The sequence below is a fragment of the Streptomyces aurantiaciflavus genome (assembly GCF_049808595.1).
Classification (GTDB): Bacteria; Actinomycetota; Actinomycetes; order Streptomycetales; family Streptomycetaceae; genus Streptomyces.
Genome location: NZ_JBNCAQ010000056.1, coordinates 1 through 43,903, shown reverse-complemented (window position 1 = coordinate 43,903; position 43,903 = coordinate 1). Strand labels below are relative to the sequence as shown.

The window sequence follows — 43,903 nt, the reverse complement described above, 5'->3', positions numbered from 1 at the left end:
CGTTACGGCGTGGAGAAGCTGCCTCGCCCCGGAGGCGAGGGGCCGTCGGTGCGGACGCCGCCCGTGACCCGCAGGAACTCCAGCTTTTCCGCGTCGGCGGAACCCGCGGCCACCGTGTAGACGACGAGGCGGATGTCGCAGCCCGGGACGGTGAGCACGTCGCAGTCGCACGTCACCTCGCCGACCTGGGGGTGCAGGATGGTTTTGCGGGCCGAGACGTGCGGTCCGACCGCACCCTCGTCCCACAGTCGGGTGAACTCCGCGCTGGTGGACCTCAGTTCCTCGACGAGGTCGGTCAGGCCACGGTCGCGGGGGTAGTCGACGAGAGCTGTGCGCAGGTCGGCGACGAGGGCGGGGTTCAGGGCGTCGCCGTCCTGGAGCACGGGCCAGGCCGCGAGCCGGCTGGGCCCTGCGGCGAAGACCGCCCGCGCCAGATTCCGCTCGACGTGTGTCCGTGCGCTGGGGTCGCCCAGCAGCACTGCCCATGCCGGGGTCCAGGACAGCAAGGTCCAGTCGGCGCTGAACACGCCCACGGGGAACTCCCCGAGGCGGGCCAGCATCCGCTGGACCCCCGCCGGAACATGCGTGGAGATCGTCCCCTCCTGGGGCGGGAGCAGGCCGGCCAGCCGGTAGGCGTGATCGCGCTCCATGGGCTGCAGCTGCAGTGCCCTGGCCAGGCTCGCGACGACCTGCGCCGAAGGGCTCGTGGCCCGCCCCTGCTCCAGCCGCACCACATAGTCGACCGACAGCCCCGCGAGCTCGGCCAGTTCCTCGCGTCGCAGCCCCACCGCACGTCGTCCGGGCCGCGAAGGCCGCCCGACGTCGAGGGGAGAAAGCCGGTCGCGCCAGCGGCGCAATGCCGTGCCCAGGGTCTCGTCCACTCGGCCATTGTCTCCGCCGGACAGCCGTTGTGCCTGGTACTGGCAGTCCTACCGTCGCAGAGGGCACTGGTTGTCCTCTCGTCGCGGGCCGAAGGTGAACGCATGACAACAACGTTCATCACAGGAGCCAACAAGTCCCTCGGGTACGAGACCGCCCGCCGCCTGATCGAGGCCGGCCACACCGTCCTCGTCGGCGCGCGTGATCCGGAGCGCGGCCAGGCGGCCGCCGACGCACTCGGTGCCCGTTTCGTCCAGATCGACGTGACCGACGACGCGTCGGTGGCTGCGGCCGCCGCCGACATCGAGGCTCGCGAGGGCGGCATCGACGTCCTGATCAACAACGCGGGTGTCTTCGGGACACACAGTCCCGCCGACCAGATCACGGCCGCCGACGCGAGCACAGTCTTCGAAGTCAACGTCGTCGGGATCGTCCGGGTGACGCACGCGTTCCTGCCGCTGCTGCGCAAGTCCGCGAACCCGGTCATCGTCAATGTCTCCAGCGGCATGGGGTCGTTCGCGGCCACCCACGACACCGGGCGCGTCGAGGGCCGGGCCGTCGCGCCGCTCTACACGGCGTCGAAGGCCGCCGTGACCATGCTGACCACGCAGTACGCGAAGTCCTGGCCGGACGTGAAGGTGAACGCGGCCGACCCGGGCTACACCGCGACCGACTTCAACGGACACAGCGGCCCGCAGACGGTGACCGAGGGGACCGACGCGATCGTCGAACTCGCCACCATCGGGGCGGACGGACCGACCGGCACCTTCCGTGACCGTCACGGTGAGATGGCCTGGTGATCCACCCCTGAATTCGGGGCGTGCCCGGCACGGACGAGGACGCCGGAGTGCGGTTGCGAGGCAGTGGGTCGCCTCCGGGCCCTCGGATCGTTCCGCGCCCCGGACGCGACCCGCGGGAGGACGGTGATCCACGGGACGGAACCGGCGCGCAACCACAAGTTCGGCGAGCCGCCGGTTCCGGGTCTCGCTTCCGGTTGTGTAGTCTGCCGCTCTATAACGACTGTCATAGGAGTTGGCATGACGATCATCACCGTGAACGCCCCGAAGGGGCGCCTGGGTCTCGACCAGCGCCGTGCGTTGGCCGAGACGCTGACCGACGCGGTGTTGGTGCCCGAGGTCGGGCAGCACGCTCCGGCCGCCAGGGCCGGGTTCCAGGTGCACTTCGTCGAGCGCGAGCGGGACATGATGGCCATCGGCGGGCGACTGTTGGCCGACGCCGATCAGGACCTCGACGTCATGGTGATCGACGTCGCGGTCATGGACGCCGCGTGGCAGCGGGACGTGCGGGCCGAGGTGATCGAGCGGGTGCTGGCCGCGCTCGCGGTGGCCTGTGGGCTGGAGAAGCCGTCGCCTGCCTGGTGGGTCAACTTCCGTGTGATCGACGAGGGTAGTTGGGGGTCGTCAGGGGGAGTGCTGTCCATCCTGCCGCTCCTTGAGAGCGGGGTCTTCACCGAGGAGCGGGCCGAGGCCGTGCGCGCGGCACTGGGCGCGTGACGTCAGTCCTCGATCGCGGCGAGGATCAGGGCCTGCAGCTGCTCCGCTGTGTCGTCGAGGGGCTGGGTGCTGCGCTTGGCGCGGCACATGGCCACGGTGCCTTCGACCGCCGCGACGACGAGCGTCGCGAGCTGAGCCGCCTGCCGTGGTTCGGCGCCGTGCTCACGCAGCGACCCGGCCAGCAGGTTCTCCCACTCGGTGAAGACGTCGGCGGCGGCCAGGAGGGCCGCCGGTGGCTCGTCGGCAGGGGGTTCCTCGACGGAGACGGCCAGAACGGGGCAGCCGGCCCGGAAGTCGCTGTCGACGACGATCTTGCGCCACAGTGCAAGGAAGGCGCGAAGTCCGGCGACCGGTCCCGCCTCCAGCGCCTTGCGCAGACTGGCGGCGGTCCATTCGCCCGTGTAGCGGACGGCCTCGGTGACAAGCTGCTGCTTGCCCTCCGGGAAGTAGTGATACGTCGAGCCGAGCGGCGCCCGGGCGTGCTTGGCCGTCTCGCGAATGCTCGTGGCGTTCAGGCCGCGCCGACTGATCATGTCGGCCGCGCCGGCCACGATCCGCTGGCGCACCGCCGTGCTGGACTTGGTCACGGACTGAACCCCTCCTGACCGAACCGGCCATAACGTTCGTCATAGTCTAGTGCCGCGGCAGGCAACGTTTGCCCGTTGAGGAGCGGGGTCGTGGGGGTACCTCCCGCCCGAGCCGTGCGAAGCCGGTTCGAGGGTGGGGGAGCGTGCTCTCGGTGTGCCGGCCGGAAGCCCTCGTACTGGATGTACTTGGGCTTTCGGCCGGTGCGGCGAGAGGGCGTGCCGGGCGTCGCGACGGGGCGAACGTTGCCTGTCGCGGCACTAGGTGCCGACTTCCACATCGGTCTGCCGGACTCCGAGCTCGGCAGGGTCGCCGATGTCGTACCGCCGCCGTTCCGGCCGAGCGTTCTCGCCGGCGCCGATCCGAACGGTGTGGCGGCGAGGACCTTCACCGGCCCCCTGGGCTGTGCCGAGGAGTCGTGGCGGCCCAGGATGGGGCGGGTCGGTGGTCGTGATCGACACCGAACGCCGGGCCTCGATCTCGTACCGGTGTGACTGCTGAGTAAGACATGTGTCATAGTTATAACGAGTGTCATAAAGGGAGAGGTGTGAACCCATGACCCATCCGGTGGTTCTGGTGGCGACGATGGTCGCCAAGCCCGGCCAGGAAGAGCTGGTCGAGAGGACTCTGGCGACGGCAGCGCCCAAGGTGCACGCCGAACCCGGATGCCTGCGGTACGCGCTGCACCGCAAGACGGGTACCACCGGTGAGTTCGTCATGATCGAGAAGTGGGCCTCGCAGGAGGCGCTGGGCGCGCACATGAAGGGGGCCGCGATGCGGGAGGTCGGCGCCGCCCTGGCGCAGGCACTGGCAGGCCCCCCGGACTTGGTCTTCCTGGACGCGATCTCCGCCGGCGACCCGGTCACCGGCGCCGTCTGACCGAGTGCGGCGACCGGGTCGACCGGCACACCGGCCGACCAGGGGTCCCCAGGAAACCGAGGAGCTTTCCCATGAAGAGCCTGATGTTCGTCGCGCCCGGACAACTGCGCTTCGACGAGGTCGACGCCCCCACCATCGTCGCGGGCACGGACGCGCTCGTACGCCCGCTCGCGGCCACGACGTGCGATCTCGACCACCATGTCATCGACGACAAGACGCCGTTCTCCGGATTCGGCCCGTTCCCCATCGGCCACGAGTGCGTGGGCACGGTCGTCGAGGTCGGCCCCGACTGCACGGATGTCGCGGTCGGTGACGTCGTCGGCGTCGCGTGGCACATAGCGTGCGGCAGCTGCGCGCAGTGCGAGCTCGGGCACCCGGCCCGCTGTCTCGTCCACGGCGACGCCCAGTACGGCCTGCCGGTGAACGGGGCCTGGGGCGGGACCTTCGACGAACTCATCCGCGTTCCCTACGCGGACTTCAATCTCGCCAAGCTGCCCGTCGGCGTCGATCCGGTGCACCTGGCGTCGATCGGCGACAACCTCGCCCTCGGCTGGGAGACCGTCATGCCGACCGTCGCCGGGATCTCCGACCCGAAGATCGCGGTGTTCGGCGGGACCGGTTCCATCGGCCTGTACTGCGTCGACGTCGCGGTCCACTGCGCCCGCGCCCGCACCGTGTACTACGACGACGACCCGGTCAGGATGAAGGTCGCCGAGCAGCTCGGCGCCGAGGTCCACGACGTCAACGGCAAGCGGGAGAAGGACTTCCACCTCGCCGTGGACGCCAGTTGTGACGCCGCGCGGCTGCGCAAGGCGCTGCTGTCGGTGATGCCCGAGGGCTACGTCAACAGCGTCGGCATCTACTTCGACGAGGTCCAGCTCCCGCTGCTCGCGCTGTACCAGCGCGGAGTCCACTTCCACAACGGCAAGGGGCACGCGCGGCCGAACATGACGCCGACGCTGGAGGCCGTGGCCGCCGGGACGCTCCATCCCGAGCTGGTCACCAGCGGAGTGTACGGCTGGGACGAGATCCCCGACGTGCTGACCTCAGGCCGCGCCGGCCACAAGCCGATCTTCGTTCTGGAGAAATGAGGCACCGGACCACCGGTCCGTTGTGTCGTTCACCGCTCGAACGGAGGACGTCGAGCTGATCGACGCCATGTTCGAGCGGTGCACGCCCGGTGGCACCGGGCCGCCTTCCCCCTCCACGGACCGACCCGCCGCGCCCGCGGCACACAGACACCCGGAAACGCGATGAACTCGTCTTTGCACCACCACGCCACGACAAGCGATGTCTCCGAACGACCGGCGGCACGGGCGGAACCAGAACACGAACGGGCGGCGATCGCCGCACTGGGCCATGAGCTGCGTGCCCTGGTCGACGCCACCGTCCGGACCGCGGCCTCGCCGGAGACCTTGCACCGCGTGACGGACCAAGTCCGCAGCCTCACCAGGCAGTTGACCGGGCGGCGCCGGGCATGCGCGGAGATACCGTCGGTGGACGAGTTTCCGGGAGGGGTGCGGATGTACAGCCCCGTCACGGGTGCCGGCAGCCCACTCGCACCCCCCATGCGCGTCACGCCGGCCGACGGCGGAGTGGCGGGAACCTGCGTCCTCGGCACAGCCCACGAAGGGCCGCCCGGCTATGGACACGGAGGCATGAGCGCCATGCTCCTCGACGAGCTGATGGGCTGGGCCTGCGCCGCCGCCGGGACGCCGGGGATGACCGTCTCCCTCCAGCTGCGCTACCACCGTCCCGTTCCTCTCGAAACGCCCCTGCGCGTGTTCGCCCAGGTCACCGGAGTCGAGGACCGCAAAACCTCCGTGGGCGGGGTCATCACCACCGAAGACGACCACTCCACGGTCCTGGTGGCAGCGGACGGCGTCTTCGTGTCACCGGACCCCGACCGTGCCCGCGCGCTGTTCCCGAGCCTGCCCGAAACGTGATCTCGCACCGTCCGGGACCGACTGCGGGGCCGCGTTTGGGCGTTTGCGCAGTTCAGAGCCCTGATTGCCGCCTCCAGGTCAGCGAATGGTCAGCATGAGGAGTGCGGTTGTTCCAGGCCGACCCGAGCTGGGCTCGGTCCCGGGCGCAGAGTCGGGGTGTCAGCGTGGCGAGGTGGTCGGGGGCGACCGGGTCACATCTGTCCCTCGCAGGAAGGCACACCCATCTGCTCGAACGAGTGAACGATGAACCATAGGGAGCCCTGGGATCTCGGGGCTCCCGCGTGAGCGGCTGTGCGTGGCGTCAGCGTGCGAACTTTTCGATGGCCTCCGGGGTGACGGGGGTGAAGAAGTTGATGAGGTTGCCGTCGGGGTCGCGGAACAGCAGCGACCGGTTGCCCCAGGGCATCGTGGTGGGCTCGGTGACGAAGTCGGTGACGAAGCCGGTCAGGTTCTGGTGAACGCGGTCCACGTCGTCGACGAGGAACTCGATGATCACGCTGTGGTTGTCCGCCGGGCGGGCAGAGCCCGGGGCGAACAGCGGGACGGTGCGGGTGCCGGCGATCGCGAGGGTTGCGCCCGCGGTCTTGAGTTCGGCGAAGTCCTCGGTGGCCCGTATCGCCTGCAACCCTGTGGCTTGCTCGTAGAACTCGACGAGGCGTGCGACGTCGCTGGTGATGATGCGGATCGAGACGAAGTCCACGGGAATCTCCTTGGCTGTGCTGGAAGGCGTGCACGTCGCAGGCTAGGAGAAATAGTGGACAGAACCGGTCCTGTATTCGCGTTAGGCTGCGAACATGCCTCGCCCCACCGGCCGCGTGCTGACCCTCCTGGAGCTGCTGCAGTCGGGCGGCACCCGGACCGTGGCCGAGCTCGCCGACCGTCTCGGCGTCGAGGGGCGCACTGTGCGGCGGTATGTGGACCAGCTGGTCGACCTGGACGTACCCGTGGAGTCGGTGCGAGGCCGCTACGGCGGGTACCGGCTCGCCCCCGGGTACCGCTTGCCTCCGCTCATGCTCAGCGACGACGAGGCGCTGGCCGTGCTGCTCGGCCTGGTCGCCGGCCGCCGAGCAGGCTTGACGACGAGGGAGCGCACGGCGAACGAGACGGCATCGGCGAAGATCCGGCGGGTGCTGCCCAAGCGCATCGCCCGCCGGCTCGACACACTCCTGGAAGCTCTTGCCTTCACGGATCAGCCCGATGATTTCGACACCCCGGACGCCGAGGTCCTGCTCACCATCGCCGATGCGGTGCGCCACCGCCGACCGGTCTCGATCCGCTACACCGACCGCGACGGACGGCGCAGCGAACGCACACTGCACGCGTACGGGATCGTCGCCCATGCGGGCCGGTGGTACGTCACGGGCAAGGACGCCCAGATCGGCGAGGACCGAACCTTCCGGCTCGATCGCATCGCAGACGCGAGGACCCTGCCCGGCTCATTCCAAGCGCCCGCGGGTCCCGGTCCGGCACAGCGCGTGTTGTCAGGATTCGCCACGGCCGAGTACCGGCATGAGGTGACCTTGCGGATCCACGGGACGGTCGAGCAGATCCGCGCCCACCTTCCCGCCGGCATCGCGAGCCTGGAAGAGCACGAGCCCGCGGCAGGCCAGGACCGGGCGACCGAGCGCTGGCTGCGCGTCGAGCTGCGGGCGGACCGGCTCGACTGGTTGCCTCCGGTACTCGCCTCACTCGACCGGCCGTTCGTCATCGAGCGCCCCTGCGAACTGCGAGACCTCGTCAGCGCGTTCGCCGATCGCCTCGCGTCCTGCGCCCGCCAAACCTGACGGCGACGGAACCAATGTCATGAGACGGCACAGCCAGGCACCGCACGCACCATCTGTCGACGTCGGGCCCCTCAGCTGGTGGACAGCTCCAAACGGATTCGTCGGCCCGCCCGGTGCTACGTCGAGGTGGGCGGGTGCGGGGAGCGGAGCACGAGCAGGGTGATCTCGCTGGGGGCGAAGATGCGGAACGGTGGGCCCCAGAAGCCGGTGCCGCGGCTGGTGTAGAGGAGGGTGCGGGGGCCGTGGTGGCTGAGGCCGGCGAGGGCCGGCTGGTCGATGCGGACCAGGTGGTGGAAGGGCCAGATCTGGCCGCCGTGGGTGTGGCCGGAGAGTTGGAGGTCGATGCCGGCTGCTGCTGCCCGGTCGACGAACTTGGGCTGGTGTGCCAGGAGAAGGACGGGTAGGTCGGGGTCGGCGCCGTTCAAGGCTCCGGCGAGGTGGGCTCGGTGGCCTGCCAGGCCGGAGGACTCGGCGGTGACGTCGTCCACGCCGGCGACCACGAGGGTGTCGCCTCCGCGTTCGAGCAGCAGATGGCGGTTGCGCAGCGGCTCCCAGCCCAGCTCGTCCATCAGGTCGACCCAGCCCTGGGCCTCGCTGTAGTACTCGTGGTTGCCGGTGACGTAGACACGAGCATGGGTGGCCCGCACGGTTCCGAGTGGGGTGGCCTGGGCGCGGCGGCGTTCGGCCGTGCCGTCCGCGATGTCGCCGGTGTGGCAGACCAGGTCGGCTTCCAGGGTGTTCACCGTCTCGCACACCCGCTCCGACCAGCGGGCGCGATCGAGCGGGCCGTAGTGGGTGTCGGTGATGAGGACGACACGCAGGCCGTCCAACCCGGCGCCCAGTCGCGGGAGTTGCATGTCGAGTCGGCGCACGCGTGGGACGCGGCGGGCCTCGGCGTACCCCCAGGCGAGCAGCACGGCGGTCACGCCGAGGACGGCCCACGTGACAATGCGAGCCCGCTCCTGACTCTCGCCGACGCCGGCCACCGTCAGGGCGAGCCGCAAGAAGACGCCGAGCAGAACGGACCAGGTGAACAGAACCCAGCTGGTGCCCAGCAGGGTGTCACCGATGATCGCCGCCCAGTCCTGCTGGCGTCGGCCGTGGCCGCGCACCATCGTCAGCGGCATACATATGAGGCCGAGGACGAACAGGGCGGTGCCGACCAGCGTGACGGGCAGCGGCCAGTGCTGGCCGGTGTACAGGAGCACCCAGCAGGGCACGGCCCACAGCAGGACGGGGGCGATCAGGGGGATGTAGCGCATCAGGCGGTGCACTCGGCTCTGCCGCGGTGCTTGTGCTTCACCGTCGGCGGGTCGGGTGTTGCTGGTGGTGGTCACGCTTCCCCTCCCTGGCCAGGCTGCCGTCTCGCGCACTGTATCCGGTCGCCCTCGGGCCGACCCGGACCGGCGTTCACGGGTGCGGCCCCTTGAGGCGAAGGGGTCTCTGCGGGATGGCAAGACTCCGCCGCCGGCACCTCCCTTGGCATCAGCCGGCGTGAGGGCGCTGTCCGCGGACGCGCTGTTCATGCACGCTGAGAGTGGCTGTCACGCATTGACGCGTCAGGTGCTCCTGGGAAGTGACCCGCCTATGTCTCCCATGTCCCTGATATGCCGTCAGATAAGTCAGCGTTTCGTCAGCATCGGTCCTGGCGCCTTCCGCGAAGAGCGTCCGAGTAGGTGCATGGTCGGCGATGTCACAGCAGCCTGGTTCGCACGAAAACGCAGGCAGGGGCCTTCTCATCAGAGTGAAGCGATGTTCCTCACAATCTTCGAGTGAGGCGCGTGCCAGTTGTAGAGTGAAGACCGCCCTTGACCTGCACAAAGCAGGCAGGGAGCCGTCCTCCAGGAGTCCAAAGTGCTGCGTACTCTGTTCAAGTCCAAGATCCACCGCGCCACCGTCACCCAGGCCGACCTGCACTACGTGGGATCGGTGACCATCGACGCCGATCTGCTGGACGCCGCCGATCTGCTGCCCGGCGAGCTCGTGCACATCGTCGACATCACCAACGGGGCGCGGCTGGAGACGTACGTCATCGAGGGGGAGCGCGGCTCGGGCGTCGTCGGGATCAACGGTGCCGCCGCCCATCTCGTCCATCCCGGAGACCTGGTGATCATCATCAGTTACGCTCAGGTGACCGACGCCGAGGCCCGGGCCCTGAAGCCGCGGGTCGTGCACGTGGACCGCGACAACCGGATCGTGGCTCTGGGCGCCGACCCGGCCGAGCCGGTACCGGGCTCCGACCAGGAGCGCAGCCCCCAGGCCGTGTCCGTCTGACCGTCCGAGCCACCGCGCCCACCGCACCCATCGCACCAGGAGCGTGCCCATGAGCGACATCCGGATCCGCGACGACCGGGCGGCCGGCCGCCTCGAAGCCCTCGGCGAGGGCGACGAAGTGGTGGGCCGCATCGAGTACTTCGTGCTGGAGTCGCCCGGGCGCGCCCTGGTCCCGGTGCACACCATCGTCGAACCGGCCCACGAGGGCAAGGGCATCGCGGGCTCGCTGGCCCGCGAGCTGTACACGATCTCCGCCCGCGAGGAGACCCCCGTCGCCCCTCTCTGCCCGTACGTCGTGAAGTGGGCCGAGCGTCACCCCGATGAGGCCCCGGCGGCCGACCCCGGGCTGCTCGCCGCCGCCAAGGACTGGCTGCGCGCGCACCCCGGAAGGTTCTGACCCGGTGGCCCTGGCCCTGCTGCACACCTCACCCCTGCACGTGCCGGTCTTCGACGCCCTGCGCGACGAGACCCAACCGGACCTGGAACTACGGCACTTCGTCGACGAGGGCCTGCTGGCACGCGCGCGTGAGCTGGGCCCCGAGGCGGTCGCCGCCGACGTACGGACCGCTGTGGCCCGGGCCGCCGCGGACGGCGCCGAGGCTGTGCTGTGCACCTGCTCGACCATCGGCGCGGTGGCCGAGGCGGCCGCCTCCGTGACGAACGGCGTCCCCGTCCTGCGCGGCGACCGCCCGATGGCCGCCGCCGCGGTGGCTGCCGGGGAACGCGTCGTCGTCCTGGCGACCGTGGAGAGCACCTTCGCCCCGACCTCCGACCTGATCAGGGAGGAGGCCCACCGCGCGGGCCGGGCCGTCACGATCCGCACCCTGCTGGTCGACGGCGCCTGGGACCGCTTCGAGGCGGGCGACACCGAGATGTGCGCCCGGCTCGTCGCGGACGCCGCCGACACGGTCACCGACGCCGACGCGATCGTCCTGGCGCAGGGCTCCATGGCCCCGGCGCAGCACCTCGTCCGGACCACGGTGCCGGTGCTCTCCAGCCCCCGGCCGGCGCTGGCGGCGGGGGCGGAGGCGGCGCGGCGCCGCTGAGCCCGCCCACCGGCCGCACCCGGAAAGCCCCGGTCGGCTGCCGCACCCGGGCCTCGGTCGGCCGCCGGACCGGGCCTCGGTCGGCTGCCGCACCCGGGCCTCGGTCGGCCGCCGGCCCCGGCCAGTCGCCGCACCCGGAAAAGATCCGGCCGGCCGCATCCGGAAAACGTCCGGTCGGCTGCATCCGGAACAAGCCCAGCCGACCGCACCCGGAAAAGGCCCGGCCGGGCGCACCCGCTGCCACCACCGGGTGACTGTCCGCGCCGCCCCCGGGTACGCGGGGGAGTAGTCCAGAGCCACGCTTCACCACTGGCCGGAGGACACGATGACCGACCCGCACCCCGACCCCGTCCAGCCTCCACCGACACCGGGCCCGGCACCCGAGCCGTATCCCACCCCGGTGCCACCCCCCGAACCACCCCCGGGCCCCGAACCCACCCCGCAGCCACCACCCCCACACCCGGGACCGCCCCCGGAACCCTCCCCGTCCCCGATTCCCCCGGGCCCGGAGCCGGTCCCGAACCCGGAGCCGGGACCGCCCCTCACCTGACCGGCCGTGCGCGCGGGCGGTGGGCGCCGCGACATCGTCGCCCACCGCAACGCCGTCAGGGGCCGGGCGCTACGCCGGCACCTCCGACCGGTCCCCACCCCACAAGGTGTGGAACGAACCCTCCTGGTCCACCCTCCGATACGTGTGCGCCCCGAAGAAGTCCCGCTGCCCCTGCGTGAGCGCCGCGGGCAACCGCTCCGCACGCAGCGCGTCGTAGTAGGCGAGGGCGGCGGCGAACCCCGGGGTGGGGACGCCCTGCCTGGTCGCGGCGACCAGCACCTCACGCCACGCGTCCTGCGCGGCGGCGATCTCCGAGGCGAACGTCTCGTCGGACAGCAGACTCGGCAGATCCCGCCGCGCGTCGTACGCCGCCCGGATCCGGTCGAGGAAGGCCGCACGGATGATGCACCCCCCGCGCCAGATCGCCGAGACGGCACCGAGGTCGATGTCCCAGCCGTACTCCTCGCTGCCCGCCGCGATCTCGTGGAAGCCCTGCGTGTACGACACGATCTTCGAGGCGTACAGCGCCTGTTCCACCCGGTCGGCGAAGGCCGCCGCGTCGGCCTCGTCGAGCGCGGCCGGGGTCGGCCCGGCGAGCCCCCGGGCGGCCTCCCGCAGCGGCGCGTGCCCCGACAACGACCGCGCGAAGACGGCCTCCGCGATGCCCGACACCGGGACGCCCAGATCCAGCGCGATCTGCACGGTCCAGCGGCCCGTGCCCTTCTGCTCCGCCTGGTCGACCACCACGTCCACGAAGGGCTTCCCCGTCGCCGCGTCCACGTGCGACAGCACCTCGGCCGTGATCTCGATCAGATAGGAGTCCAGCCGCCCGGTGTTCCAGGTGCGGAAGACCTCCGCGATCTGCGCGGGGGAGTACCCGGCGACGTCCCGCAGCAGCTGGTACGCCTCGCCGATCAGCTGCATGTCGGCGTACTCGATGCCGTTGTGGACCATCTTCACGAAGTGCCCGGCGCCGTCGGGGCCGACGTGCGTCACACAGGGCGCCCCGTCGGCCGCCTTCGCCGAGATCTTCTCCAGCATCGGGCCCAGGGACTCGTACGACTCCGTGGAGCCGCCGGGCATGATGCTCGGTCCGTGCAGCGCGCCCTCCTCGCCCCCGGAGATGCCGGTGCCGACGAAGTGGATGCCGCGCTCGCGCAGTTCGCGTTCCCGGCGCCGGGTGTCGGCGAAGTGCGCGTTGCCGCCGTCGATGATCATGTCCCCGGGCTCCAGGAGCGGGGCGAACTCGTGGATCACGGCGTCGGTCGGCTCCCCGGCCTTCACCATGACGACCAGGCGGCGGGGCCGCTCCAGGGCCGCCACGAACTCCTTGGCGGTCTCGGCCGCGACGAAGTCGCCCTCGTGCCCGAACTCCTCGACCAGGGCGTGCGTGCGCGCCACCGTCCGGTTGTGCACCGCGACCGTATAGCCGTTGCGCGCGAAGTTCCGGGCGAGGTTGCGGCCCATGACCGCGAGTCCCGTGACGCCGATCTGGGCTGAAGTGCTCATACCGTTGGCTCCTCAAGGGTCTGTGCTCGGTGGTGCCGGTCGTTCCCCCGCCGGTGTCGTCCCGCCGACCATCCTGTCGCGACCGTACGCCGACCGCACGTGTCCGGGCCGCGTGCCGTCCCGAACGGACATACGCGGCACCCGCCCCATCCGCCCCGGACATCGCGCAACAGGGGTGGATTCCCGGTCGAGTTGAGCCAGGGCGGCCGATAGTCGTCTTGTCCCGGCCGGTTGGCGGCCCTTACTTTTGCCCCTCCTGACGCATGTCGAGGGGGATCTTCATGGCCGTACGCGGCCGGCACCGCCGGTATCAGCCGAACAGGATCAACCGGGCCTCACTCACCGTCACGGCGGGCGGCGCCGGCATGGCGATACCGCTCATGGGCGCAGGCCTCGCCGAGGCGGCCGACGTGGACACCTGGGACAAGGTCGCCGCGTGCGAGTCGAGCAACGACTGGAACACCGACACCGGCAACGGCTACTACGGCGGGCTGCAGTTCACCCAGTCCACCTGGGAGGCGTACGGCGGCACCAAGTACGCGCCGCGCGCCGATCTCGCCACCAAGGACCAGCAGATCGCCGTCGCGGAGAAGGTGCTGGAGGGGCAGGGGCCCGGCGCCTGGCCGGCCTGCTCGGTCCGCGCCGGACTCACCCGGGGCGGCGACACCCCCGACATCCACCCGACCGGCACGTCCGCACAGTCCGCCAAGAGCTCGCTGAAGGACGTACAGCCGCAGACCACGCCCCAGTCGCGGGCGGGCACCGCCGAGACGTACACGGTCGTCCGCGGCGACACCCTCTCCGGCATCGCCGACGAACAGGACGTCCGCGGCGGCTGGCGGCGGCTGTACGCCGCCAACCGGACGACCATCGGGGCCGACCCCGACCTGATCGTGCCCGGCCAGCGGCTGAAGCTGCGTGGCCAGGCGACCTCCACGACCACGTCCCCCGGCAGCACCTCGGGCACCTCCGGCTCCCGGACGGAGAGGTCCTCCTCGGACACGGAGAAGAAGAGCACCGGGAAGAAGACGTCGGCCGGCCACGCCCTCGTCGCCCCGGTCGGCGCCGGCACGGGCACGCCGTACCACGCGACGGGTTCCTCCTGGTCGAAGGGCTACCACACCGGCGTCGACTTCCCCGTGCCCACCGGCACGTCCGTGAAGGCCGTCGCGTCGGGCACGGTGGTCACCGCGGGCTGGGGCGGCTCCTTCGGCTACCAGGTGGTGATCCGGCACTCCGACGGCCGCTACTCGCAGTACGCGCACCTGTCGGCGATCTCCGTACGGGACGGCCAGTCGGTGGGCGCCGGCCAGCGCATCGGCCGTTCCGGCTCCACCGGCAACAGCACGGGCCCGCATCTGCACTTCGAGGTGCGGACGGGGCCCGGTTTCGGTTCGGACATCGACCCGGTCGCCTATCTCCGGGCCGGCGGCGTCAGGATCTGATCCGCTCGCGGTACCGCTCGGGGAGGGTCAGCGGCAGGTACGGGCCGCCGTAGAACGGCCCGTACAGCGGCGGAGGTTCGGAAACCTGCGCCGAGACCGCCACCGGCTCCTCCACGGCCTGGGCCGGCAGCACGAGCACGACGTCCTCGCGGACCTCGTCCAGCGCCTTCTCCAGCCGCGCCACGACCGGCTCCTGCGGGAAACCGCCGGGCAGGTCGGCCGCGGGCGTCGTCGCCGGCTCCGCCGTCTGCGTGCCCGCGAGCCGCTCGGTGGTCAGCAGGATCAGGCCACCCGCCGCCACCACACCGCAGCTCAGCGCGAGCGCGGTGCCCGTGGTGCCGTAGCGGAAGGTCTCGCCGAACATCGTGATGCCGACCGCGGCCGCGACCACCGGGTTCACCACGGTCAGCGTCGCGAGCGGGGCCGCGAGGCCGCCGCCCTTGTAGGAGGCCTGCGACAGCAGCATGCCTGCCGTGGCCAGGACGCCGATCACGGCGAGGGAGGGCAGGTCGGCCGCCGAGACGCCGCCGGTCCAGTCGACCGCGACCGTCTTGGTGAACACGGAGGACATGCCGAAGGCTATGCCGGACGCGGTCGCCAGCAGCATGCTGCGGACCGCGGGGTGACGGTGCGCGGCCCGCCCGGCGATCATCAGGGCCACCACCGCGCCGCCGGTGACGAGGGCCGCGCCTATGCGCTGCGGGGTGCTGAGCGACTGCGCGTCGGAGGCGCCGACCAGGGAGAGCAGACCGGCCAGACCGACCGTCGCCATGATGGCGCCCCGCCAGGCCGTCGCCCCGGCCTTGCGGCCCACGAACAGCGCCGCCATCGGCAGCGCGAACACGATGGTCAGCGCGCCCAGGGGCTGGACGAGACTGAGGGGGCCGTAGGCGAGCGCCACCACGTGCAGCAGTCCGCCGAGGCCGTTCAGCGCGACCGCCGCCCACCAGCCCGGCCGGCGCAGCGGTGCGTACTGTTCGTCGGGGTGGGACACCGCGACCTGCTCCTGCACGATCGCCCCGCCCGCGTAGGCGACGGCGGAGACGAGCGACAGCACCACGGACAACGCGAGGGCGCTCATGAGCTGTTCCTCTGCGTGAGGCGGGGGCCGGGGGCCCGGCGCGGCGAACGGTCGGCTTTCATGACCAACACGATGCCGTGCCGATCTGTTCCCGTCGTCGTCCCTGAGCACCCAATGGGTCCTACTACCGATGGAGTAGGAAACGCCCGCCGTCCTCCCCAGGGTGGGTGAGGTCGCGGGGGATCCCCTGATCACCCACCCCTACGGGCCTTGGTACTACTGGCCTTCGTGGACCTCGACCCCGATCTCGCCGCTCTCCGCCCGCTCGGCGGCTTCTTCGTCCTGCGCACCGTACCGTCGTCGGCGGAAGAACCACCCCGGCCCCTGCCGACCCTCGCCGAGGTATACGCACACACCTCCTCCGATGTTCACGGGGATCCCCTGACGTTCCGCGTCCGGAAGGTCGCCGAGGCCCTGCGCGCCCCCGAGACGCGCATCGCCGCCTCCATCGCCCAGCAGGGGCTCGCGGCCCGCCTCTGGGCGGTCGCCCTCGGCTGTGCCGCTCTGTACGGCCGGCTTCCCGACCTGGACCCGCGGCTGCTGCGCTGGGACCCGGACGGCGGCGCCCCGGACGACCTGTGGCTGACGCAGGTCCGGGCCCGGCCCGGCGACGCGGCGACCCTCACCGAGTCCGTCCTGCACGGCCACCTCGAACCGCTGGCGGCGGCCCTGCGCGCCCGCCACCCCGTCGCCCCCGGCCTCCTGCGCGGCAACGCCGCGTCGGCGCTGGCCGGCGCCGCCCGCCAGCTGGACCGGTGGGCGCGACGTCACGGCCGTACCGAGGTCGCCGCCCGTTCCCGCGCCCTCACCGCGGAACTCCTCGCCCACCCCCTGCTCGCCGCCACCGGCACCCTCACCGGCACCGCCTTCCGCCGCCGCAGCTGCTGCCTCTACTACCGGGTGCCGGGCGGAGGCGTCTGCGGCGACTGTTGCTTCACACGATCCCCGCGCTCTTCCCCGCGCGCCCCGTCTGGGTGACCATGAGGGAACCGGTCGCGGAGAATTGGGGGTTCCGGGTGCGAGTGGGACTGCTGACCCGGGAGTATCCCCCGGACGTGTACGGCGGCGCGGGCGTCCATGTCGAGTTCCTCGCCCGTGAGTTGCGGGCGCTGATCGACCTCGAGGTGCACTGCTGGGGTGAGGTGTCCCTGGCGGACCGGGCGGCCGGAGTCCTGCGCCACCGCCCCTGGTCCGCCCTCGACGGCGCCAACGACGCCCTGCGCACCTTCTCCGTCGACCTCGCCATGGCCGCCGCCCTCGAAGGCCGCGAACTGGTCCACTCCCACACCTGGTACGCCAACCTCGCCGGTCACCTCGCCAAGGAGCTGTACGGCGTCCCGCACGTGGTGACCGCCCACTCGCTGGAGCCCCTGCGCCCCTGGAAGGCCGAGCAACTCGGCGGCGGATACGCCCTGTCGAGCTGGGCCGAGCGGACCGCCGTGGAGGCCGCCGACGCGGTGATCGCCGTCTCCGGCGCGATGCGCGAGGACATCCTCAGCTGCTACCCGACGCTCGCCCCGGACCGGGTGCACGTCGTGCACAACGGCATCGACACCACGCTCTACCGGCCCGACCACGGCACCGACGCCCTCGCCCGGATCGGCCTCGACCCGGCCCGCCCGTACGTGCTGTTCGTCGGCCGTATCACCCGCCAGAAGGGCGTCCCCCATCTGCTGCGCGCCGTACGGGACATCGACCCGGCGGCGCAGGTCGTGCTGTGCGCGGGCGCGCCCGACACCCCCGAGATCGACCGGGAGTTCCGCGAGCTGTTCGAGGAGTTGAGCCGCGCCCGGGACGGCGTGCACTGGATCCCGCGGATGCTGCCGCGCCCGGAGGTGATCCAACTCCTCACCCACGCGGCCGTGTTCGTCTGCCCGTCGGTGTACGAGCCTCTCGGCATCGTCAACCTGGAGGCCATGGCGTGCGGAACGCCCGTGGTGGCGTCCCGGGTCGGTGGTATCCCCGAGGTCGTCGAGGACGGCGAGACGGGCCTGCTGGTCCCCGTGGACGAGGGGGGCGGCGACTTCGAGGCCGGTCTCGCGCGGGCGCTGGACACCGTCCTCGGCGATCCGGAGGGCGCCCGCCGCATGGGTGAGGCCGGACGGGCCCGCGCGGTGGGGGAGTTCGGCTGGGACGCGGTGGCCCGGCGCACCGTCCGGTTGTACGAGGAGATCCTCAAACAGGCGTAGCCCGCCCCGTGCGGGGGCAATCATGGTTCAACCGGTGAGGGGAGCGGCCATGCGTCGTGGTGGACCTTCGGTCCTCGGAATCGTGCTGGCGGGCGGCGAGGGCAAACGCCTGATGCCCCTCACCGCGGACCGCGCCAAACCAGCGGTCACCTTCGGCGGTACGTACCGCCTCGTCGACTTCGTGCTGTCCAACCTCGTCAACGCCGACGTCCTGCGCATCTGCGTGCTGACGCAGTACAAGTCGCACTCACTGGACCGGCACATCACCACCACCTGGCGGATGTCCAGCCTGCTCGGCAACTACGTCACCCCGGTCCCGGCGCAGCAGCGGCTCGGCAAACGCTGGTACCTCGGCAGCGCCGACGCCATCCTGCAGTCGCTGAACCTGATCTACGACGAACGGCCCGAGTACGTGGCCGTGTTCGGCGCCGACCACGTCTACCGCATGGACCCGCGCCAGATGCTCACCCAGCACATCGACAGCGGCGCGGGGGTGACGGTGGCCGGGATACGGGTCCCGCGAGGCGAGTCCTCCTCCTTCGGGGTGATCACTCCGGGCTCTGACGGCCAGACGGTCGAGCGTTTCCTGGAGAAGCCCGCCGACCCGCCGGGCCTCGCGGACGACCCGGAGACGGTCTTCGCCTCGATGGGCAACTACATCTTCACCACCAAGGCCCTCGTCGAGGCGCTCCAGCGGGACGCCGAGGACGAGGACTCCGTGCACGACATGGGCGGCTCGATCCTGCCCCAGCTCACCGAGCGCGGCGAGGCCCGGCTGTACGACTTCAGCGACAACCACGTGCCCGGGGAGACCACCCGCGACCAGGGCTACTGGCGCGACGTCGGCACGCTCGACGCGTACTACGACGCCCACATGGACCTGATCGCCGAGCGCCCCGCCTTCAACCTCTACAACCGCAGCTGGCCCATCTACACCCACTCCAACCAGCTCTCCCCGGCCCGTTTCAACGCGGGCGGCATGGCCAGTGAGTCGATCATCAGCTCGGGGTGCCTGATCCGCGGGCAGGTCACCCGGTCGGTGCTGTCGCCGGGTGTCGTGGTCGACCCGGGGGCCGTCGTGCAGGGGTCGATCCTCCACGACAACGTCCACATCGGCCGGGGCGCGGTGGTGCGCGGGGCGGTCCTGGACAAGAACGTCGAGGTCCCGCCCGGTGCCACGATCGGCGTGAACCCGGAACGGGACGCGGAGCTGTACACGGTGTCCAAGGGCGGAGTGATCGCCCTCGGGAAGGGCCAGCAGGTGTCCTGATCGATCGTGTTTTCGTCGATTCCGTTTTCTGGCATCGAGCCCGTTTTCGACACACTTAATCGACTGTTAACTGTACGTAGTCCGATCGTACTTGACCGTAATCGCCCGGAGGCGATTGACTGCTGCCTCACCCGTCGTCGACGCGAGGCAAGCCCGTGACTCCTGATGATCTGCTGGCACCCCTCGACCTGGCGTTCTGGAACATCGAGTCCCCCGAGCACCCCATGCACCTCGGCGCGCTCGGCGTCTTCTCGTCGCTCTCGCCCGCCTCGGCCGCCCACGCGGCCGACCTGCTCGCCGCCCGGGCGGCCGCCGTCCCCGGGCTGCGGATGCGGATCCGGGACGTGTGGCAGCCCCCCGCCTTCGGCGGGGCGGTGCGCGAGCCGGACCCGGAGTTCGACTCCCTGAACCACGTACGGCTGCACCCGCCCACCGCCGACTTCCAGGCCGAGGCCGGCCGGCTCATGGAGCGTCCCCTGGAGCGCGGCCGCCCGCCGTGGGAGGCCCATGTCCTGCCGGCGCCGGAGGGCGACTCCTTCGCCGTCCTGTTCAAGTTCCACCACGCCCTCGCCGACGGCCTGCGCGCGCTGACCCTCGCGGCGGCCGTCCTGGACCCCATGGACCTGCCCGAGCGACGGCCCCGCCCGGCCGAGCCGCCCCGCCCTCGCCTGCCCCGGGTGCGCAGGCTGCCCGGCCTGCTGCGCGGCGCCCTGTCCGACATGGGCCGCGCCCTCGACATCGGCGCCTCCGTCGCCGTCCACACCCTCGGCATGCGCTCCACCGCCGCGCTCACCGCCGGGCCCACCGGCACCCGCCGCACCGCCGGCGTGGTCGTCGACCTCGACGACGTGCACCGGGTCCGCAAGGTCGTCGGCGGCACCGTCAACGACGTCCTGATCGCGGTCGTCGCCGGCGCCCTGCGCCGCTGGCTGGACGAGCGCGGCGACGGCAGCGAGGGCGTGGCGCCGCGCGCGCTCATCCCCGTCTCCAAGCGCCGCCCGCGCACCGCCCACCCGCAGGGCAACCGGCTCTCCGGCTACCTGATCCAGCTCCCCGTCCACGATCCCGATCCGCTCGGCCGACTCGGCGCCGTCCGCGCCGCCATGGACCGCAACAAGGACGCCGGCCCGGGCCGCGGCGCGGGCGCCGTCGCGCTGCTCGCCGACCATGTCCCGGCCCTGGCCCACCGCCTCGGCGGACCGCTGGCCGGCCAGGCCGCCCGGCTCTGGTTCGACATCCTGGTCACCAGCGTGCCCCTGCCCAGCCTCGGCCTGAAGCTCGGCGGGAACCCGGTGACCGAGGTCTACCCGTACGCCCCGCTCGCCCGCGGCCACTCCCTCGCGGTGGCGATCTCCAGCTACCGCGGCCGCGTCCACTACGGGCTGGTCGCGGACGCCGAGGCGGTGCCCGACCTCGACCGGTTCGCGCGGGCGCTCTCCGAGGAGCTGGAGACCCTCATCACGGCCTGCGACTCCTGAGCACCGTTCTCCGGCTCGTTCACCTCCGGGGCGCTGCGGCCCGCGCTCGCCTCGCGAGCGGGTTTGGAGGTGTGGCCCGGCGCTCCGTACACTTCCCCGTTCGAAAGCGGGCGCGGTCGGAGCGCCGCACGGGTCAGCAGGGAAACGGCAGCGCGATGACGGTGACAGAGGACGGCTCGGCGATCACGGACGAGGTCGTGGGCGGCGTCGCGTACGGGCCCGGCATCGACCCGGAGCGGCTCGCGGTCTGCCTCAGCGTGCTCGAGGAACTCGACAAGCTGGAGATCGACCACCCCGACGCGATCACCGTGCGCCGGGCCACCGCCGGCATCTACCGCACGGTCAAGCAGCGCCGCCGCCAGGAGCGCCGGGCCGCCAAGACCGCCCACGACAAGGCGGTCACGGAGGCCACGGCGACCGGCTCCGCCCAGCGCATCGACGACGAGACGGAAGGCCTCCTGCCGTCGTCGGTCACGGAGCAGGGGAAGATCGCGGGGATACTCCAGCGCCCGCGCTCCTGCTACACCTGCAAGGCCCGGTACGTGGAGGTCGACTACTTCTACCACCAGCTCTGTCCCGACTGCGCCCGTATGAACCGCGCCAAGCGCGACGCCCGCGCCGACCTCACCGGCAAGCGCGCCCTGCTCACCGGCGGCCGCGCCAAGATCGGCATGTACATCGCCCTGCGGCTGCTGCGCGACGGCGCCCACACGACCGTCACCACGCGCTTCCCGAAGGACGCCATCCGCCGCTTCAAGGCCATGGACGACTCCGCGGACTGGATCCACCGCCTCGAGGTCGTCGGCATCGACCTGCGCGACCCGGCGCAGGCCGTGGCCCTCGCCGACCAGCTCGCCGAGGCGGGCCCCCTCGACATCCTCGTCAACAACGCGACGCAGACCGTACGCCGCCTGCCCTCCGCCTACGCCGCCCTCGTCGAGGGCGAGAGCGCCCCGCTGCCCGCCGGTGAGCTCCCCGCCCACCACGTCATCGGCGCCTTCAACTCCGGCGCGGTCGACGGCCTGGCCGCCCTGCCGCTCGGCACCAGCGGCCTCGACGCCCAGAAGGTCGCCGACCTCGCCCTGGTCGCGGGCAACGCCAGCGTCGAGCGGCACCTCGACGGCACCGCCATCGACGCGGGCGGGCTCGTCCCCGACGTCGTCGACACCAACACCTGGGTGCAGACCATCGAGCAGATCTCCCCGGTGGAGCTCCTCGAGACCCAGCTGTGCAACTACACGGCACCCTTCATCCTGATCAGCAAGCTCCGCCCGGCCATGGCCGACGCCGCCAGGAAGTCCACCAGCGGACGCGCGTACGTCGTGAACGTCTCGGCGATGGAAGGCGTCTTCGGCCGCGGCTACAAGGGCGCGGGCCACCCGAACACCAACGCCGCCAAGGCCGCGATGAACATGGTGACCCGGACCAGCGCGCAGGAGATGTTCGAGACCGACGGCATCCTCATGACCTCCGTCGACACCGGCTGGATCACCGACGAGCGCCCCCACTTCGACAAGCTGCGCCTCGCCGAGGCCGGCTTCCACGCCCCGCTCGACCTCGTCGACGGCGCGGCCCGCGTCTACGACCCGATCGTGCGCGGCGAGGCGGGCGAGGACCTGTACGGCGTCTTCCTCAAGGACTACGCACCCGGTAAGTGGTAGGGCCCGGCGGCCGTCGGGGAGGTCTCCGGCGGCCGTTCACCGGCTGCCGGACGGGCTCAGTCGACCGCCCCGAGCCGTGAGTTCCGCGCCGCCACCAGCTCCAGCACCGTGCGCCAGTCCTCCAGCACCCCCGCGTCGACGCCGGCGACCCGGCCGTCCTCGTCGGCCTGGCGCAGGCTGAGCAGGTCGTCGTCGGCCGGTGGGCCCTGCCAGGGGTGGCGGCGTACCAGCCGTGCCACCCGCTCACCCAGCAGCGGCCGTACGGCGTCGGCGACGATCTCCGCGCGGCCCGCGGCACTGGTGGGCCGCAGCAGCCGGCCGATGGGATGGACGAGTCCCGTCACCTGGAGTTCCTTGTCCGCGGGGCGACTGCGGCGCAGCAGCGCCGCGGTCTGCAGCGCGTGATCGTGCAGATCGACCCCGTGCCCGCGATACCCCACCCCGTGTCCGCGGTGCTCCACTCCGTGCCCGCGGTGGTCCACTCCGTGTCCGCGGTGGTCCACTCCGTGCCCGCGGTGGTCCACTCCGTGCCCGCGGTGGTCCGGGGTGTCCCACACGCCCCGCCCCGCGTACAGCAGATCCATCAGCTCCTCGACGCTGCGCAGCTCCATGCGTCAGTCCTCCCGCGAGACAGCCGTAGTGACACGTCAGCAGATCATGGCGAGCTTGCGACGGAACCAACGGCACTTGAACTGAGCCACGCCGAAGCGGCGGGGTGCAGCGATGTAAGCCGTTCGGGTGAAGGTCGCGGGGTGCCGTCGGCGGGCGGAAGGGTTCAGTGCACAGGCGGGGACATGTGGGTGACTCGCCATGGTTACCCCAAATTTTCAGCCCTATCGAGCGGGCCTCCGCTCATTTGGTTAACCTGTAGCGGACGGACAGCAGGACGGAGTGCTACCCAACACCCACGGTCCGTCATGGGACAGCCGGTTCACCATGGCCTGCTCTCCTCGGAGTTACCGGCGCCACCGCGTCCGAACCACCTGCAGACAGATCCGAGGACGCGTCGAGCGACGGACCGCAGTCCGACCGGCACGCCCGAGGGTGACCGACACATAAGGAGTGCGCGGTGACACCAGAGAAGACGAATCGCGAACAGCGCCCCAAGGAACGCACGGAGCGCGGGGGCCGCCGGCCCGGGGAGATCGGCAGCCTCGACGTGTGGGCCCGCTCGGCCCCCATCCGCCTGGCCGGCTACGAGGAGGACCTCGCCGAGCCCCACATCCTGCCCAGCGTGGACTGAGTCCAGGGCGGAACCCGTCGCGATCGCCTGACGCATGGGCGTGCCCGCCACGCCCATGCGGATTCAGCCGCTCACGCTCCCCCTCATCCGAGCGGCGCCGTCCGCCGCCACGGGCGCACCTCCTCCAACTGCTCGGCCACCCGTAGCAGTTGGGCCTCCGACCCCGGCCGCCCCACCAACTGGACGGCGGTGGGAGCGCCCGACGGCAGCGTCCCCGTCGGGACCACCGCCGCCGGCCAGCCGGTGAGGTTCCACGGCGGCGTCAGCGGCGAGTGGTTGGTGTTCACCAGGACGTTGCTCAGCCAGCCCCGCTCGTGCCACGGCGCCGACTTCGGCGAGCGCCGGGCGAGCGCCGGCGTCAGCAGCACGTCGTACCCCTCGAAGAAGGGCTCCAGCCGGCGGCGCAGTTCCTCCCGCGCCGAGCCGCCGCGCACCCCGTCGAGGAAGCGCCGGCCGAGGGCGGCGTGCACCCGGGTGCGGCGGGCCAGCAGCCGCGCGTCCAGCGCCCGTGCGTCGACGGCGGTGCCCGCCGTCCAGTGCGCGAGCGCGGTGACGCCCAGCGACAGCGGATACGGCGGCTCGGCCCGGCGCACCCGATGCCCCGCCCGCGCCAGCACCCCGGCCGCCTCACGTGCCGCGCCCACGTACGGCCTGCTCACGGTGACCCCGGCGAGCGGGCTGCGCACGGAGACGGCGATCCTCAGCGTGCCGGGTTCCCGCGGCCGTACGACGTCGGTGCCGGCCAGGACCGACAGCATCAGGCGGGCGTCCTCGACCGTCGTCGTCAGGGGGCCGTTCTCGGACATGCCGAACCAGGCGCCCTCGCCGATCTCCGCCGGAACCACGCCGTGGCCCGGCTTGATGGTGACGAGGCCGCAGTTGGCCGCCGGTATGCGCAGGGAGCCCATGCCGTCGTTGCCGAGGGCGATCGGCACCATCCCGGCGGCGACCGCGGCCGCGCTGCCACCGGACGAACCGCCCGCCGTGCGCGAGGTGTCCCACGGGTTGCGGGCGGTGCCGTGCACGCCCTCGGTGGTCCCGAAGACACACAGCTCCGGCACGTTCGTCAGCCCCACGACCACCGCACCGGCCGCCCGGAGCCGGGCCACCGTGACATGGTCGGCGCCGGCGGGCGTGTCCCGAGTCGCGGCGGAGCCGACGCGGGTGGACTCGCCCCGCACGGCGAGGTTGTCCTTGACCGCCACCGGCACACCGGCCAGCGGCAGCTCGGCCAGGTCACCCCGGGCGGCCACCTCGTCGGCCTCGGTGAGCGCGGCATCGGCCCGCACCACCCGGAACGCCCCGATCCGCCCGTCCAGCCGCTTGATCCGCGCGAGGTGCTCGGCCACCACCTCGCGCGCAGTGGCCTGCTTCTCCCGCACGGCGGCGGCGATCTCGACGGCGGTCCGGCCGACCCAGCTGGTCACGGCAGCTCCTCTGCACTACTGGCGAGTACGTAGGGAGAACTGTGCCCCGCCGGATGCGGCGAGTCGAGAGGCCGGCATGTCCCCGCCGGGGTCAGGGGCCCACCTGCGCCCGCAGCCACTCCTCCACCTCGCCCACGTGCGCGGCCGCCGCCGCCCGGGCCGCCTCCGGGTCCCGGGCGGCCAGGGCGCGGTGGATCGCCGCGTGCTCGCGGCGGGTGCGGGCGAAGGCGCCCTCCTCCCGGTAGCCGCGCCAGACACGGGCGCGGAAGGTGCGGGAGGACAGGCCTTCCAGGATCGCCGCCATCGTCTCGTTGCCGGCGGCCGCCGCGATCTCCCGGTGGAAGGCGAGATCGTGGGCGAGGATCTCCTCCGGGTCGTCCGTGGCGTTCATCGCCGTCAAGTGACCTTCCACGACGGCCAGTTGCTCCGCCGTGATGCGGGCGGCGGCCAGCGCGGTCGCCGTGGACTCCAGGACGCGCCGCACCTGGAGGAGCTCGACCAGCCGCGGCCCGCGCGAGAGGTCGGCGACCACACCGAACGTCTCCAGGAGGTCGCCGGCCTGCAGCTGCGTCACGTAGATGCCGGAACCGTGCCGGGCCTCCAGCACGCCCAGGACCGTGAGGGCGCGGATCGCCTCCCGCATCGAGCTGCGCGAGATGCCGAGCTGCGCCGCGAGATCACGCTCGGTCGGCAGCCGCTGGCCCGGCTCCAGCAGACCCTCCGCGATCATCGCCTTGATCCGCTCGATGGCGCGCTGCGTCACCGTGCCCTTCGGGACGGCGGGCCCGCTCGGCGGGGACTCGTCGGCCTTGTCCACGTCATCTCTCCTGTCACCGGTGCGCCGCGGTCCCATCACCGATGTGGTCGGACCACTCGGGATGGTAACGCCTCATTTCACGCGGGCAGGGCTGTTGTCCGGGGGAAGTGGTCTGATAAATATGCGGCATGGCGTCTCCCGTTCCCGCCCGCATCGCCGCCCGTGTCATCGAGTACGTCGACCATCTGCACGACCACTTCCTCGACCCGGTGGTGGTCAGGGAAGGTCACTGCGCGGCACCCACCGCGCCGGGCTTCTCGGCGGCCACGCGGTCCGAGTCGATCGCGCGGTACACATGTCCCGGCGGCGCCTTCCGGGCCGCCGACCTGCAAAACGGATTCAACAGCGGGGAGGACCGGACGGCATGAGCGACTTCGAGGGCCTCAGGGCCCTGGTGACGGGCGGAGCCTCCGGCATCGGCCGGGCCACCGCCGAGCTGCTGGCCGAGCGCGGCGCACAGGTCGCCGTCCTCGACCGGGACCCCTCGGGCGTCGACAAGCCCCTGCTCGCCCACCGCGCCGACGTCACCGACGACGCCTCCGTCCGCGCTGCCGTCGCGGCCGTCGTCGCCGACCTGGGCGGCCTGGACGTCCTGGTCAACAACGCGGGCATCGGCGCCCAGGGCACCGTCGAGGACAACGACGACGCCGAGTGGCACCGCGTCCTGGACGTCAACGTCGTCGGCATGGTCCGCGTGGCCCGCGCCGCCCTGCCCCACCTGCGCCGCTCCGCGCACGCGGCGATCGTCAACACCTGCTCCATCGCCGCCACCGCCGGCCTGCCGCAGCGCGCGCTCTACAGCGCGACCAAGGGCGCCGTGTACTCCCTCACCCTCGCCATGGCCGCCGACCACGTCCGCGAGGGCATCCGCGTGAACTGCGTCAACCCCGGCACGGCGGACACCCCCTGGATCGGCCGTCTCCTCGACGCCGCCCCCGACCCGGCCGCCGAGCGCGCCGCCCTGGAGGCCCGCCAGCCCATCGGCCGTCTGGTCAGCGCCGCCGAGGTCGCGGGCGCCATCGCCTACCTGGCGAGCCCCCTGTCCGGCGCCACCACCGGCACCGCCCTCGCCGTCGACGGCGGCATGCAGGGCCTGCGGCTGCGCCCGGTGGCCCCGTGAACGCCCTCGGCCGCAGCGGCGTCCGGGTCACCGGCCTCGGGTTCGGCGCCGCCGGCATCGCCAACCTGTACACCGAGGTCGACGACCGGCAGGCCCACGACGCGGTGACCGCCGCCTGGCGGCAGGGCGTGCGCTACTTCGACACCGCGCCCCACTACGGCCTCGGCCTCTCCGAACGCCGCCTGGGCGCCGCCCTGCGCGAGCACCCGCGCTCCGCGTACACGGTCTCCACCAAGGTGGGCCGCCGCCTCGAACCCTTCGACGGCGGTGGGGACGACCTCGCCGACCTCTTCGCGGTCCCCGCCACCCACCGCCGCGTCTGGGACTTCACCGCCGACGGCATCCGCCGCACCCTGGAGGCGAGCCTGGAACGCCTCGGCCTCGACCGCGTGGACGTCGTCTACCTCCACGACCCCGACGACCACCCCGAAGAGGCCTTCCACGACGGCTACCCGGCCCTGGAACGCCTGCGCTCCGAGGGCGTGGTCGGCGCGATCGGCGCCGGCATGAACCAGACGGCGATGCTCACCCGCTTCGTCCGCGACACCGACGTCGACGTGGTGCTGTGCGCCGGCCGCTACACGCTCCTCGACCAGAGCGCGCTCACCGACCTCCTCCCCGCCGCCGAGGAACGCGGCGTCTCGGTGGTGATCGGCGGCGCCTTCAACTCGGGCCTGCTCGCCGACCCGAAACCGACGGCGACCTACAACTACACGCAGGCGCCCCGCGAGTTGATCGAACGCGCCCTGCGGATCAAGGCAGTAGCCGAACGTCACGGCACCACCCTGCGCGCCGCCGCCCTGGCCTTCTGCGCCGCCCATCCGGCCGTGGCGAGCGTCCTGGTCGGTGCCCGCTCGGCGGCCGAAGCGGACGACTGCGCCGAGCAGTTCAGGGCCACGATCCCCCCGGACTTCTGGCAGGCCCTGCGCGACAGCGGCCTCCTGCCGCCCGACGCCCCCGTCCCCACCGAGGGGCCGTCCCAGGAGCCGTCCCGAGGGTCGTCCGAGAAGTCGCCGGAGAAGCCGACGGAGGAGCCGTCATGAGAGTCGCCCTGCACACCAAGGTCCGCGCCGACCGGATCGACGCCTACGAGGCCGCCCACCGCGAGGTCCCCGAGGAGCTCACCGACGCCATTCGCGCGGCCGGCGCCACCTCCTGGACCATCTGGCGCAGCGGCACCGACCTCTTCCACGTCCTGGAGTGCGAGGACTACGCCCGCCTCCTCGCCGAACTGGAGAGACTCCCGGTCAACGTGGCCTGGCAGGCCCGGATGGCCGAGCTGCTCGACGTCGTCCACGACTACTCCGACGAAGGGGCCGGCGCGGGCCTGCCCGTCGTGTGGGAGCTGCCGTGACCGGGGGAGCCGGCGCGACCGTGGACGCGCACCACCACGTCTGGGACCTCTCCGTCCGCGACCAGGACTGGATCACAGGACCCGAACTCCAGCCGCTGCGCCGGAACTTCACCGTCGCCGACCTCGCTCCCGAGGCCCACGCGGCAGGCGTGGGCCGCACGGTCCTGGTCCAGACGATCACGGTGCCCGAGGAGACCCCGGAGTTCCTCGCCCTGGCCGCCCAGCACGAGCTGATCGCGGGCGTCGTCGGCTGGACCGACCTCACCCGCCCGGACGTCGCCGACGAACTGGCCCGGCTGCGGGACCTCCCCGGCGGACGCCACCTCAAGGGCATCCGCCACCAGGTCCAGGGCGAGTCCGACCCGGAGTGGCTGCTGCGCCCCGACGTCCACCGGGGACTCGCCGCGGTCGCCGACGCGGGCCTCGTGTACGACCTGGTCGTCCTGCCCCACCAGCTCCCCGCCTGCGCCCGCGCGGCCGCCGACCACCCCGGCCTCACCTTCGTCCTGGACCACCTCGGCAAACCCCCCGTCGCCTCCGGAGCCCGCGAGCCCTGGGAGTCGGCCCTGCGCACCCTCGCCGCGCTGCCCAACACGGTCGCCAAACTCTCCGGCCTGGTCACCGAGGCCGACCCCGCCGCCTGGACGATCGACGACCTGCGCCCGTACGCCGACCTCGCCCTGGAGGCCTTCGGCCCGCACCGTCTGATGTACGGCTCGGACTGGCCGGTGTGCACCCTCGCGGCGACCTACGGTGACGTGCTGTCCGCCGCCCGGGAGCTGACCCGAGCCCTGAGCGCCGGCGAACGCACACAGGTCTTCGGGACCACCGCCACCCGCGTCTACGACCTCTGAACCGCCGTCTACGACTTCCGCACCACCGTCGTCAGCCGTGTCGGCGGCAGGTACTCCCGCACATACGTCCGCTGCCAGCACGCGCCCGTCTCCCGCAGCTCGCGCCAGGTCGTGTACCGGTACCGGAAGAGGCGGGCGCGGACGTGGCGCGGGGGACGGTCGGGCGGGAACGGGGAGCGGCGCAGCAGTTTCAGGGTGGCGCGGTCGTTCTCCAGGAGCCGCTCGACGAGGGCGCCGAACCAGGTGCCGGCGTACGCGGGGGACAGCGCGGCGAACCACATCATCCAGTCCAGCCGCAGATGGTACGGCGCGAACTGGCGCGGCCAGTGCCGTGGGTCGCCCGGCTTGCCCTTGAACTCGTACTCCCGCCACTCGGAGTCCTCGCGCGGCACGTCGTCGAGTGTGCCCTCCACCACGATCTCGTAGCGGATCCGGTTCACGCTGCCGAAGGCGCCGTAGGTGTTGACCAGGTGGAGGGGGTCGAAGGAGCGGTTCATGACCTGGCGGCGGGAGAGCATGTTGAGCACCGGGCGATGGCTGAGGAACAGCAGGAACGCGCCCACGGCGAGGACGACCACCACGTACCAGAGCGGGGCGCCGGGCACGGACGGCGGGTCGGCCGGGAGTTCGAGGGCGGGCACCGCCAGGACGACGGTGATCCAGTTCAGCCAGGAGAAGTTGCCCGACAGCACCAGCCACAGCTGGGTGACGATCATCAGGGACGCGGCCGCCGTGGCGATCGGCTGCGGGGCGAACAGCAGGAACGGGACGACCAGCTGGGTGACGTGGTTGGCGGCCACCTCCACCCGGTGCAGGGGCCCCGGCAGACGGTGGAAGAACCAGCTCAGCGGGCCCGGCATCGGCTGCGTCTCGTGATGGTGGTGGAGGCAGGTGAGCTCGCGCCAGCAGGGATCGCCCCGCATCTTGATCAGACCCGCGCCGAACTCGACCCGGAACAGGATCCAGCGCAGCAGGAAGAGCACGACGATCGGCGGGGCCACCTCGTCGTTGCCGAGGAACACCGCGAGGAAGCCGGTCTCCAGCAGCAACGACTCCCAGCCGAACCCGTACCAGGTCTGGCCGACGTTGACGATCGACAGGTAGAGCGCCCACGGCACCAGCCACAACAGCATCGCGCCCCACAACGGCAGACGTCCGTCCAGCCCCGCCAGCAGCGCCACCGACACCGCGCAGCCCGTCCACGCGCACACCGCGAAGAAGCGGTCGGAGTAGTGCCAGTGGAACAGGCTCGGCGCCCGCCGGAACGGCACCCGCGCGGTGAAGCGCGGCACCGGCAGCATCCCGCGCTCACCCATCAGCGCGCGGAACTGCAGGGCCGCCGTCAGGAACGCGCACAGGTACACACCGGCCAGGGCCCGCTGGAAGACCAGCCGGCTCATCCAGTACTCGGGTGCGGTGAACCACTCCACGGCCGCGCACTCCTCTCTCCGTGCCGACGCCGGTCACTGTGCGTGTTCCTCGCCTCCGCCGACGTAACCCGAGGGGGCAAAGCCGACGATAGTGACGAAAGCGACCGCTGTCGGCTCCGTCGGCCGGGCAGGTGGCGCCCCGGTCGAAGAATCGGACAAATCCTGGCAAGGTGGCTCCATGGCTGATCGGGGAGCGAGCACGCTGTCCGTCCCGGCTGACTGGCCCGCCCACCCGGATCCGATCCTGGCGCTCAACCGCATGGGCAGCTTCGACTGGGACCTGGACGCCGGGCTGTTCCACATGGACGCCCGAGCCCACGAGATCTTCGACCTGCGCCCCGAGGAGTACGACGGCCGCCCGGAGAGCCTGTCCCCGCGGATCCCGGACGCGGAGGCCGTCCGCCTGGACACCCTCGTCGCCCGGGCCATCAAGGACGGCAGCGAGAACTACGGCGCCTACTTCCGCCTCCGCCGCCGCGACGGCGGCCTGCGCTGGACCCACACCCAGGGATACATACGGCGCGACGAGACCGGCCGCCCCCGCCGGATCATCGGCATCGTCCGCGACGCCACCGACGAGCTGAACGCCCTCGCCGCCCGCCGCGACGAGGCGACCCTCGACGACGCGCGCCGCGAGCAGACCAGCGTCGTCCAGCTCACCACCGCCGCCCTGGCGCACGCCCGCACGGTGCAGGACGTCATCGACGTCCTCAAGGACACCCACGGCCTCACCCACCTCGGCGCGACCAGCCTCGTCATGGGTCTGGTCGAGGCGGGCCGCATACGGCTGGTCGCCGAGGGCCCCGAGGGCAGCTTCGTGCCCGGCACCCTCGTCACCCGGATCGACGAGCCGTACCCGATGAGCGAGGTCGTGCGCACCCTCACCCCGCGCTTCATCGAGTCGCCGGAGGAGTTCGCCGCCGGCTACCCCGTGCTGTGGCCGCACATCACCGACCTGAAGATCACCTCGGCGGCCTATCTGCCGCTCATCGTCCAGGCCCGCCCGATCGGCGCGATGGGACTGCTCTACAACGACCGGCGCGGCTTCACCCCCGAGGAGCGCAACATCCTCGTCGCCCTCGGCAGCAGCATCGCCCAGTCCCTGCAACGGGCCATGTTCTACGAGCAGGAGAAGGACATCGCCCAGGGCCTCCAGCAGGCCATGCTGCCGCGCGCCATCCCCAGCGTCCCCGGCGCCGACGTCGCCGTCCGCTACCGCGCCGCCACCATCGGCGGCTCCCTCGGCCGGGACATCGGCGGCGACTGGTACGACCTGGTCCCACTACCTGGGGGTACCCCCTCTGGGGGAGGCCGGGTCGGCGCCGTCATCGGCGACGTCCAGGGCCACGACACGCACGCCGCCGCCGTCATGGGCCAGCTGCGCATCGTCCTGAAGGCCTACGCCGCCGAGGGGCACACCCCGGCCACCGTGATGGCCCGCGCCTCCGTCTTCCTCCACGAACTCGACACCGACCGCTTCGCCACCTGCCTCTACGCCGAGGCCGACCTGTCGACCGGTGTGGTCCAGGTCGTGCGGGCCGGCCACATCGACCCGCTGGTGCGCGGCGCCGACGGCACCTGCCGGCGGGTCCCCGTGCCCGGCGGGCTCCCGCTCGGCCTCTCCGCCGAGTTCGGCAGCCTGGGGTACCCGGTCGCCACGCTCGAACTCGACCCCGGCCACACGCTGCTGCTGTGCACCGACGGCCTGGTCGAACAGCCCGGCGCCGACCTCGACGACGGCATGCGGTCCCTCGCCGAGCTGATCGCCGCGGCTCCCGAGGACGTACGGAAACTCGCCGACCGGCTCATCGAGGTCGCCGAGGAGCGCGGCGGGGACGACGACGTGGCCCTGCTGGTGCTGCGCCGGCGCGGCCCGGACATCGTGCAGGCCGGGGGCCGGCTCCAGCAGCACGTCGCGCCCGGTGACCCGCAGGCCCTGACCGAGGCCCGGCACATGATCCGCGCCGCCGTCCGCGCCTGGGGCGCCGAGGACCGCTCCGACGAGGTCGAACTGGTCGCCGACGAGCTGATCACCAACGCGCTCATGCACACCGAGGGCGCCGCGATCGTCACCCTGCGGGTGCTCACCGGCGGGGTCCGCCGGCTGCGGGTCGAGGTCGAGGACTCCTCCAGCGCCCTGCCGCGCCGCCGCGAGGCGGGGGAGTCGGGCGTGTCCGGGCGGGGCCTGCTCCTGGTCGACCTGCTCACGGACGCGTGGGGCGTGGAGGCGCGCGGCGGCGGCAAGTGCGTGTGGTGCGAGTTCGAGATCCCGGAGTGGACCTGAACCCTCCCGCCCCGGATGGCACTCTGGACGTATGCCGGAACTCCCCGAGGTCGAAGCGCTCAAGGACTTCCTGACCGAGCACCTGGTCGGCCACGAGATCGTCCGCGTCCTGCCCGTCGCGATCAGCGTCCTCAAGACCTACGACCCGCCCCTGGCCGCCGTCGAGGGCCAGGAGGTCACCGCGGTGCGCCGGCACGGCAAGTTCCTCGACCTGGAGACCGCCGACGGCCTCCACCTCGTCACGCACCTCGCCCGCGCGGGCTGGCTCCACTGGAGGGACCGCCTCCCCGACGGCCCGCCCCGCCCCGGCAAGGGCCCCCTCGCCCTGCGGGTCGCCCTGGAGACCGGCGAGGGCTTCGACCTCACCGAGGCCGGCACGCAGAAACGTCTCGCCGTCCACCTCGTACGGGACCCGCGGGACGTGCCCGGCGTGGCCCGTCTCGGCCCCGACCCGCTCGCCCCCGACTTCGACGAACAGCGTTTCGCCACCCTCCTCGCGGGCGAACGGCGTCAGCTGAAGGGCGCTCTGCGCGACCAGAGCCTGATCGCGGGCGTCGGCAACGCCTACAGCGACGAGATCCTGCACGCGGCCAGGATGTCCCCCTTCAAACTCGCCGCCTCCCTGACCCCGGCGGAGACCCACACCCTCTACGAGGCCCTGCGCACCACCCTCACGGACGCCGTGGAGCGCTCCCGGGGCGTGGCGGCCGGCCGGCTCAAGGCGGAGAAGAAGACGGGCCTGCGCGTCCACGGCCGTACCGGCGAACCCTGCCCGGTGTGCGGCGACACCATCCGCGAGGTGTCCTTCAGCGACTCCTCGCTGCAGTACTGCCCGACCTGCCAGACGGGCGGGAAGCCGCTGGCGGACCGGAGGATGTCGAGACTGCTGAAGTAGATCCGGTTCATCGGCGGACCGACCGGTCGTCAGAGCCCGCGTGTCACGAGACGGGCGACGGCCGCCTGGGTGGCGAGCCGGAATCGTCGGGCCCTTCGTCGCCGGGATCACGGTTTCCCTCGCGCTCCTCGCCGCCGGAGCGCAGTGGCACGGCCACCTGTTCCGTTCGTGCCGGGTGAGCGCGCCCGGCATCAGCGCCGCCGCGGCGGTGAGCCGGGAGGCGGTGAGCGGCGCGATCGTCCCCGTCGGCGGTCACCGCGGAGCCGGGCTACCGCGGCTCCAGCGTCACCAGCCGATCGCCTTCCTTCGTCCGCACCTCGTAGCGCGCGATCTCGTCGGGGTGGTAGGCCGCGCCGCCCTGCATCGTGTTGGGGCGGGCGTCGTGGTCGGGCGCCATCCAGCTGGTGACCGTCTGCTCCGAGCCGTCGTGCCCGACGACGATCAGGTGGCAGGCCCGCGGACCCGCGGCGTCCTTGATCTGGACCTCGATCTGGCTGCCGTACGCCTCGTTCTCCGTCGTCACCTGCGCCCACACGCCCGACTTCTCGTCCGTGGCGGTGATGCGTACGGCCTCCTTCTCGCCGCTGCCCGCCATCATCGCGAGCGCGGGAGCGGCGAGCGCGACCACCACCGAGGCGGCCACGGCGTACAGCAGCCGGCGTTTCGCGGCCCGGTGCCGGGTGGCCACCTCGGCCAGGAGCCGGTCCAGCAGCCGCGGACCCGGCCCGGCGAAGGGGTGCACCGCGCGCGGTGTCGCCCGCCGGTACAGCATCAACTGCCGGGTGGTGGGGCCGAACTCGGTGACCTGCGCCGCGCACTGAGGACACTCCATGAGGTGGTCCTCGAAACGGAAGGCCTCCGCCTCGTCCAGCACGCCCAGCGCGTACGCGCCGACGTCGCGATGCCTCTCCAGGGACCTCATGCCGAAACCTCGTGCCGTTGAGTGCCAGTGGGGTTACTCCTTGCTCCCACCGGTACGGACCAGGCACGCGAATCACTCAAGGCGCGTACCGAATCGTGACCGAAGTATTCGGAGCGGGTCGGCCCGCGGATTGGTCGGGATCTAAAAAAGATGGATCGCGAGGTGTCCGAGGGGCAGTCCGAGCTGCCAGGCCGGCGTCCAGACCTTGGGTCCCTCGTCCTCGCCGACGCCCGGCGCACCGCCCGGCACCGCGTTGAGGTCGGGGGCGAGCAACTCGGTCTCCTCCAGCCACCGCCAGGCCGCCGACGCCAGCTCCAGATCGGGCGCGGGATCGCCCGACTCGGCTGCCTCGGCGGTGAGTTGAGCCATCCGCTCGTCCACCCAGTCCTGCCACGGCTGGTCGTACGCGGTGAGCGAGAGCCAGGTCTCCAGCTGGGTGACGACCCGGATGCCGGGGAGTTCGCCGTCGGTGTCGGAGAGGAAGATGGTCAGCGCCAGCGCGTCACGCCCGGCGCGGAACTCGAAGGACGTCGGCGGCATCAGATCGCCGGTCCGCAGCAGTTCGTCGGCGATGTACTCGGCGTACAACCAGGCCATGGGAACGGTGAGTTCACCGCCGCCGGAGCCGTCCGTGCTCTGATGACCTCTGTGCAGCATCCCTTCCTGCCTTCCTCCGGTGCGTGCGCGTCACCCGTCGCCGGGGTCCCTCATCCGGAACACGGATAAGGACACCCGATTACTCAACCGAGGTGGTCGGCAAGGCGCTTTACGGAGGTTTGACTCGACCGTGGGTTTCAGCGCAGGTCGGCCGCGTAACCGGGAAGCACCCGGCGCAGGGCGCGCAGCGCGTAGTACGCGCGGGACTTCACGGTACCGGGCGGGATGCCGAGGGCTTCGGCGGCCTCCGCCACACTCGCCCCCTGGAAGTACACCAGCACCAGGACTTCACGGTGTTCGGGAGTGAGTGTCTTCACAGCCTCGCGCACATCGAGGGCCGCGGCCGCCCGCTCGGCGTGGTCGGCGCACACCGGCGCGTTCTCCAGCACCGCGTCCCCGACCTCCGCCGGCCGGGCCTGCCGGGCCCGCCGGGCGTCGATCGCGAGCCGCCGGGCGACGGTGAGCAGCCAGGGCCGTACCGAGTCGAAGGCGTCGGCGCGCAGGGCCTCGGGATGCTGCCAGGCGCGCACCAGGGTTTCCTGGGCGAGGTCCTCGGCCCGCTGGCGGTCGCCGTCACACAGCCTCAGCAGCAGCGCGAAGAGCGGCCGGCCGTGCTCGCGCTGCAGCGCGGCGAGCTCGTGCTCGGCGGTCGTCGTCCTGGCGGTGAGGGTGGTTCCGGCCGTCATGGGCGTATGGCACCGCAGGGCGGCCGGGAGGGACAGGCCGCGCACACGCCTCTGCGGCGGACGGTCGATCGCGTCGACGAACGGTTCGACGAACGGTCCGGCTACGCCGATCGCGCGCATCGGCCGGGGTGGCGGGAGCGCCGGGGCCGTGCTGCTTCATCCATCGATTAGTAGTGATGCGTGCGTAAATATGACAATCCGTATGAAGCGGGGTGATCCGGTGATCGCACGCAGACACCTGGTGTCCCTGGCCCTGACGGCCGTCCTCACCGCCGCCGCCAGCCAGGTCCACGAACGCCGGACGGCCGCGCGGCCCGGCGACCCGGGCCCGCCCGCGGCCCGCACCTTCACCCTCGTGGCCTCCGGCGACGTCCTCCCGCACACCTCGATCCTCGACCGGGCACGCTTCGACGCCGGCGGCTCGGGCTACGACTTCCGCCCCATGCTCCAAGGCGCCCAACCCCTCGTCTCCGGCGCCGACATCGCCCTCTGCCACCTGGAGACCGTCCACGGCGCGAACGGCCGCCAGAGCGGCCGTCCCCGCTTCACGTCCCCGCCGCCCCAGCTCGCCGTCGCCCTCGCCACCACCGGCTACGACAGCTGCTCCACCGCCTCCCACCACAGCCTCGCCGACGGCGCCGACGGCATCCGCCACACCCTGGACGCCCTCGACAGCGCCGGCGTACGACACGCGGGCACCGCACGAGCCCCGGCCGAGGCCACCACCGTCACGCTCCTGCACGCCGGCCCCGCGAAGGTCGCCCATCTCGCCTACACCTACGACACCAACGGCCTCCCGCTCCCCGAGGGGCAGCCCTGGGCCGTCAACCGCATCGACGAGAACCGGATCCTCGCCGACGCCAGAGCCGCCCGGGCGGCGGGCGCCGACGTGGTCGTCCTCTCCCTGCACTGGGGCACCGAGTGGCAGGACGCGCCGGACGACCTCCAGATCACGCTCGCCAGGAGCCTCACCGCCTCCCGCACGCACGGCCGCCCCGACATCGACCTCGTCCTCGGCACCCACACCCATGTCCCCCAGGCGTACGAGAAGGTCAACGGCACCTGGGTCGTCTACGGCATGGGCGACCAGATCGCCGGTGAGATGTCCGACCGGCGGGGCGTCCTCGACCCACGCGGCAACCAGTCCGGCGTCGCCCGCTTCACCTTCACCGCCCCCGCCCGTCCCGGCGACCGCTGGGAGGTGACGAGGGCCGCGTTCGTGCCGATGATGTTCGACGTCGACGCCGGGCGGATCGTGAACCTCGGCAAGGCCCTTGCGGCGGGCGCCGACGTGCGGGGCGTGCGCGACCGGATCCGCGACGTCGTGTTCAGCCGGGGCGCGGCGAAGGACGGACTGGTGATGGGCGAGTAGGACGGCTCCCTCGGTGACGGGGTGCTACGGCACCACCGTCACCGGCCACCGCCCCGCCTTCACCAGCCGCACCGCCACCGACCCCACCAACCGGTGGCCCGCCTGCTCGGAGGCGCCCACCACCACCGCGTCGGCCTTCAGTTCGTCCGCCGCCTTCACCAGGCCGCCGTACGGGTCGCCGCGGAACGTGTGGAACTCCCAGCGCACGTCGAATATGCCCTTGAGCCGCTCGGCGGCGTCCCGGATCTCCGCCACCAGGCCCTGGGCGATCTCGTCGGTCGTCTCCGCGACCGGCACCCCGAGCGCCGCGCCCCCCGCCATCACCGGCTGCACGTACACGACGGCGAGCAGCGCGCCCTGGCGCCGGGCCAGACCGCCGGCGTAGGCCGCGGCCCGCAGCGAGGAGTCCGAGCCGTCCACGCCGACGACGATGACCTTCGGCCCGTCCGTGCCCCGCTCGAACTGATGCGAGTGCTGTTCCGTCACAGGGCCGAGGCTATCGGAACCCGCAGGTCCCGCCGCCACTCGGGCCGCTCGACGGCGGGAGGCCCGGCGTCCCCCCGCCCGGAACCCCGAACACCACCACGGAGGCCGTCACGGCCCAGGACACCGAGTGGGCCCGCCGCTGCGCCGGGCGGGTGGATTCATGCCGCCGGCCCGGTGTCGGCGGGGGGCGTCGAGTCCCTGCCGGGCGACTCATGACTCATGCAGAAGGATCAGTTGTTCACGCGGCGCCGGATGCTGCTCGCCGGCACCGCCGCCGTCGGGGCGGCCGGGACGGCCGGGCTGTTCGCGTGGGGAACGGGCGGCGAGCCGGCCCCGCCCGCCGCCGGCGCCCCGGTGCGCCGCCTCCCGATGAAGCCCTCCGCCTACCGCCTCCAGCCGCTGACCGGATACGGCCCGCCGAGCACCGCGCCCCGCCGCATCCCCGTGCGCCGCGCCCCGCTGCTGCGGATCTCCGGCCGCGGCCGGACCATGGTGCTGACCTTCGACGACGGGCCCGACCCCCGCTACACCCCCGGCATCCTCGACACCCTCGCCGAGTACGACGTCCGCGCGATGTTCTTCGTGTGCGGGGCGATGGCCGCCGAGCACCCCGAGCTGCTGGCCAGAATGTCCGACGAGGGGCATGTCGTCGGCAACCACACCTGGTCCCACCCCCTGCTCACCCGGCTCAGCCGCCGGCAGATCCGCTCCGAGATGTCCCGCACCTGCGATGTCATCGACGACGCCTACGGCGAGCGCCCCCGCTGGTTCCGCGCCCCCTACGGCGCCTGGAACCGCGCCGCCTTCCAGCTCGGCGCCGAACTCGGCATGGAGCCACTGGCCTGGACCGTCGACACCCTCGACTGGACCACCCCCGGCACGCACACCATCGTGAACCGGGTCGAGGAGGGCGCCGGCCCCGGTGTCGTGATCCTCTCGCACGACGCCGGGGGCGACCGCACCCAGAGCGTCCGCGCCCTGCGCACCTACCTCCCGCAGCTCCTGGACTCCGGCTACCACGTCGCCGTCCCGCGCCGGCAGTACGTCTAGGGCCTGTTGCGACAGTGGCGTCGTCGCCCGAAGGGCGGCCGCGCGCCCGCCGCGGAGCGGCTGATGTCGCCGTGGGTGCGTGCTCTCGGCGTGCCGCCCGGAAGCCCTCGTACTGGGCGTACTCGGGCTTTCGGGCGGTGCGGCGAGTTGGGGCACCTCCCACGCCCTTCAGGCAGTGGGGGAGCGTGCCGGGCGTCGCGCGGCAGGCGCCACTTTCGCAACAGGCCCCTCGCCCGCCCGGCCGGGTCAGCGGACCTCGACCAGGCGGGCGAAGGCGACCACGTTCCCGTCGTAACCGTTCGCCTTGGAGAAGCCGCCGCCACAGGTGATCACCCGCAGCTCGGGAGTGCCCTTGGAGGCGTAGACGCGGTCGCCGGGGAAGTTGCTCTTCTCGAAGACCTCGATGCCGTAGACCTCGAAGACCGCGGTCCTGCCGTCCTTGCGCGCCACCTCGACGTGCTGACCCTTCTTCAGGGCCCCGAGGCCGTAGAACACGGCGGGGCCCTGTTTGTTGTCCACATGGCCGACGACGACCGCGGTCCCCTTCTCGCCGGGCGAGACGGCGCCGGTGAACCAGCCGGCCAGATTCGGGTCCTCCGGCGGCGGCGCGGCGACCCAGCCGTCCACGTCCAGACCGACCGGGACGATCGGGGCGTCCACCTGGATGGCGGAGATGCGCACCCGGTCGGGCACGCCGTACGGCAGCGGGTCCGGGGGCCGGCCGTAGCCCCCCTGGGCGGCGCGGGTGTCCGCGGCCGCCGCCGAGGCGGGCTGCGGCGGGCCGACGTCGAACTCCCCCGACCCATTCCGGATGAGCGCGAGGCCGGTCAGCAGCACCAGCGCTATCACGCCCCACGGGGCGCGCTTCTTCGGCCGCTCCTCCTCTTCCGCCATCCTGGACAGCCCGTACCCAGACATTCGCCATCCCCTTTCGACGCGGCCGTCGCCACGTCCTTTCGCGCATAGGAGAACGCTAAGTCCCGCAAGGGCGAGCGGCGACGGGACAGAGGCGAACGGGTGGTGCTTGCGGCCCCTTGGTGCGCCATCCGAGTTGCCGCGACCAGGAAATTTCCTACGGCGCGTGACCTGCGGCTATATCTGATTGTGTGCTTTTCGTTCGGCGTGTCGTCTCACCAGGACGGACCATTCCCGACATGCGGGCGCGTCCCGCGCGTCTGAGGGTCTTTCCGGGAGGCGTTTTCTCGCCGACATCCGGGGACGGTCCCCGGGGGGCGCCTTCCGCGGAGGATCACATGCGCAACTCACGTGCCCTGACGGCCGCCGTCACCGCGGTCGCCGTCCTCGGGCTCGCCGCCCCCGTGGCCGTCGCGGACGGCATGGCCACTCCGGGCAGCCTGAGCGAGAACGACTTCGGCGGCAACGTCTACAACAACAACGACAACGACTTCGGCGGCAACGGCCGCGACAACGACTTCGGCGGCAATGGCCGCGGCAACCGTAACGACAACGACTTCGGCGGGAACGGCCGCAACAACGGCAACGACAACGACAACGACTTCGGCGGGAACGGCCGCGGCAACCGTAACGACAACGACTTCCGCGGGAACGGCCGCAACAACGGCAACGACAACGACTTCGGCGGCAATGGCCGCGGCAACGGCCGCGACAACGACTTCGGCGGTAATGGCCGGAACAACGGCAACAACAACTTCGGCGGTAACGGTAACGGCAACAACTTCGGTGGCAACGGGAACGGTAACGGCAACAACTTCGGCGGAAACGGGCGCGGCAACGGCAACGACAACGACTTCGGCGGGAACGGCCGCGGCAACGGGAACGCCAACAACAACTTCGGCGGCAACGGCAACGGCAACGGCAACGGCAACGGCAACAACGGCAACGCCGGCGGCAATGGGAACAACGGGAACAACGGGCACAACGGGAACGCCGGGAACGCCGGGAACGCCGGCGGCAAGGGCAACAACTTCGGGCCGTCCCCCAGCAACATCGTCGCGCAGCCCAGCATCATCTCCCGTGGTGGGCAGCTGACCGTCACCGTGGACGGCTGCCGCAACGGCGGCACCGCGAGCTCGGACGCCTTCCGCACGATCAAGCTGTCGCCGATCAGCGGCGGGAACGGGACGGCGCGGGGCACCGCGACGGTCAACGCCGACGCGAGCCCGGGTTCGCACAGCATCACGGTCAGCTGCGACGGCCGGACCCTGACGAACCCGAACGCCTTCACCGTCCTCGGCGGTGTCCGCGGCGGTCTGGGTGGCAGCAGCTCCAGCGGCGCCACCTCGACCGACATCGCCATCGGCGGCGGACTCGTGGGCGCGGCCGTCATCGGCGGCGGACTGTTCTGGATGCGCCGCCGCGCCGAACGCCGGGCCTGAGACCGCCTTCCCCGGATCGGGCGATCCCGTTCCCGCGTGGCCGGGGGACGGCACCGGCGTGGCGTTCGGCCCCGTCCCCCCCGGCGGCGTCAGCCCTTGGCGTCCGGGAAGAGGCTGAGGAAGGGTTCGGCCGACGCGGCGATGCCCCGGCTGTAGGGCGCGTCGAAGTCCCAGATCAGGAAGAGCAGGAAGGCGATCAGGGCGGAGAACAGTCCGGCGAGGACCAGTTCACGGGCCGTGCGCCGGATCTGCAGCGCGAACACCATGCCGATGGTGACGACGGCCCCCGCGACCAGCCCGAACCACACCACGCCGGGCATGGTCGCCCCGGTCGATTCGGCGCGGTTGTTGCGCGCCTGGTCCGCGGTCGCCAACTGGTCCAGGAGCGGCTGGTAGGCCTGCGCCTCGAAGTCGGACCGGGGTTCGTAGTCGGTGAGGTCGACGCGCAGCCGCTCGAGAAGTACGTCGCCGCGCTCCGTCACCTTCCCCTTGTCGGCCATCGTCCTCCACTCGGTGGTGACGACGTGTCCGACATAGGCGTTGACATCCTCCCGAACGCGGTCACGTACGTCGGCCGGGTACACCCGCACCCGCTCCGAGATCTCGTGCAGCGCCTGGGCCTCCGTCTGGACGTGGTCCTGGGCGAGACCGCGGGCCTCCCAGACCCCGGCGATGGCCAAGCCCAGGACGATGGCGTACACCACGCCGATCCACATCGTCATGTACTCGATGACGTCAGGGGTTTCGGAGGGGTCGTCGTCCTCGGCCGCCGTGCGGTGCCGGACGAGGGTGATGACGACCACCACCGCGCAGGCGGCGAGCATCGCGAGGGTGAGAACAAGCCATTCCGGCAAGAGAAGCCTCCAGGATCGGCTCAGCGCGGCCGCAGCGCGGCGACGGCGATCACCGCGGGCGCGGTGATGAGCAGGACGTAGGTGACCGGCGAGGGGCCGTTGTGGGTGCGTCGTTGGCGCGGTGCCGAGTGGTACGCCGGGTAGTGGATCGGAGTCGCGGAGGGACGTGGCGTGGGTTTGGGCGTGGGGGTCGGGGTGGGCGTCGGTGCCGGGGGCGGTGTGGGGGGTGCGACGGCCGGAGCCGGTGGGGGCAGCGGTGTCTCGGGCGGCGGCGGCGCCGGCGCGGGCGGCGGAGGGGGCGGTGGGGGTTTCGGAGGCGGGGGCGGCGTGGGGGTCGGCCTCGGTGTGGGCGAGGGCGTGGGCGTGGGCGTCGGCTCGGGCTTCGGCGGGGGTGTCTCCTTGGGCGGTGGCGGCGGCGGTTTCGGCTTCGGCGGTGTGGGGGTCGGCGTGGGCGTCGGTGTCGGTACCGGGCACTTCGGCGGCGTCGGCCACGCGATGCTCCCCGCGACCGCCACCGCCTCGGTGCCGTCCGGGCCCGTCGAGGCGTACGCGCAGGCGTCGGCCACGGCCACCCCGGCCGGCGCGGTCGCGAGGATCCAGACCGCGGCCACCAGGGCCAACGCCCGTGCGGAAAGGGCGGATCGGGTCGTTTCGGGTCCATGCACGACGGAGATCATGAGGCCTCGTGCCCCGGTGTGGTCGGGTGCTCGGGGGTGATTGCCCCGAACGGGGGAAGTCCGCCCCCGGGGGTTTGGGGGGCGGACGTCCACGCGTCCGGCCCGCCGTACGGGCGTGCGAGGGCGTGGCCCGAAGCGGGCTGTGTCACAGGCGGCGAAAAGAATTTTGTGCCGCGTTGAACACAACACCCACCGGCATGCGTACCCATGGCCGTGCGGCGGCGCAGCAGGGCGCTGCAACACCCTTGTGATGATCGGGGAGTTGTTGACGATGAAGACCTCCTGGCGGAGCGCCTCACTCGTGGCGAGCGCCGTGTCCGTTCTGGCGCTGACGACGGCGTGCGGTCAGGAAAGCGGCACGTCGAACGCGAGCCAGAACGTGGGGGTTACGGCCCCGGCAGGCACCATCGCGGGTGTGGGCAGCGGCACCGGCGGTGTCGGGGCAGGCGTCGGCGCGGGCGCCGGCACCCCGGCGGCCACGGGCGGTGTCGGGGCGGGCACCGACACCGGCACCGGTTCCCAGGCGGGCGTGGCGGGTCAGCTGTCCGTCTCCGCCAACGCGGAACTCGGCAAGGTGCTGATCGACTCCAACGGCATGACGCTGTACCGCTTCGACTCGGACACCCAGGAACCGCCCAAGTCCAACTGCGACGGCGACTGCGCGAAGACCTGGCCGCCGGTTCCCGCCGACGACGCCACGGCCGGCGACGGCATCGACAAGTCGCTGCTCGGCGAGGTCACCCGCTCCGACGGCACCAAGCAGCTGACGGTCGACGGCTGGCCCGTCTACCGCTACGCCAAGGACGCCAACGCCGGTGACACCAACGGCCAGGGCGTGGGCGGCAAGTGGTTCGCGCTGGCCCCCGACGGCAAGAAGGCCAAGGCGGAGTCCGCCCTGCCCGGGCTGTCGGTGCGCAAGGACCCCAAGCTCGGCGACATCGTCGTCGACAAGAACGGCATGACCGTCTACCGCTTCCTCAAGGACAAGGCCTGGCCCAAGCCGGTGTCGAACTGCAACGGCGCCTGCGTGGAGAAGTGGCCGGTCGTCGCCCCCGTCGCCACCAACGACACCGAGGGCGTCCAGAAGAAGGGCCTGATGAGCTTCACCCGGGGCGACGGCGTCAAGCAGATGACGGTCAACTGCTCGCCGATCTACACCTTCTCCGGTGACAAGGCTCCCGGTGACATCAACGGTCAGGGCGTCGGCGGCCAGTGGTACGCCGTGGCCCCCGACGGGAAGCTGGTCGGCGCGCCGGAGCAGTAGAGATCACCTCCCCAGGGCTGATCACCGCATCTGCCACGGCACGTACGACCCCCGGTCCGCCCCC

41 protein-coding genes and 2 pseudogenes are annotated in these 43,903 nt (G+C 72.1%); 27 read left to right on the top strand and 16 right to left on the bottom strand.

From position 1 onward, the window contains the following. Positions 1–2: 2 nt before the first annotated feature. Positions 3–881, bottom strand: a complete 879-nt coding sequence (locus ACPT94_RS40220; RefSeq protein WP_425245201.1) for a helix-turn-helix transcriptional regulator — start codon at positions 879–881, stop codon at positions 3–5. Positions 882–983: 102 nt separating this feature from the next. Between ACPT94_RS40220 and ACPT94_RS40215 the strand changes: the two genes are divergently transcribed. Further along, positions 984–1,679, top strand: a complete 696-nt coding sequence (locus ACPT94_RS40215) for an SDR family NAD(P)-dependent oxidoreductase (protein WP_360352392.1) — start codon at positions 984–986, stop codon at positions 1,677–1,679. Between the two features lie 237 nt (positions 1,680–1,916). Further along, entirely contained in the window at positions 1,917–2,393 is a 477-nt protein-coding gene (locus tag ACPT94_RS40210; RefSeq protein ID WP_425248014.1) for a tautomerase family protein, read from the top strand. 2 nt (positions 2,394–2,395) lie between these two features. Here ACPT94_RS40210 and ACPT94_RS40205 read toward each other — a convergent pair whose 3' ends face one another. Next, the gene (locus tag ACPT94_RS40205; protein ID WP_425248013.1) at positions 2,396–2,980 is read right to left on the bottom strand and encodes a TetR/AcrR family transcriptional regulator; all 585 of its coding nucleotides are present in this window, start codon (positions 2,978–2,980) and stop codon (positions 2,396–2,398) included. A gap of 553 nt (positions 2,981–3,533) precedes the next feature. Between ACPT94_RS40205 and ACPT94_RS40200 the strand changes: the two genes are divergently transcribed. The 3 genes from ACPT94_RS40200 to ACPT94_RS40190 all read left to right on the top strand — a co-directional run bounded on the left by ACPT94_RS40200 (position 3,534) and on the right by ACPT94_RS40190 (position 5,803). After that, positions 3,534–3,857 carry a putative quinol monooxygenase gene (locus tag ACPT94_RS40200; protein ID WP_425248012.1) on the top strand — a complete coding sequence of 108 codons (324 nt, stop codon included), beginning with the start codon at positions 3,534–3,536 and terminating at the stop codon, positions 3,855–3,857. A 71-nt stretch (positions 3,858–3,928) separates the two neighbouring features. After that, a complete protein-coding gene (locus tag ACPT94_RS40195) occupies positions 3,929–4,948 on the top strand; it encodes a zinc-dependent alcohol dehydrogenase (protein WP_425248011.1) in 1,020 nt (339 codons plus the stop codon). 567 nt (positions 4,949–5,515) lie between these two features. Beyond that, complete coding sequence (locus tag ACPT94_RS40190; RefSeq protein WP_425248010.1) at positions 5,516–5,803, top strand: PaaI family thioesterase; 288 nt, start codon at positions 5,516–5,518, stop codon at positions 5,801–5,803. A 301-nt stretch (positions 5,804–6,104) separates the two neighbouring features. Here ACPT94_RS40190 and ACPT94_RS40185 read toward each other — a convergent pair whose 3' ends face one another. Continuing rightward, positions 6,105–6,503, bottom strand: coding sequence for a VOC family protein (locus tag ACPT94_RS40185; protein ID WP_360345275.1), 399 nt, complete (start codon positions 6,501–6,503; stop codon positions 6,105–6,107). Between the two features lie 94 nt (positions 6,504–6,597). On the opposite strand from ACPT94_RS40185, the gene ACPT94_RS40180 reads away from it, so the two are divergent. Further along, on the top strand, positions 6,598–7,587 hold the full coding sequence (locus ACPT94_RS40180; RefSeq protein ID WP_360345273.1) for a helix-turn-helix transcriptional regulator: 990 nt from the start codon (positions 6,598–6,600) through the stop codon (positions 7,585–7,587). Positions 7,588–7,703: 116 nt separating this feature from the next. On the opposite strand, the gene ACPT94_RS40175 is transcribed toward ACPT94_RS40180, so the two are convergent. Next, positions 7,704–8,924 carry a metallophosphoesterase gene (locus ACPT94_RS40175; protein ID WP_425248009.1) on the bottom strand — a complete coding sequence of 407 codons (1,221 nt, stop codon included), beginning with the start codon at positions 8,922–8,924 and terminating at the stop codon, positions 7,704–7,706. Between the two features lie 517 nt (positions 8,925–9,441). Here ACPT94_RS40175 and panD point away from each other — a divergent pair. The 3 genes from panD to ACPT94_RS40160 are packed head-to-tail and all read left to right on the top strand — an operon-like array spanning position 9,442 to position 10,907. Beyond that, the gene (gene panD / locus ACPT94_RS40170; protein ID WP_360345269.1) at positions 9,442–9,861 is read left to right on the top strand and encodes an aspartate 1-decarboxylase; all 420 of its coding nucleotides are present in this window, start codon (positions 9,442–9,444) and stop codon (positions 9,859–9,861) included. A 49-nt stretch (positions 9,862–9,910) separates the two neighbouring features. Then, positions 9,911–10,258, top strand: a complete 348-nt coding sequence (locus ACPT94_RS40165; protein WP_425248008.1) for a GNAT family N-acetyltransferase — start codon at positions 9,911–9,913, stop codon at positions 10,256–10,258. Between the two features lie 4 nt (positions 10,259–10,262). Further along, the gene (locus tag ACPT94_RS40160; protein WP_360345265.1) at positions 10,263–10,907 is read left to right on the top strand and encodes an aspartate/glutamate racemase family protein; all 645 of its coding nucleotides are present in this window, start codon (positions 10,263–10,265) and stop codon (positions 10,905–10,907) included. A gap of 619 nt (positions 10,908–11,526) precedes the next feature. On the opposite strand, the gene gndA is transcribed toward ACPT94_RS40160, so the two are convergent. Next, positions 11,527–12,966 carry an NADP-dependent phosphogluconate dehydrogenase gene (gene gndA, locus ACPT94_RS40155; protein WP_360345263.1) on the bottom strand — a complete coding sequence of 480 codons (1,440 nt, stop codon included), beginning with the start codon at positions 12,964–12,966 and terminating at the stop codon, positions 11,527–11,529. A 281-nt stretch (positions 12,967–13,247) separates the two neighbouring features. Between gndA and ACPT94_RS40150 the strand changes: the two genes are divergently transcribed. Further along, a complete protein-coding gene (locus tag ACPT94_RS40150) occupies positions 13,248–14,411 on the top strand; it encodes a transglycosylase family protein (RefSeq protein WP_425248007.1) in 1,164 nt (387 codons plus the stop codon). Here ACPT94_RS40150 and ACPT94_RS40145 read toward each other — a convergent pair. Beyond that, positions 14,401–15,492 (bottom strand): DMT family transporter, encoded by a 1,092-nt coding sequence (locus ACPT94_RS40145; protein ID WP_360345259.1) that lies wholly within the window; start codon positions 15,490–15,492, stop codon positions 14,401–14,403. The genes ACPT94_RS40150 and ACPT94_RS40145 overlap by 11 nt on opposite strands. Positions 15,493–15,702: 210 nt before the next feature. Between ACPT94_RS40145 and ACPT94_RS40140 the strand changes: the two genes are divergently transcribed. From ACPT94_RS40140 to ACPT94_RS40120, 5 genes are all read left to right on the top strand, one after another. Then, positions 15,703–16,470, top strand: a complete 768-nt coding sequence (locus ACPT94_RS40140) for a (2Fe-2S)-binding protein (RefSeq protein WP_425248006.1) — start codon at positions 15,703–15,705, stop codon at positions 16,468–16,470. A 38-nt stretch (positions 16,471–16,508) separates the two neighbouring features. Continuing rightward, positions 16,509–17,681, top strand: a complete 1,173-nt coding sequence (gene glgA, locus ACPT94_RS40135; RefSeq protein WP_360345287.1) for a glycogen synthase — start codon at positions 16,509–16,511, stop codon at positions 17,679–17,681. A gap of 49 nt (positions 17,682–17,730) precedes the next feature. Further along, entirely contained in the window at positions 17,731–18,951 is a 1,221-nt protein-coding gene (gene glgC, locus ACPT94_RS40130) for a glucose-1-phosphate adenylyltransferase (RefSeq protein ID WP_360345255.1), read from the top strand. 155 nt (positions 18,952–19,106) lie between these two features. Next, positions 19,107–20,429 carry a wax ester/triacylglycerol synthase family O-acyltransferase gene (locus ACPT94_RS40125; RefSeq protein ID WP_425248005.1) on the top strand — a complete coding sequence of 441 codons (1,323 nt, stop codon included), beginning with the start codon at positions 19,107–19,109 and terminating at the stop codon, positions 20,427–20,429. A gap of 155 nt (positions 20,430–20,584) precedes the next feature. Further along, positions 20,585–22,090: an SDR family NAD(P)-dependent oxidoreductase gene (locus ACPT94_RS40120; RefSeq protein WP_360345251.1), complete on the top strand. Its 1,506-nt coding sequence runs from the start codon at positions 20,585–20,587 to the stop codon at positions 22,088–22,090. Positions 22,091–22,146: 56 nt separating this feature from the next. Here ACPT94_RS40120 and ACPT94_RS40115 read toward each other — a convergent pair whose 3' ends face one another. Beyond that, entirely contained in the window at positions 22,147–22,701 is a 555-nt protein-coding gene (locus ACPT94_RS40115; protein ID WP_425248004.1) for a hypothetical protein, read from the bottom strand. 458 nt (positions 22,702–23,159) lie between these two features. Here ACPT94_RS40115 and ACPT94_RS40110 point away from each other — a divergent pair, with 458 nt between their 5' ends. Continuing rightward, a complete protein-coding gene (locus ACPT94_RS40110) occupies positions 23,160–23,333 on the top strand; it encodes a hypothetical protein (RefSeq protein ID WP_189940756.1) in 174 nt (57 codons plus the stop codon). 83 nt (positions 23,334–23,416) lie between these two features. Here the strand turns inward: ACPT94_RS40110 and ACPT94_RS40105 are convergent, their stop codons facing one another. Continuing rightward, on the bottom strand, positions 23,417–24,760 hold the full coding sequence (locus tag ACPT94_RS40105) for an amidase (RefSeq protein WP_360345246.1): 1,344 nt from the start codon (positions 24,758–24,760) through the stop codon (positions 23,417–23,419). A 91-nt stretch (positions 24,761–24,851) separates the two neighbouring features. Continuing rightward, entirely contained in the window at positions 24,852–25,577 is a 726-nt protein-coding gene (locus ACPT94_RS40100) for a FadR/GntR family transcriptional regulator (protein WP_360345244.1), read from the bottom strand. A gap of 161 nt (positions 25,578–25,738) precedes the next feature. On the opposite strand from ACPT94_RS40100, the pseudogene ACPT94_RS40095 reads away from it, so the two are divergent. The 5 genes and pseudogenes from ACPT94_RS40095 to ACPT94_RS40075 all read left to right on the top strand — a co-directional run. Further along, positions 25,739–25,945 (top strand): annotated as a pseudogene (locus tag ACPT94_RS40095) (hypothetical protein); the annotation flags it as partial. Continuing rightward, positions 25,942–26,697 (top strand): SDR family NAD(P)-dependent oxidoreductase, encoded by a 756-nt coding sequence (locus ACPT94_RS40090; RefSeq protein WP_360345242.1) that lies wholly within the window; start codon positions 25,942–25,944, stop codon positions 26,695–26,697. The pseudogene ACPT94_RS40095 and the gene ACPT94_RS40090, both read left to right, overlap by 4 nt. Then, positions 26,694–27,740 carry an aldo/keto reductase gene (locus ACPT94_RS40085; protein ID WP_360345240.1) on the top strand — a complete coding sequence of 349 codons (1,047 nt, stop codon included), beginning with the start codon at positions 26,694–26,696 and terminating at the stop codon, positions 27,738–27,740. Before ACPT94_RS40090 ends, ACPT94_RS40085 begins: the two co-directional genes overlap by 4 nt. Further along, a complete protein-coding gene (locus tag ACPT94_RS40080) occupies positions 27,737–28,051 on the top strand; it encodes an L-rhamnose mutarotase (protein ID WP_360345238.1) in 315 nt (104 codons plus the stop codon). Before ACPT94_RS40085 ends, ACPT94_RS40080 begins: the two co-directional genes overlap by 4 nt. Next, positions 28,048–28,905, top strand: coding sequence for an amidohydrolase family protein (locus tag ACPT94_RS40075; protein ID WP_425248003.1), 858 nt, complete (start codon positions 28,048–28,050; stop codon positions 28,903–28,905). Before ACPT94_RS40080 ends, ACPT94_RS40075 begins: the two co-directional genes overlap by 4 nt. Before the next feature lie 8 nt (positions 28,906–28,913). On the opposite strand, the gene ACPT94_RS40070 is transcribed toward ACPT94_RS40075, so the two are convergent. Next, positions 28,914–30,335: a lipase maturation factor family protein gene (locus ACPT94_RS40070; RefSeq protein ID WP_360345234.1), complete on the bottom strand. Its 1,422-nt coding sequence runs from the start codon at positions 30,333–30,335 to the stop codon at positions 28,914–28,916. Positions 30,336–30,513: 178 nt separating this feature from the next. On the opposite strand from ACPT94_RS40070, the gene ACPT94_RS40065 reads away from it, so the two are divergent. Both ACPT94_RS40065 and ACPT94_RS40060 read left to right on the top strand, forming a co-directional pair. Next, the gene (locus ACPT94_RS40065) at positions 30,514–32,619 is read left to right on the top strand and encodes a SpoIIE family protein phosphatase (RefSeq protein ID WP_425248002.1); all 2,106 of its coding nucleotides are present in this window, start codon (positions 30,514–30,516) and stop codon (positions 32,617–32,619) included. Positions 32,620–32,650: 31 nt separating this feature from the next. Next, a complete protein-coding gene (locus ACPT94_RS40060; protein WP_425248001.1) occupies positions 32,651–33,514 on the top strand; it encodes an Fpg/Nei family DNA glycosylase in 864 nt (287 codons plus the stop codon). A 268-nt stretch (positions 33,515–33,782) separates the two neighbouring features. Here ACPT94_RS40060 and ACPT94_RS40055 read toward each other — a convergent pair whose 3' ends face one another. The 3 genes from ACPT94_RS40055 to ACPT94_RS40045 all read right to left on the bottom strand — a co-directional run bounded on the left by ACPT94_RS40055 (position 33,783) and on the right by ACPT94_RS40045 (position 35,779). Further along, positions 33,783–34,436, bottom strand: a complete 654-nt coding sequence (locus ACPT94_RS40055; protein WP_360345228.1) for a zf-HC2 domain-containing protein — start codon at positions 34,434–34,436, stop codon at positions 33,783–33,785. A 141-nt stretch (positions 34,437–34,577) separates the two neighbouring features. Beyond that, entirely contained in the window at positions 34,578–35,093 is a 516-nt protein-coding gene (locus ACPT94_RS40050) for a hypothetical protein (protein WP_360345226.1), read from the bottom strand. 137 nt (positions 35,094–35,230) lie between these two features. After that, entirely contained in the window at positions 35,231–35,779 is a 549-nt protein-coding gene (locus ACPT94_RS40045; RefSeq protein ID WP_360345224.1) for a sigma-70 family RNA polymerase sigma factor, read from the bottom strand. Between the two features lie 220 nt (positions 35,780–35,999). Between ACPT94_RS40045 and ACPT94_RS40040 the strand changes: the two genes are divergently transcribed. Then, a complete protein-coding gene (locus tag ACPT94_RS40040) occupies positions 36,000–37,151 on the top strand; it encodes a CapA family protein (protein ID WP_360345222.1) in 1,152 nt (383 codons plus the stop codon). Between the two features lie 24 nt (positions 37,152–37,175). Here ACPT94_RS40040 and ACPT94_RS40035 read toward each other — a convergent pair whose 3' ends face one another. Further along, positions 37,176–37,637: a universal stress protein gene (locus ACPT94_RS40035; RefSeq protein WP_360345220.1), complete on the bottom strand. Its 462-nt coding sequence runs from the start codon at positions 37,635–37,637 to the stop codon at positions 37,176–37,178. Positions 37,638–37,856: 219 nt separating this feature from the next. On the opposite strand from ACPT94_RS40035, the gene ACPT94_RS40030 reads away from it, so the two are divergent. Continuing rightward, positions 37,857–38,687: a polysaccharide deacetylase family protein gene (locus tag ACPT94_RS40030; RefSeq protein WP_360345218.1), complete on the top strand. Its 831-nt coding sequence runs from the start codon at positions 37,857–37,859 to the stop codon at positions 38,685–38,687. A 246-nt stretch (positions 38,688–38,933) separates the two neighbouring features. On the opposite strand, the gene ACPT94_RS40025 is transcribed toward ACPT94_RS40030, so the two are convergent. Beyond that, entirely contained in the window at positions 38,934–39,605 is a 672-nt protein-coding gene (locus tag ACPT94_RS40025; RefSeq protein ID WP_360345216.1) for a class F sortase, read from the bottom strand. Between the two features lie 1,034 nt (positions 39,606–40,639). On the opposite strand from ACPT94_RS40025, the pseudogene ACPT94_RS40020 reads away from it, so the two are divergent. Further along, a pseudogene (locus ACPT94_RS40020) lies at positions 40,640–41,044 on the top strand (hypothetical protein); the annotation flags it as partial. A gap of 89 nt (positions 41,045–41,133) precedes the next feature. On the opposite strand, the gene ACPT94_RS40015 reads toward ACPT94_RS40020, so the two are convergent. Then, entirely contained in the window at positions 41,134–41,898 is a 765-nt protein-coding gene (locus ACPT94_RS40015) for a bestrophin-like domain (protein WP_360345285.1), read from the bottom strand. Between the two features lie 948 nt (positions 41,899–42,846). On the opposite strand from ACPT94_RS40015, the gene ACPT94_RS40010 reads away from it, so the two are divergent. Continuing rightward, positions 42,847–43,839 carry an SCO0930 family lipoprotein gene (locus ACPT94_RS40010; RefSeq protein WP_360345214.1) on the top strand — a complete coding sequence of 331 codons (993 nt, stop codon included), beginning with the start codon at positions 42,847–42,849 and terminating at the stop codon, positions 43,837–43,839. Positions 43,840–43,903: the final 64 nt, after the last annotated feature.

Coding starts and splice junctions, on each gene's coding strand:
- ACPT94_RS40215 (WP_360352392.1), top strand. CDS start 984: ATGACAACAACGTTCATCACAGGAGCCAACAAGTCCCTCGGGTACGAG.
- ACPT94_RS40210 (WP_425248014.1), top strand. CDS start 1,917: ATGACGATCATCACCGTGAACGCCCCGAAGGGGCGCCTGGGTCTCGAC.
- ACPT94_RS40200 (WP_425248012.1), top strand. CDS start 3,534: ATGACCCATCCGGTGGTTCTGGTGGCGACGATGGTCGCCAAGCCCGGC.
- ACPT94_RS40195 (WP_425248011.1), top strand. CDS start 3,929: ATGAAGAGCCTGATGTTCGTCGCGCCCGGACAACTGCGCTTCGACGAG.
- ACPT94_RS40190 (WP_425248010.1), top strand. CDS start 5,516: ATGAGCGCCATGCTCCTCGACGAGCTGATGGGCTGGGCCTGCGCCGCC.
- ACPT94_RS40180 (WP_360345273.1), top strand. CDS start 6,598: ATGCCTCGCCCCACCGGCCGCGTGCTGACCCTCCTGGAGCTGCTGCAG.
- ACPT94_RS40165 (WP_425248008.1), top strand. CDS start 9,911: ATGAGCGACATCCGGATCCGCGACGACCGGGCGGCCGGCCGCCTCGAA.
- gndA (WP_360345263.1), bottom strand. CDS start 12,966: ATGAGCACTTCAGCCCAGATCGGCGTCACGGGACTCGCGGTCATGGGC.
- ACPT94_RS40150 (WP_425248007.1), top strand. CDS start 13,248: ATGGCCGTACGCGGCCGGCACCGCCGGTATCAGCCGAACAGGATCAAC.
- ACPT94_RS40145 (WP_360345259.1), bottom strand. CDS start 15,492: ATGAGCGCCCTCGCGTTGTCCGTGGTGCTGTCGCTCGTCTCCGCCGTC.
- glgC (WP_360345255.1), top strand. CDS start 17,731: ATGCGTCGTGGTGGACCTTCGGTCCTCGGAATCGTGCTGGCGGGCGGC.
- ACPT94_RS40120 (WP_360345251.1), top strand. CDS start 20,585: ATGACGGTGACAGAGGACGGCTCGGCGATCACGGACGAGGTCGTGGGC.
- ACPT94_RS40115 (WP_425248004.1), bottom strand. CDS start 22,701: ATGGAGCTGCGCAGCGTCGAGGAGCTGATGGATCTGCTGTACGCGGGG.
- ACPT94_RS40090 (WP_360345242.1), top strand. CDS start 25,942: ATGAGCGACTTCGAGGGCCTCAGGGCCCTGGTGACGGGCGGAGCCTCC.
- ACPT94_RS40080 (WP_360345238.1), top strand. CDS start 27,737: ATGAGAGTCGCCCTGCACACCAAGGTCCGCGCCGACCGGATCGACGCC.
- ACPT94_RS40065 (WP_425248002.1), top strand. CDS start 30,514: ATGGCTGATCGGGGAGCGAGCACGCTGTCCGTCCCGGCTGACTGGCCC.
- ACPT94_RS40060 (WP_425248001.1), top strand. CDS start 32,651: ATGCCGGAACTCCCCGAGGTCGAAGCGCTCAAGGACTTCCTGACCGAG.
- ACPT94_RS40055 (WP_360345228.1), bottom strand. CDS start 34,436: ATGAGGTCCCTGGAGAGGCATCGCGACGTCGGCGCGTACGCGCTGGGC.
- ACPT94_RS40050 (WP_360345226.1), bottom strand. CDS start 35,093: ATGCTGCACAGAGGTCATCAGAGCACGGACGGCTCCGGCGGCGGTGAA.
- ACPT94_RS40045 (WP_360345224.1), bottom strand. CDS start 35,779: ATGACGGCCGGAACCACCCTCACCGCCAGGACGACGACCGCCGAGCAC.
- ACPT94_RS40030 (WP_360345218.1), top strand. CDS start 37,857: ATGCAGAAGGATCAGTTGTTCACGCGGCGCCGGATGCTGCTCGCCGGC.
- ACPT94_RS40025 (WP_360345216.1), bottom strand. CDS start 39,605: ATGTCTGGGTACGGGCTGTCCAGGATGGCGGAAGAGGAGGAGCGGCCG.
- ACPT94_RS40010 (WP_360345214.1), top strand. CDS start 42,847: ATGAAGACCTCCTGGCGGAGCGCCTCACTCGTGGCGAGCGCCGTGTCC.